Below are 57671 nucleotides of genomic sequence, written 5' to 3' on the forward strand. Positions count from 1 at the left end.
AAAAACCGATTTTCTTCGTTATTAATACTCGCCGTAACTAGGATATGCCTACGCTTTTGCCTTGAACTTCAATTTTTTATTTCTAAATATTCTATGCCTTTTTATATCGACTTAGCTATACAAAAATAGAACGCCTAATACTGATCTAACGCTAACTTGTTCTTCATTTTTCTATTAATTTAAATAGTAAAGCATTATTGGATAATCCGATAAAAGCAAACCACCTATTCCAGATTAAAGTGAGCATAGTACTAATTATTACAATTCCTTTTATAGCTTAGGTTAAATGCTTTTTAGACAGCCTTTTTTTGTTTATATTAAGATTCCAATCTTATAAAATACTATTATTTTATCTTTTAAAAATCTTTTTTACTAATAAACCATTCTCTGTTTTTATTTTTAAAAGATAGATTCCTGTGTTAACTCCTGAAAAATCAACTGTATCATCTTGTAGTTTAACATTTGTTATTGGTTTTCCTAAAATACCATATAATGTTACTTCTTCAATTTTAATATTATTAGCCTTTATATGAAGCACATTAATAACTGGATTAGGGTATAAGTTTACGGATTCAATTAATGACATATCTTCTAAACCTAAAGAAGTTGTAATATCTGCCAATAAGGTCGGTTGGGTTAAACTATAGTTTCCTGCATCGGTTCCAGAAATAATATACCCTGAAGTGGTTATAGCAATCCCTGTGCCTATATTTTCACTTGCAAAAGTAAAAACTGGGCTACCTCCTAAAGCAACATTATCGGTTCCTATAATTCCTGATAAAATTGCTGTTCCACTAGCGGTAGCAGCCGTTGTTCCGTCATATATTTTGTCATTGCCCGTTAAACCTGTAATAGTTAACTGTTTTGCTGTAATATCGGCAGATAATATCGGTTGAGTTAAGCTATAGTTTCCTGAATCTGTTCCACTAATTGTAAATCCAGATGAGTTCATTGTAATTCCTGTTCCCACATTCGCACTGGTAAATGTGTACACTGCAGTACCTCCAAGGCTAACATCATCACCAATTTCTACGCCTGATAAACTTGCCGTTCCTGAGGCTGAAGCTATAGTAGTATCATCGTATACTTTGTCGCTTCCTGTTAATCCTGTAACCGTTAACGCTTTGGCTGTAATATCGGCAGATAATATCGGTTGAGTTAAGCTATAGTTTCCTGAATCTGTTCCACTAATCGTAAATCCAGATGAATTCATTGTAATTCCTATTCCCACATTCGCACTAGTAAATGTGTACACTGCCGTACCTCCAAGGCTAACATCATCACCAATTTCTACGCCTGATAAACTTGCCGTTCCGGAGGCTGAAGCTGTAGTAGTATCATCGTATACTTTGTCGCTTCCTGTTAATCCTGTAACCGTTAACGCTTTGGCTGTAATATCGGCAGATAATATCGGTTGAGTTAAGCTATAGTTTCCTGAATCTGTTCCACTAATTGTAAATCCAGATGAGTTCATTGTAATTCCTGTTCCCACATTCGCACTGGTAAATGTGTACACTGCAGTACCTCCAAGGCTAACATCATCACCAATTTCTACGCCTGATAAACTTGCCGCTCCTGAGGCTGAAGCTGTAGTAGTATCATCGTATACTTTGTCGCTTCCTGTTAATCCTGTAACCGTTAACGCTTTGGCTGTAATATCGGCAGATAATATCGGTTGAGTAAGCGTATATTTCCCAGCATCAGCCCCACTTAATGTATACCCTGCGGTGGTGATTGTAATTCCTGTTCCTACATTCGCAGATGCAAAGGTAAAAACTGGTGAGCCACTTAAGGTAACTGTATCCCCTCCTAAAATCCCAGATAAACTTGCCGTTCCTGAAGCTGAACCAGCGGTCGTGTCATCGTATTCTTTGTCACTTCCTGTAAGACCCGTAATGGTTAAAGCAATTGGTGCTGCCGTTGTCACATCTATTTTGGTAGGACTTGCCTGTAAATTTGGTGTTCCCTCATCATCTTGAGCAACAACATATACATCATAGGAGGTACTTGCTGTTAATCCTGTCACACTAAAATCATTGGTAAAACCACCTGTGCTTACAGCAGCATTTCCACTAGTTATTTCACCAGACCCTCCATTTCCTGTTCCTGCTTTTACGTTTGCTGCGGTTGGTGCAGTTGCGCCATCGGCTACTACTACATAATAAATCGTTCCTGTTTCATCTATATCTGTTCCTAAAGTAAATCCTGTTTGTGCTACAGAAGAAGATGAAGGTGTACTGTTTTCAAATACGGGTGGAGTTGTGTCTCCAACTACAGTTAAAGCTACAGGTACAGCTCCAGCGGTTACACCTAGCTTTGTTTTAATTGTTTCAACTACGCCTTCATTAAGCTGTAACGCGTTTGATGCTATAAAGTTAGATGTAACAGATGAGTCAAATATATCTACCAGTGTACTCTGAGTAGCGGTTCCATTTAGAGTTCCATTATTGACAATTCCCTGTGTAATCAAGGTATTTGAGTCGATCGTTAAAGTACCATCATTTGTTATATCATTATTCGTAGCATTTCGCACGGCTTCTCCTCCTACAATACTATTTGTTATTGTTACAGTAGAAGGTGAAGACCCCCCAGTAATTGTAATTTCATCTCCCTCGGACAAAGTGTCATCACGACCAATATTACCAGCAATTGTAGAATTTATAATTGTAACGGTAGAACCACTAACAATATCAAAACCTCCTCTTCCTGCAATATCATCTGCGTCACCATCACCAGTTCCAGTAGGGTTTTTCGCTGTATTAAACCCCACTGTAGTATTGGTTATTGTCGCAATTGACGAATTTATTTTTAATCCCGCACCGTCATCAGCATTAGTATCCCCCGAAAGAGCATTCTCACTGATTAAACTATTTTTAATTTCTATAATGGCATTTTGCGCGTCAATTCCGCCTCCATCTTCTTGAGATATATTACCTGTTATACGACATTTATTAACTGTAACTGTGGGTCTATCAAAAATTGATATACCAGATATGGAAATACCTCCTCCAGAATTTTGACCACTAAAAGGTGTAGGTATCACATCACTTGCTGAATTATTATTGGTAATCCCTGTTGAATTAATAATATTTAGTGAGTTCAAAGTAACATTAGTAGCACTACCTCCGAAAATATCAAAAACTCTATCTACTGTACCTCCAGTAATTGTAATATCAGGAGCACCATCTCCGTTAGTATCTCCATCAATTATAAGGGTTTTCCCTGTAATATCTAAGTCACGTCCTGCGGGAACTGTAAGTGTAAGCGTGCCACCTGCTAAACTATTTGAAAACTCTATGGTATCTCCAGAACTTGTAAGACTGATGGCTTCTCTTAAGGATAGTCCATTACCACCAGGAGAGGCAATTGTAGCTCCAGCATCATTTTCATCAACCAATGTTGTTACTGTTGCAGTAATTGCAGGAGGAAGAGTAGTTACATCTATTTGGGTAGCACTCGTTTGTAAATTAGGAGTTCCTTCATCATCTTGAGCTACTACATAGACATTGTAAACTGTTCCTGCTGTTAAACCTGTTACACTAAAATTATTGATAAACCCTCCAGAATTTACAGTTGTATTTCCGCTAGTTACCGCACTTGCGCCTCCACTTCCTGTTCCTGCTTTTACTTCGGTAGCTGTTGGAGCTGTAGCCCCATCTGGCACAACTACATAATAAATCGTTCCTACTTCATCTATGTCTGTTTCTAAAGTAAAACTTGTTTGGAGAATACTTGATGAACTTGGTGAACTATTTTGAAAAGTTGGCGGAGTTGTATCGGAAGGCAAGGGGCCAAAAGCTGTTCCTGTAAATTCTGTAGGAATGTCTACAGGAAAGACAGGAATAAAAGAACCCAACGTCCAATTGGAGCTATTGTTCAATGCAGCAGAGACATCAGTAATAGATCCATTAAATACGGTAATTTTACTGTAGTAACCAACAGCATTAGCAATTAGTAGCGCATTAACTCCTGCTGTTAATCCCGTTCCACTTAACGTTGCTGTTTCATCACTATTTACAGAATTTTCATCACCATAGAACGCTAAAAAAGTACCAGGAGCAGTTCTCGTTCCTGTAAAAGCAATTATTTGATCCCCACTAGTCATTGTAAAACCGGTATCGCTTTCTATAATAGTTCCTAAATTAGTTGTTATTCCATCTCCATCTGCATTATCAATAATTACTACTTTACCTGCATTAATAGTACTTCCAGTATTATTAGACCATAACAAATCACCTTCGTTAGTGGTACTATCAAAAGCACTTCCTGTCCATTCTTCATCGGTAAACCGGATATTAGTACCATTAGGAGCATCATCTAATAACACAAATGCAAGACCGTCATCATCGGCATCGTCATAAGCTATTATTGCTATATCTCCAGCGGCATCTATAGCCCCATTGTTATTTTGAGAAAAAGAATTGTTAAAAAATAAGACATATAAAAATAAAGTGGATAGAAAAGTAATTTTCTTCATAATTAATATACTTTGGTTAATTAATGTTAGATTTATTATATTAGATATATTGTACGAATATAAATCATTTTAAATGAAATCACGCATTTAATCCTGTTTTTTTACCATTCAACGATAATTTAATACTCCACGAGTAAAAAAGGTTTTGTACTATAATGTACCGCGTTATGTAAACTGAGCTTTGGTAAAAGCGAAAGGTTTATACATCATTTTCTTTATTTTTTTCTTCTATAATTTTCCTCAACGATGTTAATGGAACACTCTTTTTACGAAACGGCGATAGAAGAGTAGTGGAATGCCATGAGAGTCGCGTAAAAAAAATATTATTAAATCTTATATGATGTCAATTGATACTAAATTGTTTTTGTAAGTCTAAAATAACAAAATGTTGTACCTCGATAAAAAAAGCCTTTACAAGAAATCCTGTAAAGGCTTAGTACTGAAGGCGGGACTTGAACCCGCACGGACTAATGTCCATTGGATTTTAAGTCCAACGTGTCTACCAATTCCACCACTTCAGCATGTGTCGATTGTGCTCCGCACATCGTTGGTATATTTTAAGAAAGTATCAGAGCGAAAGACGGGATTTGAACCCCTGTCTGCCGACAGGCAGGCGCGACGGTCGCTCTCACGTTTTCAATTCAAAATATTTCTTATTTCTAAGAACATCTCTTCCTGGAGCGAAAGACGGGATTTGAACCCGCGACCCCCACCTTGGCAAGGTGATGCTCTACCCCTGAGCTACTTTCGCAGTCTTTATTATGAACATACAATATCGCTATTGCGGATGCAAATTTAAAATATTTCTACTAAAAGCAAAGCTTTTTAGGAAAATAAATTTTATTTATTTCACGCTCTTTTTTTCTTGACCAACATCCGCTTAATTTCATTAAGTTTCATGAGCGCTTCAACAGGCGTAAGCGTATCGATTTCAATATGTAATATTTCATCTTTGATATTTTCCAATAACGGATCATCTAAATTAAAAAAACTTAGCTGCATCTCATCTTCTATGGATTTTACCTGATCTGTTAACTCTTCACTTGAATGGGACTTCTCCAATTTCTTTAAAATCTTGTTAGCTCGGTGCAATACTTGTTGCGGCATGCCTGCCATTTTAGCAACATGAATACCAAAACTATGTTCACTACCTCCTTCAACCAGCTTTCTTAAAAAAAGGACATGGTCCTTTAATTCTTTCACCGATACATTAAAGTTTTTAATCCGATCGAATGTTTCGGTCATTTCATTTAACTCATGATAATGCGTTGCAAACAGCGTTTTAGGTTTTGCAGGATGCTCATGTAAATACTCGCTAATCGCCCAAGCTATTGAAATACCATCGTAAGTACTTGTACCTCGACCTATTTCGTCGAGCAGTACCAAACTCCTATCCGAAATATTATTTAGAATAGAAGCCGTTTCATTCATTTCTACCATAAAGGTCGATTCTCCCATTGAGATATTATCGCTAGCGCCTACCCTTGTAAAAATCTTATCCACCAGACCAATACGCGCTTCTTTTGCCGGTACAAAACTTCCTATTTGAGCCAGTAATACGATTAACGCCGTTTGACGTAAAATAGCCGATTTACCAGACATATTAGGTCCCGTAATCATAATGATCTGTTGCGCAGTCCTATCCAAAAATACATCGTTTGCAATATACGCCTCACCAATGGGTAATTGCTTTTCTATAACGGGGTGTCGACCATCTTTTATATCTAAATCAAAAGAGTCATCAATAAAAGGATAGACATATTTATGGTCTATTGCCAGTTGGGCAAACCCACATAAACAATCTAATTGTCCAACTAAATAGGCATTTTGCTGTACTGCTTTTATATATTGGTTCATCCATGCAACCAGCTCTGCAAACAACTGCTGTTCAATAGCTTGAATTCTATCTTCGGCACCTAAAATTTTAGCCTCATATTCTTTAAGCTCTTCCGTAATATATCTTTCGGCACTTACCAAAGTTTGCTTTCTTATCCATGCTTCGGGCACCTTGTCTTTATGGGTATTACGCACCTCAATATAATACCCAAAAACATTGTTTGAGGCTATTTTTAGAGACGTAATGCCTGTGCGTTCACTTTCACGCTGCAGCATATTGTCCAAATAATCTTTTCCCGATTTTGACAAATCCCTTAACTCATCCAATTCTGAAGAAAAACCAGAAGCAATACTATTGCCTTTTAGCACATTTACAGGTGCCTCTTCATTGAGCGTTTCCTTAATTTTTTCACGAAGGGCCTCACAACCCTGAAGGGAGTCTCCAATTATTTTAAGCGATTCGTTATCACAGTTTGATGCTAACGATTTTATGGGCACAATAGCCTCTAGGGAATTTTTAAGCTGAACCACTTCTCGTGGATTGACCTTACCTGTTGCTGTTTTAGAAATGAGTCGCTCTAAGTCACCAATATGCTTAATATGGGTCTGAACTTTTTGAAGTACGGTATGTTCCTGAGTTAAAAAACTGACCACTTCATGGCGTTGCTTGATCTTATCAACGTTTTTTAAAGGCAATGCCAACCAGCGCTTCAATAACCTCCCGCCCATAGGCGAAATGGTTTTATCAATAACATTTAAAAGTGTAACGGCATTATTATTAGTAGAATTATAAAGTTCTAAATTCCTAATCGTAAACTTATCCATCCATACATATTCATCTTCAGCGATCCTGGAAATGGATGTAATGTGCTGTAGTTTGTTATGTTGCGTTTCTGATAAATAATGAAGTATGGATCCAGATGCAATAATGCCTTCATACAAATCCTCAATACCAAAACCTTTTAGTGTTTTAGTGTCGAAATGTTTTATCAACGTCTCATAGGCATAATCGGTTTGGTAGATCCAATCTTCCATATAAAACGTATGGAAATCGTTCCCAAACGTTTCGTTGAACATGGTACGTTTTTGTTTGGAAACCAATACCTCGCTAGGTCTGAAATTCTGTAATAACTTATCAATATACTCGGCAGGGCCCTGTGAGGTCAAAAACTCACCTGTGGAGATATCCAAAAACGAAATCCCTATTCTTTGTTTGGTTACTGAGCTTGTCGAAGTATCAAAATAAACCGAACACACAAAGTTATTGGATTTTGATACTAAAACCTCATCGTTTAGTGCCACCCCTGGTGTTACTAGCTCTGTTACACCACGCTTAACAATCGTTTTCGTTTGTTTAGGGTCTTCCAACTGATCGCAAATAGCAACACGCTCACCCGCCTTGACCAGTTTAGGTAAATAGGTGTTTAATGAATGGTGAGGGAAACCGGCCAATTCGGTTTCACTTTCACTGCCTGCTCCGCGTTTGGTTAATATAATACCTAAAATACCTGCCGTTTTAACCGCATCTTCTCCAAATGTTTCATAAAAATCGCCAACACGAAACAGCAATAAGGCATCTGGGTATTTCGCCTTAATAGCATTGTACTGTTTCATTAAAGGGGTCTCTTTTTTTGTTTTTTTTGCCAACGGAATTTTGTTTTTAAATATTACTTTTGTAAAAATTGTAGCATGCAATGTACCATTAATTTCATGTTTTTTGAAGTTGATCTTTTAGAAGTTATTTACAATTAGAACGAGATTTCAACAATATTACTTTTGTCATGTTGATCGAAGCCGAAGCATTTATTAAAAAGATTGCCACACCCTACGTTCTAGCAATGATATAAAACAATGAGATTCCCACCTTCGTGGGAATGGAAAATAAAAATTTTGATGCGTAAACTAAAAAATAGCGAATTAGACCGATTGAGTGTCGATGCTTTTAAATCGGTAAAAAAAACACCAATCATTATTGTTTTAGATAACATTAGAAGCCTTAATAATATAGGTTCTGTATTTAGAACGAGTGATGCTTTTTTAATTAAAAAAATTTATCTCTGCGGCATCACAGCGAAACCTCCTCATAAAGATATTCATAAAACAGCGTTAGGAAGCACCGATACGGTAGACTGGGAGTATGTTGAAAATACGATACAATTAGTTGAAACGTTACAAGCCGAAAACGTAAAAGTATGTGCTATCGAACAAGCAGAACATGCTACCATGTTGAATGATTTTAAACCTGAGGCCAACACAACTTACGCCCTGGTTTTTGGGAACGAAGTAAAAGGAGTCGCTCAAGATGTGGTGAGCGCTAGCGATATGGTGATCGAAATACCTCAATTTGGCACCAAGCATTCGTTAAATATTTCGGTAAGTTGCGGCGTTGTGGTTTGGGATGTGTTTTCGAAGTTGGGAGTTAGGAGTTAGGAGTTAGGAAATATTTAATGCTGTGATCGAAAAACCTCATAATATATGGCGAAAAAAAACAAAATACCTTGGCCCACTAAAGATGTGATGACACAGATTTATGAGATGAAACTATGGGGAGGCAAGGCATTCGATTTTTATTCTGGGGCAGGTTCGCACGATTCAAAAATTATAACACCTTATTTAGAAGCGATCATAGCATTTTTAAATGCCCACAATAAATCTTTGGTCGTTTGCGATTTAGGCTGCGGAGATTTTAATATTGGAAAACACTTAACTAAATATGCCCGAAAATATATTGCTGTTGATATTGTTGAAAAACTTATTGAAAGAAATAAAAACTTATATAGAGAAGATCATTTAGAATTTTGTTCTTTGGATCTTACAGCAGATGAGCTTCCTTCTGGAGATTGTGCTATATTACGACAAGTGCTACAGCATTTGTCTAATGCAGAAATACAAAAAGTAATAAAAAAAATAGCTGCTTATAAATATCTCATTTTAACCGAGCATGTGCCATTGGGTAACTTTGTTCCTAACAAAGACCTTATTTCCGGGCAAGGCATTAGACTAAAACAAAACAGTGGCGTTAATATATTGGAAGCTCCTTTTCATTTAAAAATTAAAGAAGAAAAAAACTTGGGGGAACATATTCTGGAAAACAATAAAGGGCGTATAGTTACGACCTTATATAAGATGTTTTAAAAGGCCTTTGGCAAGGATATGCTTCGGAGCAAAATTAAACGAATGAAACGAACATTAATAAATTTTAAGCATTTTTTCACAAAAGGGAATGTTTAAAATTCCTGCCTGCAGGCAGGTTTTAATGTGAGAGCGTAGCGGTTGCACACGTTCTCAATTTTATAATTAATTTATTATCAAATAATTACTAAAATTTAAACGTGTGAAAAAAACAGAAGTAAAGACAGACCCTAAAGTTAAATCGGTTTTCAAAAATTACCCTGATTCGGTAAGAAAGAAAATGACAGATCTTCGGGAATTGATTATAGAAACCGCTGGTGAAACAGAAGGCATAACTGGCCTGGAAGAAACATTAAAATGGGGAGAACCTAGTTATCTAACCAAAAAAGGCAGCACTATTAGAATAGATTGGAAATCTAAAAGCCCAAATCAATATGCGATGTATTTTCAATGTACCAGCAGATTGGTATCTACATTTAGAACAGTTTATAAAAACACCCTTGATTTTGAAGGAAAAAGAGCGATTATTTTTCAAATAAATGAAGCACTTCCTAAAGAAGCCTTAAAAAACTGTATTGCTGCTGCATTGACCTATCATAAAGTAAAACATCTCCCTTTATTAGGTATGTAAATGATCAATAGCCTTTGCATAAATACAAAACAGGTTTCATTTTGTGACTTTTTATTATCAAGTTATACCATTTTTACTTGAGAGTTACTCAAAAAACACAGTTATTTTTTGTTTAGGCAAAAAAGAAAAGCAAGTGCTCAGCTTCCTGCCTGCCGGCGAGGCAGGGACTGGGGTAGCAAGCATAGCTACATTTAAGTTTTATTTTGAAGCATAAACGGAAAAGAACAAATTTTTGTGGATAATTTTTTAAAGGTTAAAACACTACAATTTATTGCTGTTACTTTAGTTTGTATAAACTTTATTTTTTTAACTGGAATTTTGAAGCACGAAGTTGTTTTCAAAAAAGGGCGTGTTTTTCTTCCGTCTTCTGACTTCTAGCCAATGTTCATTCTCACAATCAAACTTCATTCGAGATTAAACCTATGTTATTTCCAATGCATAGTGATTTAGTTATAATTGAGCTTGATTCTAAACCCATAAAACTCTAACTTCGTTCACTGGCACTCAATTTATTTTAGTAGTCACCGATATAGTTCGTTTAAATTACTTCTATGTCTTAGCATTGTATGTAATGGAAAAATCAAAAGTTTCGATCTTCTGGTTCAAAAGAGATTTGAGAATTGAAGATAATCATGGCTTATTTAAGGCGCTCACTGGAGCCTATCCAATTCTCCCTATTTTTATCTTTGACATAAACATTTTAGATGAACTGGAAACAAATGATCCTCGTGTTTTATTTATCTATGAGCGTCTATCGTTCTTGAATAAGATACTCAAAAATCATTCAAGCAGCCTTTATTGCAAAAAGGGGAAGCCAGAAGACATCTGGAAAGACATTCTTAAAAAATTTGATGTTCAAGATGTTTATTATAATGAGGACTATGAACCTTATGCAAAAAAACGGGACAGAAAGATTGAAGACATTTTAACAGCATCTGGCGTTAACTTCCACACATTCAAAGACCAGGTCATATTTGCAAAAGGCGACATACTTAAGGCCGACCAGACTCCATATACCATATACACGCCCTACAAGAACAAATGGCTTAAAAAATTCAATAACACAGATATTCAACATTTCGAATCTGAAATCAATGGTAACTATCTAAAAAGAGCCTTTTCATTCCCCGCTTTATCGGAAATCGGATTTACCAAATCGAAAATTAAAGTGGTCGATTATACCTTTGATTATCTGAAAGAATATGAAGCGGTTAGAAACATACCTGCCATTGATAAAACAAGCCACCTTTCTCCACATCTCCGTTTCGGAACAATTAGCATAAGAAAGGTTGCACGAAAAGGATTGCTAAATCAATCGTTCTTAAATGAAATCATTTGGCGTGAGTTTTTTATGCAAATTCTATATCATTTCCCAGAGGTGGTGCACTCCAATTTCAAACGCAAATATGACCATATTGAATGGCGGAATAATGAAGATGACTTCGAAAAATGGAAAAATGGGAAAACTGGATATCCCATGGTCGATGCAGGTATGAGGGAGTTAAATACCACTGGTTATATGCACAATAGAGTAAGAATGGTAACAGCAGGTTTTTTGTGTAAACATTTACTAATAGATTGGAAGTGGGGAGAAGCTTATTTTGCTAAAAAGTTATTGGATTATGAATTAGCATCAAACAACGGAAATTGGCAATGGGCCGCTGGAACTGGATGTGATGCAGCACCCTATTTTAGAGTATTTAACCCTACAGAACAGATTAAAAGATTTGACCGTGACCTAACTTATGTAAAGAGGTGGGTTCCTGAATTAGATACGATGAGCTACCCCACACCCATGGTTGATCATAAAATAGCAAGGGAACGCGCTATTAGAGTATATAAACAAGGAATACAACTAAATACAACAAAAACCAAACGGTAATAAAACACGGTTAAGGCAGAACGATAAGCGTCATTCTAAAGTTACTCCCCACAAATCTCCCCCAAGAGCCATAAATAATCTGCTCGGTTTTCGATAAAATCTTTTTCAGAAATGTCAATAATTTTCACATTAAAATCGGATTGTGATTTTAAGAACCCTAAATACCCCGCATTGATTTTTTCTAAGTAGTCTTTTTCAATATCCTGTTCGTAATCACGACCTCTTTTTTTTATATTCTCTAGCAATCGCTCGGTATTTTGATATAAATAGACATACAAATCGGGTTTTGCAATCTCCTTATACATTAAATAAAACAACTTTCTGTACAGCTTAAACTCATCTTCATGCAAGGTGATTTTCGAAAAAATAAGAGACTTAAACACATCGTAATCGCTCACAATAAAATCTTTAAACAGATCTAGTTGTGATAAATCGTCCGATATTTGTTGGTAGCGCTCCGCTAAAAAGGACATTTCTAGAGGAAAGGCATAGCGAGCAGCATCCTCGTAAAATTTAGGTAAAAAGGGATTATCTGCAAACCTTTCTAAAATAAGTTTCGCATTGTAGTCTTGTGCTATCTTGTTTGCTAAACTGGTTTTTCCTGCACCTATATTGCCTTCAACCGCCATGTAGTTATACTTTGAAAAATCAAAAGCCTTCCTTGGGTTTTTAAGCCAAATATTAACGGGTTCCAAAACACTTTCGTCTTCACATTCCGCTAACAAGACCGACACCTCTTTATGGAGTTTGGGATGCTTAACTTTAGGCGCGATATCGTTAAGCGGTAGTAGTACAAACTTGCGTTTTTCCATTTCCGGATGCGGTATTCTAAGGGTTTTAGTCTCAATAACAGCTTCTTCAACAAAAACAATATCCAAATCTATAACACGGGCTTCGTAATCTTTTGATCTTCTAACACGTCCTAAATCTGTTTCGATATTCAATAAAACATCCAGTAATTTTTGAGATTCCAAACAACTTTCCAAAACCAAACAAGTATTAAAAAAATCATCGCTTTCAAATCCAAAGGCAGGCGATTTATATACTTTAGAAATCTGTCTTATATTACCAGCCTTAGCATGTATTAAATCGACAGCATCTTGGAGGTTTTTAAATTTATCTCCCTTATTACTTCCTAAAGCGATATAAAAGGTTTGTGGTTTTATCATAAGTATTGGCAAAATAACTAAAACAATTTTTATTCGTTTATATTTACAAGACGTATTTATTCACAATTATTTAGATGATATTAAAAGACAAACTTGCCGCCCAGCGTATTTATATACTTCTTGGGGCTTTATTTATAACATCGTTAGTGGTATCCAATCTCATTTTTCAGAAGTTTTTTTATTGGTACCCATTTAATGTTGAAATTTTTGGAAGCAAGCTTTTTGAGATCTCTGTTGGGATATTACCCTACCCCATTACTTTTTTAATTACCGATTTAATTAGTGAAATTTATGGTAAAAAGCGAGCCAACGATGTGGTCGTCACTGGTATTTTCGCTTCGCTTTTTTCACTTTTAATAATCCTGGTTGCAGACCGCGTCCCAGCAACTTCCTGGTCTTATGTTAAAGACGATATGTTTAAAACGGTCTTTGGTAATTCTATGATTGCTGTGTTTGCCAGTATGCTTACCTATTTATTTGCCCAGTTTGTAGATATTCAGATTTATCATTTTTGGAAACGGCTCACTAAAGGAAAGCACCTTTGGCTACGGAATAACTTTTCTACATGGTTCTCACAATTTGTTGACACGTTTACAATTGTAACTTTATTATGCGCATTCGGCATTATTGATTGGTCAAATTTTAAAGGTTTGTTAATTAGCGGTTTTTTATTTAAAGTTTTTGTTGCTGTTTGTGATACGCCATTTTTATATTTGGGCGTATATTTGTTCAGAAAACGTTTTAACCTAAAAGTAAACGAAGAAATTGATTTGCTCTAAGATTTTATAAAAGTGAACCAAGAACTCATTTAAAGTTTTTCAATGGGTTAAAACCTGCCTCGTCGGCAGGCAGGAATCACCCTTTTCCATTTATATTTCTCATTTAAAATAACGGTTAAAATATAAACTATGATAATAATGTGTTTTTTTATACATAATTACGCAACCTATTTACCAATTTGCATCCTATAAAAAAGGCTTATGGAATTGTATTTAAAAAAGACATTGGTTTTAACCATATTTTATGGTTCCAACGAAAAACCAACATTGAACAAAAAAGGCTATCATCTTTTTAACGTCATTTTTACGTATATTCAGAGCACTGTTTTATATCATAATATAACGACCCTTTATACCTATTTTAATTAACAATTAGAAACAAAACAAAACCTACAAAATGAAAAAAGCTTTAAAAATATTAGGCATTACTTTGCTTATCATACTAGTTCTTTTAATAGCCATCCCTTTTGCTTTTAAAGGACAAATTAAAGATATGGTCAAGCAACTTATTAATGAAAACCTGAATGCTCAAGTAGAATTTAGTGATGTAAGTTTAAGTTTTATAAAAAGCTTCCCTCAAGCCCATGTCTCTGTAAGCGACTTGGTTATAACCAATTTCGAACCTTTTAAAGGTGAAACATTAGCAACCTCTAAGAACATTGCGCTTACCATGTCGATTAAAGAATTATTTAAAACAACGGGCGAAGATCCTATTGTTGTAAATTCTATTACTATAGATGAAACCTTATTGACCCTTAAAACAGATAAGTTTGGTAACACCAATTTCGATATCGCCAAAAAAGACAAAGAGCCTGTTTCAACGGAAACGGAAACCAGTAGTTTTTCTTTTGATATTGAAAATTACAGTATCAACAATAGTGCTTTAGCATATATAGATGATGCCTCCAAAACCACCATTTACATATCGGAACTTAATCATGAAGGCAAGGGCATCTTTTCTGCCGAAACTTCTGAACTGGATACGAAAACCGAAGCTAATATTAGTTTTACAATAGATAGTAGTGCCTATTTGAGCAACAACCCTATTAAACTGGATGCCATAATAGGATTAGATCTGGTTAATAGTAAATATACTTTTAAAGAAAATAAAGGTTATGTAAATAAGTTGCCACTAGAGTTTCATGGTTATGTACAGCTATTAGAAGACAGTCAAGAGATCGACATTACTTTTAAAAATCCGGAAACGTCTTTTAAGAATTTCCTAGCATTAATACCTGAAACATATTCAAAAAACATTGAGGGAGTTGAAACTACTGGCGATTTTGAAGTTAAAGGCATTATTAAGGGTATAAGCTCAGAAAAAACCATTCCTAACTTAGATATTAGCATAACATCAAACGATGCTTCTTTTAAATACCCCGATTTGCCAAAACGTGTCGAAAACATTACTATAAATACGATTATAAAAAACACTACTGGAAATGTAGATGACACGTATATTGATATAAAAACACTTGATTTTAGAATTGATAGTGATATTTTTAGATCATCTGCCTCTTTAAAAAACATGACGAAAAACATGTTGGTAAACGCCCATATTGATGGTATTTTAAATTTAGAAAACATTACCAAGGTATATCCTATTGAATTAGAAAACACTTTAAAAGGCACTCTAACAGGCACCTTAAATACTGTTTTCGATATGAAGGCCATTGAAACAAATGCTTATGAGCGCATAAAGAACAATGGCTCTGTAAGCATTACTGATTTTGTATTCTCTTCGGATGATATTGTTGATCCTATTCACATTTCTGAAACAAATATGACTTTTAACCCTGGCACTGTATCACTCAACAGTTTTAAGGCCAGAACAGGCAGTAGTGATTTAAATGCTACAGGAACCATTAAAAATTTACTAGGTTTTTTATTAAGCGATAACACACTTCAAGGTTATTTTGATGTAAATTCCACTTTTTTTAAAGTAAGCGATTTTATGTCTGAAGAAGATAACGCAACAGTCGATAGCGATATCACTCAAGATACTGAATCATTGAAAATTCCTAAATTTTTAGATTGTACCGTGAATGCCAATGCTAAAACGGTACTTTACGATGATTTAAATTTAAAAGATGTAAAAGGCACGCTTATAATTAAAGACCAACAAGCCACACTTAAAGATTTGACCTCTCATTTATTTGATGGTATTTTAGCTGTCTCTGGTGATGTTTCTACAAAAGGGGACACACCAACTTTTAATTTAAATTTAGGTGTAGATAGCTTTGATATTGCCCAATCCTTTAAAAATTTAGAACTGTTAAGAAACTTAGCTCCTATTGCAAAGCTAATACAGGGGAAACTAAATACCAATATAAGTTTAGCGGGCGATTTGGATAACGAATTCTCTCCTAAACTAAATAGTATTTCCGGAAATGCCCTTGCCGAGTTAATAAATACAAAAATTGACTCAAACAAAGGCGATTTATTAAATACATTAGAAAGCTCTTTAAGTTTTATAAATTTCGATAAATTAAACCTGAAAGATCTTAAAACAAAATTAGAATTTGCTAACGGAAAAGTGAGTGTAAAACCGTTTCAATTAAAATACGAAGATATTACTATTGATATATCCGGTTCCCACAGTTTTGATAAAAACCTGGATTACAGTGCCGTTTTTAATGTCCCAGCTAAGTATTTAGGAAGCGATGTCAATCAATTAATTGGCAGAATTAATGATGAAGAAACAAAAAAGATAAGCATCCCTATTACTGCAAATATTGGTGGCTCTTATACCCTACCATCTGTAAAAACAGATTTAACAAGTGGTGTTAAAGACCTAACGAAACAGCTTATCGAAATTGAAAAACAAAAATTGCTCAATCAAGGTAAAGGCAAAGTAAAAGACTTAATTAGTGGTGTTATTGGGGGTAATAAAACCAAAACCGATTCTATAAAAAAAGAACAAAAAAAATCGGTTAAAGATGTTTTAGGTGATATTGTTGGCACCAATAAAAATCAGCAGACGGATTCTACTAAAACAACGACGACTAAAGATGCTGTAAAAAATGTGCTTGGTGGCTTATTGGGTGGTAAGAAGAAAAAGACCGACACTATTAAATAAAACAATTTTCCACCTTATTTTATCAAAAAAAACCTTTTTTATTAGGATACCAATTTAAAAAAGTTATTATTGTTAGCAAGCCATTCACTAATTCTATAAATTTGCCAAAAAAGAAGTCAAGTGATGCTTAAGAAATAGTGTATTTAGGATAATCCTAAAGCGAACGAATTTAAAAACTATATATGTTAAAAATTATTATTAAAGATGGTGAAAACATTGAGAGAGCTTTAAAACGCTACAAAAGAAAACACAGGAACATTAAAGTTATGCAGAATTTGAGAGATGGTCAATTTTTCACCAAACCATCTGTTAAGAGACGTCGTGAAGTTCAAAAAGCCGCATATATTCAAAACTTAAGAGACCAAGAAGATATTTAGTATAAAATATACTAATTAGTAAAAAAGCTGCATTTATCACAAAAGATAAATGCAGCTTTTTTTATTTTAAAATTTCAAGATACTATTTTTATTGGTCTAGACTAATACCAATTTGAATATCCGTAATCATACATAATGATATTTTTGTCATTCTGAACGAAGTGAACCTGCCTGCCAGCAGCTACGGTGTACCCACATCTTTTTTCAATATAAAGAACAAAAGCTTATTTCCTTTTTTACTTACTTTTAGCTCACTGATCTAATTTGATAAATCGGAGTTCGTGAATCTTCGATTTTGCTCACTGATCTTATTTGATAAATAGGTGTTCGTGAATCTTCGATTTCTTTGCTCGTCCAAAGAAAAGTAACAAAAGAAAAGACGCCCTTTCGAGAGGGATTTCTTCTCATGCTGCCGCCAGAGAAGAACTGGGCCCAAAACTTCGCGTCGCCCCACCGCCATGGCCAACGCCAATGCTCTTGTTCCTCGAAGCTTTTTAGTCCTTCGCGCAGTCTGGTTCCTACGCTAAAATAGTCCACTGGACTATTTTTAAACGCTCGGTCCCCTTCCGAAAGGTCGGGGACAGCTCTATGGTATTTTTCCAACTGCTAGCAGAGAGACCTGAGTTCTCTATAAAAAGCGGTCTGCGAGGCTGGTAGGCAAACCTATACAGAAAGCAAGGGACATAGGGCGAGTTCTTTTTATCTGTGGCTGCGACAGAAGATCATGATTTGTGGGTGCACCGTAGCTGTCGGCAGACAGGGAATCTATTGATAATCAATGAGATTCCTCGAGATCCCTCGTTGCCTCGGGATAACAAAATCAATATATTTTTAGGTCTATGGCATATTACGGTCAATCAATTTTAAAATGATAAAATCAGAATTCATTTATTTCTGTTATTTTATTTTTTAATTGGTATTAGTACATTTATTAATTAGCATATTAGCAAAACTCTCGAAACCCTTCTCTTAGGAGCTTCTGAACTTACTCTAAAGATTTTTAGTGTAGACTTTTTTTTACATGACTAAAATCATATTTCAATAGAATTTTTCAGTATAACTTGCACAATATTAATAATAATCTCTATACACTATGTTAACTATTAAAATAAAAAATAATTTAAACTTTTTTGGCTTTATTGTATTATTTCTCCTAATGCCAAATGTATTTCAAGCACAACAATTCAACCTTAATAATAAGGAATCTTCATTAACGGTTTTTGGGACTTCCAGTTTGCATGATTGGCATATTATAGCCGAAAATATGAGCGGGAAGATTCTTTTTAAAAACCTTGAAGCTGGAGAGGTGGATAAATGCGATTTCACAGTTAATGCAGAAAGTCTTAAAAGTGGAAAACGTTCAATGGATAAAAACACTTTTAAAGCTTTAAATACAAGCGACTATAAAACAATCACATTTCAGCTCGAAGAAGTCAAGGACATTGTAAAAAAGGGGGCAGGTAAGTTTTTATTAAAATCTATTGGAAATCTAACGATCACGAATGTTAAAAAACTAATTCCTATAGAATTCCACATTGAAATTATAGAAGGAAAAATTACATTGTCGGGAGAAAAAAATATTAAAATGACCGATTTCAATATAGAGCCTCCAAAAGCCTTATTTGGTACCATAACTACTGGTAACGATATAACAATTAAATTTTCAACCATATTCAAATAACTTAATATTTAAAACTAAAAAATCATGAAATCAATCTTACAAAAATCAATAATATTAGGACTATTACTCGCAGGGTTCAGTATTCATAGTCAAAACAGAAACTTAGATAATTTTAGACCGCAAGATCAAGACGGAACTGGTGTTTTCGAATCACAAAAAGATTCAGTATCAACTTTTAATGGCGTAAAAGTAAGAGTAGGTGGAGCTTCAACGCTTCAATTTCAAGCTTTAGATAACGAAAACTCTGGAGCTACTCCTATAAAAGAAATAGGAAGCAACTTTAACTTAGCGACTGCCAATTTAGATTTAGATGTGGCACTTTATGATGGTATTAGAATGCATTTAAGAACTTACTTATCTTCTAGACATCACCATGAAACTTATGTGAAAGGTGGATATTTTCAAATAGATAAATTAGACTTTATTAGTGAAGGATTTTTAGAGGACTTCATGAAATATGCTACCATTAAAATTGGCCATATGGAAAACAACTATGGTGATGCCCATTTTAGAAGAAGTGATAATGCTCAAACAATTTTCAATCCGTTTGTAGGAAACTTAATTATGGATTCATTTACAACTGAGGTTGGAGCTGAATTATTCTACCAATGTGATAGCGGATTTTTAGGAATGGTAGGATTCTCTAATGGTAAATTAAATCAAAACGTTAAGGATTCTAATGGTACAACTGGAGGTGCCGCTTTCTTAGCAAAACTTGGTTATGATAAACAGATTACCGATGATTTTAGGTTCAGATTAACAGGGTCTTTATATAATACAGGATATGCTCAAAGCGTTTATTTATATACAGCAGATAGATCTGGTTCTAGATATTATGATATTTTGCAAGATGAAACTGCTACTAGCGATAATTTTAGATCAGGACGATTTGACCCAGATTTCAAAAACAAAATTACTGCGATTATGATTAATCCTTTCTTAAAATATGATGGTTTAGAACTTTTCGGAACTGTAGAGCTAACCTCTGGAAGAGCCTTAGCTGAAAGTGACAGAAGAAAGGCTACGCAGTATGCAGGTGAGGTTATATATAGATTTGGTAACACAGAAAATTTCTACTTGGGCGCTCGATATAATACCGTAAGTGCTGAATTGGCAAGTGGTGATGATATAAATATTGATAGATTTCAATTAGGAGCCGGTTGGTTTATGACAAAAAATATCTTAATGAAAGCTGAATATGTAAGCCAAAAATATAAAGATTATCCTGCAGGAAATCTTCTAGAAGATGGTAAATTTAATGGTCTTACATTAGAAGCTGCAATTAGTTTCTAAGTGATTAATTAAAATTAGAAGCAAATCTCTATGTAAAATGTGAAATGATTTAGAAAATTTTATCTTAGCATATAGTTAGAGATTTGTTTCTTTTTTACTTAAAAGAAACATACAACTTTTAACTAAACTTAAAAGTAATGAAAAGAACTCTATTTCTTATTTCTGTTTTTATGGTGTTGGCATTTACAAATGGAGATGCTACTTTAAAAAGCACATCGGTTATTATATCCTCAGAAAGTTCATTATTAGTAAGAGGTACAACTAATGTTAATATTTTTACCTGTGAATTTAATATTAATAAATTCAAAAACCCTATCCAAGTTATTTACCATGTTGAAGGTAATAAAATAATATTTGATGAAACAGCTTTAATTTTGGATAACGATAGTTTTGATTGTGGAGGAAAAGCTATAAATAACGATTTTCAAAAAATATTAAAATCAAATAAGTACCCACATATTTCGCTACTATTAAATGAAATTACTCATTTTGACAACGAATTGGATGTTCGTGCTTCTATAGATATAGAAATTGCGGGAACTACAAAAAATCATAAAATTCCTGTAAAAATTAAAAAAAATAATGGCATGCTCATAACTGGAGACTTAGTTGTTAGCTTAACCGATTATAATTTAGAAGCTCCAAAAAAGTTTTTTGGACTAATTTCCGTAAATGATGAAATTAAAATTTATTTTCAGTTAGCAGTTCGGGAAAATTAAGTTTGCAAAATATCTACTGGCAAAGAGGTACCAAAACATAATCTTAATAATTAATAGCAATACTAACAACCAACCCTTCATTAGCACGAATATTAAACACCGTTTCGTCTTCAAAAATGAGGTACTGTCCTTTTACTCCAACTAATTTACCTGAGTACTGTTGTTCTTTAACTATATTTAAACTTTTGGGTTTTTTAGGATATTTATATACTGGAAATTCTAAATTAGTCTCTGTATTGGTTTCAATAAAATAGTCTTTAACCTCATTAGGAATATACTGTTTTAAGCGCTCTCGCCACGCTACTAAGTCTTCATCTTCAATATCATTTTTAAGCATTTTTCGCCAATTCGTTTTATCTGCTACATGCTCTTTTAAAGCGACTTCTGTAATGCCCGCTAAATAACGGTTAGGAACTTCAACAATTTCAATCGCTTCATGAGCCCCTTGATCTATCCAACGTGTTGGGACTTGATTTTTTCTTGTAACCCCCACTTTTACATTACTAGAGTTAGCTAAATATACAATATGTGGCTGCAATTGAGCCCGTTTTTCAAATTCCAAATCTCGGTCTTCCTTGCCTAAATGCGCTGTGCTTAGCTCAGGGCGCATAATCCAATCGGCTGCTTGTGGCACTTCAAAAAAGCACTGTTTATCAAACCCCTGCCTGTAAATAGGTTTATTTAATCCGCAGTTTAAACATTGATATTTAACAAATTGAAGCGTTACACTTTTATTCAACAATTGATTCATGTTCAAAAAATCGTTTTCAAACACCAAATAATATTGAATAGGGCTGGCAAACTCTGTTTCCATTTTTGTTAAAACACCTTGGTAAGTCATAAAAAAAAGTCTTATTTTTAAAATCTTAAAGATAAAATAAATATGCCAATACCGATAGTAAATTCCATTGCTTCTTGGTTCCTTAAAAAGCGATTCCATCAAATAGAATTATTTTTAAAATATCCTAACGAAGTACAAAATGAGTTACTATTAAACCTTATAGACATTGCTAAAGACACTGAAATCGGCAAAGAGTATGACTTTGCTTCCATTAAGAACTACAGAACATTTTCAGAACGTGTTCCCATTAAAAATTACGAAGGTTGGCAGGACGTTATTGAGCGTTCCCGAAAAGGGGAAACCAATATTTTTTGGCCCGGCCCTATAAAATGGTTTGCAAAGTCTAGTGGCACGACCAGAGCTAAAAGCAAATTTATTCCAGTAAGTACAGAATCGCTTGAAGATTGTCATTATGCTGCTAGCAAAGATCTATTATGTATGTATCTTAATAACAATGAAGATTCTCAATTGTTTACAGGAAAGAGCTTACGCTTGGGTGGAAGTAAAGAGTTGTACAAAGAAAACGGTACGGTATTTGGCGACTTATCAGCCATCCTAATTGATAATATGCCTTTTTGGGCAGAATTTAGTAGCACACCGAGCAACAGAGTATCACTCATGAGCGATTGGGAACACAAAATGCAAGCTATTGTAGATGAGACTATAAATGAAAATGTAACGAGTCTTGCCGGTGTCCCCTCATGGATGCTCGTGCTACTTAATAATGTTTTAGATACAACTGGAAAACAAAACATTCATGACATATGGCCTAATTTAGAAGTCTATTTTCATGGAGGGGTTAGCTTTACTCCATACAAAGATCAATACAAAAAAATTCTTCTAAAAAACGATTTTAAGTATTATGAGATCTATAATGCTTCGGAAGGTTTTTTTGCCATTCAAGATCAAAACGACTCTGATGAATTATTATTGATGCTTGATTATGGGATTTTCTATGAGTTTATTCCTATGAATATTTATGCGACTAATGAAGAAAAGGCCATGCCCTTAAGCGAGGTCAAGCTAAATCAAAATTACGCTGTAATTATTACGACAAATGCCGGATTATGGCGTTATAAAATTGGTGATACCATTAGGTTTACATCATTAAGCCCTTACAGAATAAAAGTATCTGGCAGAACCAAGCATCATATTAATGTTTTTGGTGAAGAACTCATTATTGAAAATGCCGAAAACGCTTTAAAAAAAGTATGCAAACGTACTAAATCCGAAATTGTAGATTTTACAGCAGCTCCAATATTTATGGAAGGCAAAGAAAAAGGAGCTCATGAATGGCTTATTGAATTTAAAACACCACCAAAAAACCTCCATTATTTTAATGAGTTATTTGATAATGCTTTAAAAGCCTTAAACTCCGACTACGAAGCCAAACGCTACAATAACATAACACTTAATAAGCCTAAAATTAATATCGCCAGAGAGCATTTGTTCTATGATTGGCTAAAACAAAATAACAAATTGGGCGGACAGCATAAAGTACCCAGGCTTTCTAATACACGTGATTATATGGACGACCTGCTCCGTTTAAATTATTAAACCTGTCTATAATCTCCTATCAAAATATCCTGCGAAATCATTAAATAAAAAAATTCTTGAAACAGACTATCCCTACCTAGTCGGCAGACAGGCCCGAGGCAGAGCCTTCGGGGAATTATTTAGAATTAACGAATTAAATGACGATTGATCCAAGAAATTCTCTCAAAACTTGGGTTATGGGTTACATTTGGTTCCTAATTAATCCTAACCTCTCAAACCCCTCTAAAAGATGAAAGCTAAGTTATGCCTTTTTATTTTCCTTATTTCCAATATGGCCATTAGCCAAGGAACTTCAAATTTAATAACATCAAATAATTTTTCATTGGACAATTTGCCTACATCAAAAGCCATTGATGCGAATGGATTCGATTTTGAACTTTTAGATGCTGGTGTTAATACTAAATATTCCGAAATAGGTTCGGGTTTTTTTAGAAATAAACTTATTATGGTTTCCTCGAAAAAACTTGGTGGTTTAGCAAAAATAGACCCTAACACCAATGAGGCGTATAAAGATTTATTTTGCTTGGACATTCGTAAAAATGGTTCGCTAAGCTTACCATTATTATTTTCTAGAATACTTAATACCAGAGATAGCGAAGACCAATTAACATTCACCCCAGATCAAAAAACGGTATATTACACCAGAAGTAGTAAAGAAAACTCCATGGAGTATAAATTGTATAAAGCTGTTTTAGAAGAAGGCTCGCATGGTAATTGGATCAATGAACAACTATTAAATATTAATAGAAAGAACGTTTCAATAGAAAATCCTTTTATGAGCCCTAAAGGCGATAAGCTATATTTTTCATCGAATATGCCAGAATCTATTGGGGGTTACGACATCTATGTTTCAAATATAAATACAGATGGGACTTTAAGTACCCCAGAAAATTTAGGAAGCACTATTAACACTCTTTTAGACGAAAAATATCCGTCTCTTTCTATGGATTCTAAATATTTATATTTCTCGTCTAAAGGCCATGATAATATGGGAGGCTTTGATCTTTTTATAAGTAAAATTTTAAGCAGCGGCTACAGAACGCCAAGAAATATGGGAAGTACCATTAATACCCCATATGATGAAATTGCTTATTTCTTAGCGGCAAAAAACAAAGGATATGTATCTTCAAACAGACCAAGTGGGAAAGGTGGTTTCGATATTTATACGGCAACTAATGATGAGATTATTCAAACCATTAAAGGTAAAGTATTGGATTTAGAAACTAAAATAAAACTCCCTAACACCTTAGTCATTCTAAAAGACGATGAAGGTCATGAAATTTCCAGGCAATTAACCAAAGCGAATGCTACCTATAAGTTTGATGTTATACCTTTTGAATCGTACAGTATTGTAACACAAAAGGACGGATTTAAAGATGGTGATTTTAATTTTATAACTACGAGAAGTTATAATACAGCTTATACCAAAGATTTAGAATTACTGACTACCGAACCTGTAATTACGAAAGTTGAAGATGAGTTAAGAATTGTTTTAGAAAACATTTATTTCGATTTTAATAAATGGAGCGTCAAAGAAGCGTCTTTTATTTCTTTAAACAAAGTTGTTAAAGTATTAAAAGCGCATCCTGAAATAAAATTAGTTATTAATGCCCATACCGATAACAAGGGTAGAGATTCATATAATTTAAACTTGTCCAAGAAACGTGCTGCATCGGCTGTAACGTATTTAACAGATAATGGTATTAACAAAAACAGATTACAATCTAAAGGCTACGGTGAGACTAAACCAAAAATTGATTGTAAAAATGATTGTACCAAAGAAAATTTACAAACAAATAGGCGCGTAGAATTTGTTATTTTAGAATAACATAGCTAAATCAATTAACAATTGGTATAACGACGTTTTCTGAACACGCCTTTAATTCCGATTAAATACAACAGCAACAGTTTTTAAACGAGTATTTCGTCTAATCATCTAAAAGCCAAAAAAAAGTTTTGTGTACCATTCAATTAAGCATACTTTTAATGAAGTTTTTAAAAACACTGTGAAAAATTCGTCCATAATGTCTTTTATTAATTAACATCCATAAAATAAAAAACCACGCTAAATAGCGTGGTTTTTTTATACTAGACAATTTAATTTTTATGAAACTGCTTTTAGTTTCTTTAAAGTTGTTTTCGTTAATTTATCCTCGGCGTACACTTTAGTTACATTTAACTTCTTCTCATTACTACTAGGCAACTCGAACATAGCATCTGTTAATATTTCTTCGCAAAGCGAACGCAACCCTCTGGCTCCTAATTTATACTCAATCGCTTTGTTTACAATAAAGTTTAAAGCGCCATCTGTTATAGTAAAATCAATATCATCCATTTCAAACAACTTCTTGTATTGTTTGATGATGGCATTTTTAGGCTCGGTTAAAATCGCTCTTAAAGTATCTGCATCTAAAGGATCCATATAGGTAAGCACTGGTAAACGACCTATAATTTCAGGAATTAATCCGAAGTCTTTTAAATCTTTCGGAATAATGTATTGGAGCAGGTGATCTTGATCTACAACATCATCAGACATTGAAGCGCTGTAACCTACTGCCTGCATATTTAAACGTTTCGAGATAATACGATCAATCCCATCAAAGGCCCCTCCTGCTATAAACAAAATATTTTCTGTGTTAACTTCGATGAATTTTTGGTCTGGATGTTTACGTCCTCCTTTAGGCGGTACATTAACAACAGTGCCTTCTAAAAGCTTTAATAGCGCCTGTTGTACCCCTTCTCCAGAAACATCACGAGTAATAGATGGATTATCACTTTTACGGGCAATTTTATCGATCTCATCAATAAAAACAATCCCTTTTTCTGCTTTTTCTAAATTATAATCTGCCGCTTGCAATAAACGTGTTAAAATACTTTCCACATCTTCTCCAACATAACCTGCTTCGGTTAAAACAGTAGCATCAACTATGGCCAATGGTACATTTAACATTCTAGCAATCGTTTTTGCCATTAAAGTCTTTCCTGTACCTGTTTGCCCTACCATAATGATATTACTTTTTTGAATATCTATATCATCTTTAGAAAGAGGCTGTAATAAACGCTTATAATGATTATAAACGGCCACAGACATTATTTTTTTAGTCATATTCTGACCAATAATATATTCATCAAGAAATGCTTTAATTTGCTGTGGCTTACGAAGTTTTAACTCCGCAGATAAGTCACTACTGTCACTTTGTTTAGATTCTTCGATTACAATACCATGTGCCTGCTCTATACATCTATCGCATATATGAGCATCTAAACCTGCTATTAATAAATTAGTTTCGGGTTTCTTTCTACCACAAAACGAACATTCTAATTCTTCTTTTGCCATTAATCTATATCTATTTTCTGGGTGTAAATTGCTACAGATCCCTCAATAACAATAAACTAAATTACGATTTTTTTACTTAATTACGCGATAAAATCTCATCAATCATACCGTATTCCTTAGCTTTATCTGCTTTCATCCAATAATCTCGATCACTGTCCTCATAGACTTTGTCGTAATCTTGTCCCGAATGCTTACTAATAATTTTATAAAGTTCTTCTTTTAAGATCAGGATTTCCCTAGCTGTAATTTCAATATCACTCGCCTGCCCTTGTGCTCCCCCTAATGGCTGATGTATCATAACCCTTGAGTGCGTTAAGCCACTACGCTTTCCTTTCTCTCCAGCACATAGCAAAACAGCTCCCATAGAGGCTGCCATTCCAGTACAAATAGTTGCTACGTCTGGTTTTATAAACTGCATCGTATCATAAATCCCCAATCCGGCATAAACACTCCCTCCTGGAGAATTAATATAAATCTGAATATCTTTTGAAGCGTCAACACTTTCTAAAAACAACAATTGTGCCTGTATAATATTAGCGACCTGATCGTTAATAGCTGTTCCCATAAAAATAATACGATCCATCATTAAACGAGAAAATACATCAAAAATAGCGATGTTCATTTGACGTTCTTCAATAATGTTTGGTGTTAAGCTAGTTGGATACATACTACTTATAATTTTATTGTAATATGTGCTGTTAATACCTTGATCTTTTATCGCGAATTTTTCAAATTCCTTTGCGTAATCCATAGTCTTTTTAATATTTAATTCGATAATTGCCTGATTAACATATAAATGGCAAAAAACCTATTTTAAAAATTCTTTATTTTTGAATAAAAAACGCTTAAACCCGTAGATTTAAGCGCTTAAATATAAGGAATTATTCTTTACTTATTTATCACCATAAACTTCTTTTACAAACTTTTCATAGCTTAATTCTTTAACCTTGATATTTGCTTTTTCTTTGTAAACTGCTAATAATTTTTGGCTAATTAATTGCTCTGAAATTCTGCGTGCTTCATCTTGGTTTGACAATACGCGTGCAGCAATGTCGTCTAATTCTTTATCAGAAGGATTCATTTGGCCAAATTGAGCCATTTGCCCTTTAATCATTTCCCTAGCATGATTTTTAATATCATCCATGGTTACTTGAACATTATTATCGGTTATTAGTTTCCCTTCAATTAATTGATAGCGTAAACTTTTTTCCGATTTTTCGTACTCTTCTCTTGCCTGCACCTCATCCATTTCCTTTTCGCCAGCAGTTTGCATCCATTTTGTTAAAAATTCGGCAGGCAAATCAAACTTAGTGCTTTCAATTAAATACTCTGTCACATCATTTAAAAGCTTCTGGTCTGCTTGTTGCACAAATTGCTTTTCGGCATCTTCTTTTATCTTGGCTCTTAATTCTGTAACTGTAGTGACCGTATCTTTTCCAAAAAGCTTATCGAACAGCTCTTGGTCTAAATCTGCCAACTCACGTTCATTAATCTCTGTAATCGTAAAGTTTACTTCAATATCCAAACCATGTACTTCATCATGATCCAATTTTAAAGCATGCATTAATTCGTGCTCATCATCATAAAGTCCTTTGGTTTTTAAAGTAATAACGTCACCAACTTTGGCCCCTATAAATTGTTTCTCGGTAGCTTTTCCTTTAAATTTATCTAAAGTTAAAGTGACTGTATTATCAATTTCTTTTTCCTCATTTTTATAAACACCGGTAATTTCGCTGTCTTTTACAACAACATCTTGAGGCACTAACTTCCCATATTGTTTCTGAATACGCTCAACCTGCTCATCGATCATTTTATCGTCAGCAATAATATTATATTGCGTAATCGCTTTTTTACCTTTTAAGTTTACTTCAAATTCTGGTGCTAGGCCTAATTCGAATTCAAAAGAAAATTCATCAGCATCCCAATTAATGCCATCTTGCTGTTTTGGTAAAGGTTGTCCCAATACATCCAGCTTTTCTTCTGTAAGGTACTTGTTTAAAGCCTCTTGTAACAACTTATTGACCTCATCTACCAAAACAGCCTTTCCGTATTGTTTTTTAACCATTCCCATTGGCACATGCCCTTTTCTAAAACCAGGGATATTCGCTGTTTTACGATAGTCAACTAAGATTTTTTCAACTTTATCACTATAGTCTTCTTTAGCGATATCTACTTTTACAACAGCATTTAATGCATCAACGTTTTCTCTTGTAATATTCATTTCAAATTATATAAAGCCTTGTATCAGGCATTTAACAATAAAGCTTTCTTTTAGAAAACTAAAATTTATGTAACCAAAATTGGGATGCAAAAATATAATATTTTTACATCCCAACAAAGTTTTTAACCGCTTGATTCAAAGCTATTTTTTATCGTCTTTTAAAAGTGAATGAAGTATCGATTGCAAAAAAGAAAGCAGTATGCTAAACAACACCGCTATCCAAATACTACTTACCGAAAAACCATCAATTAAATTATCGGCCAATAAAATAATCAAAGCATTAATTATCAATAGAAACAAGCCTAAGGTAATTATGGTTATTGGCAGCGTTAAAATAACTAAAATAGGTTTCACAAGCAGATTCAATACCGATAGCACAATAGCTACAATAAGAGCTGTTACGTAGCCATCTACATGCACCCCTTTTAAAAAATATGCTATTACAAATACAGCTACGGCGTTTAATAAGAGTTTGATTATGAGATTCATTTGCTTATATTAAATGGGTCTTACCTATTAGACATTATGTGCATAATAAATGTTTCATATAGTCGTTGGTTTTTTATTATACATCATTTAAATATACATAAAATTATACCACGAACTGCATAACAGCCTCAAAAAAGTCTTTTGGGTTTTCGGCATGCAACCAGTGTCCCGAATTGGAAATAGTAGTAATTTCAACTTTGGTAAAATGATTAGAAATCACGCTTTCATCCTCTGGGCCTATATATTCCGATCTATCTCCACGTAAAAACAAGGTGTCCTTCTCAAACTTAGCATAACTTGGCAAGGCTTCTCCTACCTCTCCTACTTCTTCTTTTAAAACTTCTAAATTTATACGTAGCGCTAATGTGCCTTTTTCAATCCAGTATAGGTTTTTTAATAAAAATTGACGGGTTCCAAAATCTGACACATAATTACTTAATAAATCATCTGCATCCCCCCTGCTCTTAATCACATCAAAATCCAACGCACTTAAACCTTCCAAAATGGCATCATGGTGAATGGGATAAAAGCGTGGAGAAATATCTGCAACAATTAATTTCGAAACTATTTCTGGATATTGCGTTGCAAATAACATGGCCGTTTTGCCTCCCATTGAATGTCCCAATAATATAATATTATTAAGATTATGAGTATCGCAATAGTGTTTTAGGTCTTCTGCAAGCACTTCGTAATTAAAATGGTCATCCCAAAAGCTACGCCCATGATTACGCTGGTCTACCAAATGAACCTGAAAATGATGCTCGCTAAATTGACGCCCAAGTGTTTTCCAGTTATCGCTCATTCCTAAAAAGCCATGAAGAATTACGAATGGCCGACCTTCCCCTGTTATATTTGAATGTAATACCATAATCCTCCCTTAATCCCTCCAAAGGAGGGAAACTATTACGTAATTATTCACTTTTTTTAATCTTTTTTTCAAATCTATCTGCTTGATTCCGTCATGTTTTCGGCAGAGTTTCTTTCCCTTTGGGAAAGATTAAGATTGGGACTTCAATTTGTGTAAATACATTTGAATCACATTCTCGACCCCCAAATACAAGCTTTCAGCTATTAAAGCATGTCCTATGGAAACTTCTAATAAATCAGGAATATTTTTGTTAAAAAATTCAATATTATCTAACGACAAATCGTGTCCCGCATTCACGCCCAAATCTAAACTATTTGCCAACACGGCACTATTTACATAAGGTTTTATAGCATCTTCATTCCCTAAACTGTATTGATGCGCAAAAGCTTCTGTATATAATTCAATTCTATCTGTTCCCGTAGCTTTAGCGCCTTCAATCTGTTCTAGAACAGGGTCTACAAAAATAGAAGTTCTTATCCCGTTTTGCCGAAACTCTTTAATGACATCCACTAAAAAATCTTTATGCTTAATAGTATCCCAACCGGCATTACTGGTAATAGCATCGACAGCATCCGGCACCAATGTCACCTGGGTTGGTTTTACATTTAAGACTAGTTCCACAAAAGAATCTACTGGATTCCCTTCAATATTATACTCTGTATAAACTTCTGTTTTTAAATCGCGTGCATCTTGATAACGTATATGGCGTTCATCCGGCCTAGGATGTATCGTGACGCCTTCGGCACCAAAACGTTGCACATCTTTGGCAAACTGAACCACATTTGGCACATCACCACCTCTGGAATTCCTTAAAGTAGCAATCTTATTAATATTTACACTTAATTTTGTCATGTATGAATTTTAAAAATAGAAATCATTTAAATTTTCTGATTGAACCTCTAATTTTCGCTTTAGAGCAGAAAGTTTAAATGTGATCTGCAAAAATACAAAGTAGAACAGGCTTATATACTATTTTTTTAATTAATTTGCATACTCATAAAGCTGAACAATGAAACTTTCAGAATACCTTATAAATGACGTAAAACCATTAAGTAGCACTAGTAAAATAAAGGAATTACAATTGCTATTCAATCAATCAACCTATTCTCACATTCCTATAAAAGATGAGAATGGCATTTTTTTAGGCTCTTTTTTCGAAACGGATGCGCATTGCTTTGAAAGCGATAAACTTATCAGTGACTATCTTTATTCCATCGAGGATTTTTTCGTAAAAGATAGTACGCTTTGGTTAGATGTGTTGGAAGCTTTTGCTCAAAATTCGACTAATATCATGCCTGTTTTAGATAAAAACAACAATTATTTAGGTTATTATGAACTTAATGATATTATTAGCCTTTTTAATGAATCGCCATTCTTTTTTGAAGCTGGAGGTGTTTTAGTTGTCGAAAAAGGAATTAACGATTACTCATTTAGTGAGATAAGCCAGATAGTAGAATCCAACAACGGTAAACTTTTAGGCGCTTTTGTTTCAAAAATAAAAAATGACGTTGTGCAGGTCACCATTAAAATAGGTAGCACTGGGCTTAATGAAATCATTCAAACTTTTCGTAGATATAGCTATAATATTGTATCAGGTCATGAAGAGGACAGCTATATTGAGAGTCTTAAAGACCGATCGGATTATTTGAATAAATACTTGAACATGTAAAGAATGAACTTTCCCTATGATCATTTCATAAATAAAATGGTTACAGGTTACGTGCGACCAACAAAAACGATAAAAACTAATACATGAAAGTTGCTATTTTTGGACGATTCTACAATAAAACCACAACTACTTCTGTAGAAAGGCTGTTTAATTATTTATTAAAAAAAGATATTGACGCTTATATTGAAACAGAGTTTTTTAACATTATACTTAATGAATCCCCTAATATAAAAGACTTTGCTTCATTTAAGACATTCGACACATTAGACAAAACCTTTGATTTCCTTGTTAGTGTTGGAGGTGATGGCACTATTTTAAGAGCTATTACTTTTGTAAAAGATATTGACATCCCTATAATAGGCATCAATACGGGCCGTTTAGGTTTTTTGGCAACTATACAAGTAGACGCTATTGAGCATGCTATACAGAACATTATTGACGGACATTATAAAATATCGGAACGCAGTTTGCTTTCAATAGAAACCGTTCCGGAAAACGAACATATAACAGCACTTAACTTTGCCCTAAACGAAATAGCTGTAAGTAGAAAAAACACCACTTCCATGATTACTGTTGAAACGCATTTAGATGGTGAATATCTTACCTCTTATTGGAGTGATGGCTTAATAATTTCTACACCGACTGGCTCAACGGGCTACTCATTAAGTTGTGGCGGCCCTGTAATTACACCTGGTACCAATAGTTTTGTTATAACACCTATAGCACCTCATAATTTAAGTGCCCGCCCGCTAATAATTCCCGATTCAACAGAAATACAACTAAAGGTTGATGGACGGGAAGAAAACCATTTGGTCTCTTTAGACTCTAGAATCGCAACATTAGATAATGGTACCATCATCAAAATCAAAAAAGCAGACTTTAAAATTAAAATGATCGACCTTTTAGATGAAAGCTTTTTAGATACGCTCAGAAAAAAACTTCTTTGGGGGGAAGATAAGCGCAATTAAACTTGCCTATGCATTGACACTTTGTGTTATGAAGCTTCCGGATCCAATAAAAACAGGGGCTTCTTAATTTTATACCAAATGAATTTTAAAATGACTGGTAATAAATTTGATTTATATTTTCTTTAGATGTGATAAAAAACATATGCATAGCCTAATTATGGTTATGTTTTTTATTGAAATTTAATGGTAATCGAAGATTCTTGAACTCCTTTTATAAAAATAAAGATAGTGAGCTAAACGGATTTAACCCGTTATTTTGAAGTTTATTTGGTATTTATACCAATTATGAATTAAAATGAGCTACTGAAAACGACATTGCTTATTTGTTTTAGCCAGCTGCGTGTTATTTGCATAGCCTAAGCTATGGAAATGAGGAGTAAAGTGATAAAACGAATTAATGAATGTGTTTGAATTGCGTATTTTAATTCTTAATTGGTATTAGTATAGCACGGCGTGGCCTGTTCCCGAGAAATCGGGAAATTAAAAAACGTAGCGCAGTGCCAGTTTTTGCAGCACCTAAAAGATCGAGGGTCGAGCCATCCAGTAGGCAGGGGATCTCCAATGCATAAGCGGGTTAGACAATAATTCATAAGAAATACTGTTTTACACTAATACAATTTAGCTCAATTTATTTTTTGCTTAGTTAATGAATATAATATAAGTTTTGTATTGATTATTTATATTTTTTGAAGTGATATAGGCAAAAAGAAACGAATTATATGTAGTGTTTTATAGTTTAATTGGTATTGAGCTAATCTTATTTATTATATTTGCAAACTTTTGAATATTTATGAGGCATTTAACCGTATTAATATTAAGTATTTTAAGCATTCATTTTAGTTTCTCTCAAATTAACGAAATAGGTATTTTTGCAGGAGGAAGTAATTTTATTGGAGATGTAGGTGCTACCGACTATATTTCACCAAATCAATTAGCCATTGGGGGCATTTATAAATGGAATAGAAGTAAGAGGCATTCTTATAGAGCATCTGTCATTTTTAGTGAACTAAAAGCTATGGACTCAAAATCTGACGACCCAAGGCGTATTCAAAGAGATTATGATTTTTCAAGTAACATTATGGAAATTTCATTGGGAATAGAATTTACGTTTCTAGATTTCGATTTACATTCTGGACAAAAAGTAGCTACACCCTACCTATATACAGGCATAAGTGCAGCTAAACATGACGATCATTATTTTTTAAATGGTGTACAAACTCCCGAAAATACCTCAAGTTGGGCATATGGTATTCCTATGGCACTAGGCTTTAAAGCTTCTTTTATGGACCATATTATTCTAGGTATAGAAGTTGGTGCCCGCTATACATTTTCTGATGCACTTGACGGAAGTCTTCCAAATAATCAATCTAACCAACAACATAGATTCGGGAATATAAATAATAACGACTGGTATATGTTTTCGGGGATAACCTTAACATATACATTTGGAGAAAACCCCTGTTACTGCCCAGGCAATTAAAATGAATTTAAAAGAAAGTATAGAAACCAAAAGACTACCAAAGCACATTGCCATTATAATGGACGGCAACGGACGTTGGGCAAAACAACAAGGTATGATGCGTGCTTTCGGTCATGAAAATGGCACAAAATCTGTGAGGAGAACTGTTGAGGCCTGTGCAGAACTTGGCATTGAAAACTTGACTCTTTACGCTTTTTCTACCGAAAATTGGAACCGACCAAAATTAGAAGTACAAACCCTCATGAAGCTTTTAGTGTCCTCTTTAAAAAAAGAAATAAAAACGCTTCAAGACAATGATATAAGGCTTATGGCCATAGGGAATTTGAATACACTTCCTAAAAAAGTTTACAAGGAGCTTCACGATGTTATTGACCATACAAAGGACAATAAAAGAATGACTTTAACCCTTGCTCTAAGCTATGGTTCTAGAGAAGAAATACAAAACACTGTTAAAGAAATTAGTATTAAAGTTAAAAATAATATAATTTCGCCCGAAAAAATTGATGAATCGATTATAAATGAGCATCTTTACACGCATAATTTGCCAGATGTGGATTTACTAATTAGAACAAGTGGGGAGCAGCGTATAAGCAATTTTTTGCTTTGGCAAATAGCATATGCAGAGTTATATTTTACAAATGTATTGTGGCCAGATTTTACAAAACAGCATTTGTATGAAGCTATTATTGAATATCAAAAAAGAGAACGACGATTTGGGAAAACAAGTGAACAACTTAGCTAATACTTCATTTTTAGCAGCACATACAAAGCACTTCATAGTACTATTACTTTTTGTAAGCAGCTTTAATATTCAAGGACAGGAATTACATTATCAAAATGGTAAAAAGTATACTTTAGGAGATATTACTGTTTCTGGAAACAGCTCATTTAGCGAACAAACAATAGTCACTTATTCTGGCTTAAGAAAAGGAAAGGAAATAACCATTCCCGGTGAAGATATTAGTACAGCTATTAAAAAACTTTGGAACTCAAAGCTATTTAGTGACATTGAAGTTTATGTTACTAAAATAGAAAAGGACACTGCTTTTTTAGAAATAAGACTATCCGATTTACCACAACTTAACGAGTTAAAAATAAACGGTGTAAAAAAGTCTAAAAAGGAAAAAATAATTGAAGAAAACAAATTAAAAAAAGGCACCAAAGTAACTGAAAACCTTATAACTACTACTAAAAACTTTTTGACTAACAAATATAAAAAAGAAGGTTATTTAAACTCCAAGGTATATATCAATACCGTAGATGTAAAAGACTCTATTCAAACGGCACGCGTTAATATGGTACTTAACATTGATAAAGGCGAAAAAGTTAAAATTAAAGACATTGTTTTTAATGGCAATACTGTTTTAAGTGATAAAAAGCTTAGAAAAAGTATGAAAAGCACTAAAAAAATAAATCGTTTAAGAATCTTTAAACGTTCTAAATTCATCGATTCTGCTTATCAGGCAGATTTATCGAGTGTCATAGAAAAGTATAAAGAAAATGGCTATAGAGATGCTCGAATCTTATCTGATAGTTTGATAATTAATGATGACAAAACCATATCTCTCCAAATAGATATAAATGAAGGGGAGTTATACACTTTTGGGGATATTACCTTTATTGGTAATACTGTTTATAGTAACGAATATTTATCCAGAATACTTCGCATTAAAAAAGGAGACACATATAATGGCGTACTACTACAAGAACGCATTGCGGACAATTCTAAACCTGATGCTTTCGATATCACGAATGAGTACCAAAACCATGGGTATTTGTTTTCTACCATAAACCCTGTTGAGGTGAGTGCCGATAATAATGTTATTGATATGGAAATAAGGATTATTGAAGGAAAGCCGGCTTATTTCAATAGTGTCACAGTTGTAGGAAACGACAAAACAAACGACCATGTTATTTATCGTGAAATTAGAACGCGTCCTGGCCAATTATATAGAAAAGCCAATGTAGTACGTACCGTTAGGGAATTAGGTCAATTAGGTTTTTTCGATGCTCAAGAAATCTCACCAAACTTTAATAATCCAAACCCTAACGAGGGTACCATAGACATGGAATATTCTGTTAAAGAAACAGGCTCTAGTCAAATTGAATTACAAGGTGGTTATGGAGGAGGTGGCTTTATAGGCACACTTGGATTATCTTTTAATAACTTTTCAATAAAAGATATCTTTAAAAAAGATGCTTATAAACCAATACCAATGGGCGATGGGCAAAAACTAGCTTTACGTTTACAAGCAAGTCGTTTTTATCAAACCTATAGTTTCTCATTTTCTGAGCCGTGGTTAGGTGGAAAAAGACCTGTTCAGTTTTCATCATCACTATCACATACTAAGCAGTTTTTGTATAATCCACAAACGAGAAACGCAGATAAAAGCAGAAGTTTTAACATCACTGGAATTACATTTGGTTTAGCCAAACGCTTAACTGTTCCAGATGATTTTTTCACCTTATCGCAAGCCATTAGTTACCAACGTTATGATTTGAACAATTACAATACAGGCTTATTTACTTTTGGTGATGGTTACTCAAACAATTTATCATATACAATTGGTCTAAGTAGAAATAATACGAGTGTAGACCCTATTTATCCAACAGCAGGATCAAATTTTGGTATAACCGCTAAATTATCGATTCCTTACTCCTTATTCAATGGCGTAGATTATGAAGCGCTTAAAGATGAGCGGGACGCTAACCTTTCTAAAAGGGACGACATTAATAACAGCACTGCAGAAAGAGAAAATGCTCAAACAAGAATTGCAGAAATAGACCAAGAACGTTACAAGTGGTTGGAGTTTTACAAAGTAAGCTTTAAAGGTGATTGGTATACTCAAATCGTAAAAGACTTAGTTTTAAAACCAAGCGTCGAATTTGGTCTTTTAGGAGCTTACAATAATGCTAGGGGCGTTATTCCTTTTGAACGTTTCTTTGTTGGTGGTGATGGATTAGGAAACTATAGTTTGGACGGCAGAGAATCTATCCAATTGCGTGGCTACCCAAATCAATCATTATCAGACCAAGATGGTGGGACCATCTATAATAAATTTTCTTTAGAGCTTCGCTACCCTATAACATTAAAAGCTTCTGCAAAAATTTATGCTTTAGGTTTTTTAGAAGGGGGCGCATCTTATAATAGTTTTAGGGATTACAATCCATTTAATATTAATCGGTCTGCGGGCTTAGGTATCCGTATTTTTATGCCAGCATTTGGATTATTAGGAATAGATTTTGGTCATGGGTTTGATGCTTTACCTGGAGAGACAGTGAAACATGGATGGGAAACTCACTTTATTATTGGACAGCAGTTTTAGCATGAAATTTATTTTGGCACGATATTTTCTAATAACACTATTATAATGTTTTGCATGAGAATTAAAATTTTTAAGATTAAAATTCGTTAATTTTGAAAATACGGTTCGAAAAAGGCAGAAACAAAAAACTCATTTGTCGTTTTAGAATTTATAAGTCAATAAATTAAAATATATTACAGATGAAAAATAAAGTTCTTTTTTTACTGACATTAGTTTTTATGATAAGCTTATCTATGCACGCACAACGAGGTGTAAGGATTGCTTATATAGATACTGAATATATTTTAGAGAATGTTCCGGAATACCAAGAGGCTACTGCTCAATTAAATCAAAAAGCAGATAAATGGAAAAATGAAATTAGTGCTAAACTGGGAAGTATTGAACAAAAACGAAAAGATCTAAGCAACGAAAAAGCACTTTTAACAAAAGAGCTTATTGATGAAAGGGAAGAGGATATCGCTTTTGAAGAAAAAGAAATTCTTGATTATCAGCAAAAACGTTTTGGGCCAAATGGCGATTTGTTTATTCAAAAAAAACAATTGATGCAGCCCATTCAAGATCAAATTTTTGCAGCAGTTCAAGATATGGCTGCAGGCAGAAAATATGATTTTATTTTTGATAAATCGTCCGATGCTGTTATGTTGTTCTCAGCAAAGCGATTCGATTTAAGTGACCAAATACTAAGAAGTATAACAAGGTCCTCAAAACGCAAGCAAGCACAATCTAAAGCAGAACGCAAAGCTGCCAAAGAAGAGGAATTAGTTCCGGAAATTAATTACGAATTAGAAGAACGCCAAAAAGCATTAGACGATAAAAAAGCAGAACGAGAAAGCGCTATCGAAAAAAGGAGACAAGAAATTTTAGCTGCTCGTGAAGCTAAGAAAAAAGAAGCAGAAGCAAGACGTCAAAAAATATTAGAAGAGCGGGAAAAAGCAAAACAAGCAAAGCTGGATGCCAGAAATAATAAAACAAAAACAGATGATGACCAAGAAAGCGAAGCTTCAAAACCTGATACTAAAACAGTAGAGGAAGAAACAAAAACCAAAGCGCAACTGGTTGAAGAGAATAGACAAAAAAAATTAAAAGAAAGAGCCGATAGAAAAAAGGCCTTAGAGGAAAAAAAGAAACAAATTTTAGAAGATCGTAAAAAAACAAAAGATAGCATTTAAACAAAAAACAATTTATAACACATTAATTAATACTATTACAAATGAAACAATTTAAAACTCTTTTATTAGCAACTGCATTATGCATTGGAACTATAAGCTTTACACAAGCCCAAAGCAAAGTTGCACATATAAATACTCAAGAATTAATATCAGCAATGCCCGAAGCTAAAACAGCCCAAGCCGAGCTTGAAACTTTAGGAAAAACATATCAAACCGATATGCAAGCCATGGCTACAGAGTACCAAAATACAGTAAAGCAATTTGATGCTGAGGCCAGTACAAAGACAGATGAAGAGAACCAAAAGAGATATGCCGAGCTTCAAGAAAAACAACAACGTATTCAGCAATTCCAAGCAGATGCCCGACAAGATCTAGCAAAAAAAGAAGCTGAATTATTTAAACCTATTCAGGAAAAAGCATTTGCAGCAATAAACAAAGTTTCTAAAGCTCTGGGATATGAGTATGTTTTAGAAAGAACGACGTTAATCGTTGCTGATGGGAAAGATATTTTAGACGATGTTAAAAAAGAATTGGGGATATAAAACCCACTATAAAATTTACTTAAAGCTGCCTTTTTCAAGGCAGCTTTTTTATTAGCCAAATTTTCGTGATATCATTTTCACTTTAAAGTGAAAATGCTACTAGAAAGTATCGGGTGAATTAATTCTACTAAAAAGAAAGGACTAATAAGTTATTCCAATTGAATTATTTATTTTTATGCGAATTATATAATTCTATGAGCATACAACCTATTGGCATTTTCGATTCTGGTGTTGGTGGCACCTCTATATGGAAGGCCATCCATACCCTTTTACCTTATGAGGACACCATATATCTAGCCGATAGCTTTAACGCTCCCTATGGGCAAAAGGAAAAGGAAGCCATTATTAATTTAAGTATTAAAAATACGGAGCACTTAATAAATAAAGGCTGTAAACTTATTGTGGTCGCTTGCAATACAGCAACTACAAATGCGATAGACTATCTTCGAAATACTTATAAACTGCCATTTATTGGTATTGAACCTGCCATAAAACCAGCAGCATTGCAGACCAAAAGTAACGCTATTGGTATTTTGGCAACAAAAGGCACTTTAAGTAGCGCCCTATTTTCTAAAACATCTGGCATGTTTGCCAATAATATAAATGTTATTGAACAAGTTGGCGAAGGTATCGTAGAACTTATAGAAAATGGCAAATTACAATCTGACGAAATGAAGGGGCTTTTAGAAATTTATCTAAAACCAATGATTGATGCCCACATAGATTATTTAGTTTTAGGCTGTACACACTACCCTTATTTAATATCCCTATTGACTGAACTACTCCCTAGCCATGTTAAAATCATAGATTCTGGTGAGGCCGTTGCTAGACAAACAAAAGCGATCCTGATAAAAAATAATTTATTAAATACAAAAGCTAGGCCTAGTAAAAACTGTTTTTATACGAATGGAAATCCAAGCATCATGCAATCTCTTTTAGATTCTGAGTTTGTTGTTGAGTATTTGAACTTTTAACTCAATTGACCACCCTATTCCTGCGAAGGCAGGGATCTCTTAAATGATTCGTTTAGATTTCTGCCTTCGCAGGAATGGTAACTACTCTTTAAACCAGCTTGAATATTTAATGTAGTTATTGGCAATTCTATTAATTTCACCAGAAATAAGGGCTTCACTAATATCCTTTACTTTTTTCGCAGGAACACCAGCATAAATACTACCGGCCTCTACACGGGTATTTTGGGTCACTACAGCTCCTGCTGCAATAATACTGTTGCTTTCTATCACACAACCGTCCATAATAATACTCCCCATACCCACCAAAACATCATCTTGAATGGTACACCCATGTACCAGAGCATTATGGCCAATAGATACGTTGTTGCCTATATTGGTTGGCGCCGTTTTATAAGTACCATGTATAACAACGCCGTCTTGCACATTTACTTTATTGCCCATTTTAATATAATTAACATCGCCTCTAACCACGGCACTAAACCAAATACTGCATTGACTCCCCATAGTGACATCCCCTACAATAGTTGCATTTTCGGCTACGAAACAATCATCTGGTATTTGCGGGGACTTTCCTTTTACTGGTAATATGACTGGCATAGATATATTTGTTTTTTCATTTCCGCGAAGGCGGAAATCTTTTTGGTTCCTCTCATGAGATTCCCGCTTTCCTGCCCATCCGGCAGGCCGGCGCGGGAATATTATCGTTTTCTTTTATGAGATTCCCGCTTTCGCGGGAATTTTACTTAAAATAAGACAATAAATCCGATTTTTTTGAGGCCGACACCATTACTTCCTTTCCATTGCTTAACACCACGCTTCCTCCCTTTCCTTTTACATATTTTACAACTTCATTTACATTGACCAAATACGATTTGTGTACGCGTACAAAACTAGCATTGTTTAAAGTATCTTCAAAATACTTGAGTGTTTTACTTACTAACTTTTTTTTATTCGTATTGAGATAGATCTCGGTGTAATTATCATCTGCTTTGCAATATAAAATATCGGACATATTTATAACCTCAAAACCATCCAACTGCGGAATGGTTATTTTGCCATCCACTCCATTTGTTTTTGGAATGAGTATCTGGTCTTGAAGGGCATCCTCCTTTGTTTTTATTTCAGTGACATAATCGACTGCTTTTATAAGGGCATCTATAGAAATAGGTTTCATGAGATAATATGAGGCATGTGCATTCAAAGCATCGATAGCATAATGATTATAGGCTGTTACAAAAACGGTTTCGAAATTAATGTCACCTACCCGATCTAACAGATCGAATGCATTACCGTAAGGCATTTCAACGTCCAGAAACACTAAATCCAGATCGTTATTACGAATAAGCACCAAAGCTTCTTCTACATTAGCAGCTTCTCCCAAAACTAACACATTAGGACAATACTTTTTGAGATAATTCTTTAAAATCTCCCTGCTTGTTTCTTCGTCTTCGACTATAATAGAATTTAGTTTCATAATATTTTATTGTTGGAAGCATGAAGTTGGAAGCTCGAAGTCAACCCTTCGAAACCCATCCTCCGTAATTCATACTTCGGTCTTCGCGCTTCATGCTTCGTACTTCATTCGGTCTTCGTGCTTTAATCTTTATTAACAGATACTTCGACCCTTCGATAAACTCAGGGCAGGCCAATATTAGCATGACAGAACATCTATAAATGATCTCTTTGTTTTTATTTATTCAAATTCATAAATCAAAAATCTACAATCGTTAATCGTCAATCATCAATCATCAATCATCAATCGTCAATCATCAATCATCAATCGTCAATCATCAATCATCAATCATCAATCATCAATCGTCAATCATCAATCATCAATCATCAATCATCAATCGTCAATCATCAATCATCAATCATCAATCATCAATCGTCAATCATCAATCATCAATCGTCAATCATCAATCATCAATCATCAATCATCAATCATCAATCATCAATCATCAATCATCAATCATCAATCATCAATCATCAATCATCAATCATCAATCGTCAATCCTTTTTAAGCGTTACCACGACTCTTGTACCTGTATCTTCCTCCTCCTTAAAATCATCGACAAATACATCTACTCTATCCTTGTACATCTCATTTAAAATAGAGACACGCTTTTTAATATTACCCATACCTTTCGATTTTTGCTTTTGTTGATGCTTCGTTTTTAAGGCCTTCGATTTTTGTCGTCCAATACCATCATCTGTAATGGTGATTTTTATTTCATCAGATTCCGTTTGGGTAATCCCAATTTCTAAATGTCCTTTTGATTTTTTATAACGTAACCCATGCCACACAGCATTTTCGATATATGGCTGTAATAGCATTGGTGGTATTACAAAATCCTGAACATTGATATTTTCATCAATATTGATATGATAATCAAACTTATCCTGAAATCTAAAATGCTCTAATTTGGTATATAATTCCAATAATTCAATTTCTTTTTCAAGAGGAATAAAATCTTCTTCACTATTCTCTAAAACAGCACGCATTAGCAATGAAAAATCGGTAAGATATTTATTGGCCGTACGCTCGTCGTTTGAAGCTATAAAACTATTTACAGAATTTAACGCATTGAATATAAAATGTGGATTCATTTGACTGCGTAAACTTTTTAGTGCCAGCAGATTATTTGCCAATCGTTGTTGCTTAATATATTTAAACATTAAGAGTGCCGTAACCAATAACAACAAAACCCCGCCTATAAGGGAATAAATTATTAATTTTTGGCGTTTGGCCTCTTCTGTAGTCAATTGAAATTGGCTCTCTGTTAAAGCCCTATCACTTTCCAGGCTCAAGATTCTATTTTGTTTATTGACAATATCTTTACTAAACCTTGCTGCCTGAGATATTTCCTGTTCTTTTTTAGAGTAGAGCTTATCCACCAAATCAACATAACTTTGATAGGCAATGAGTGCCTTATCAAATTGCCCTGCATCTCTATAAATTTCAGATAATCTTCTGGTAGCATCTTTTTGTACAGTAAGATCCTCCTTACTATCTGCCTCTGCAATACTCTTTTCCAGATAAGGGATGGCATTTTGATAGTCTTTTTGAAGGGCAAACGCATTACCAATTTTATAGTTTTGTTTTTGGGATGTTAAGGCACTTTCGTTATCTAAAACAGAATCGTTCTCAAAATCGTTTATATCTTCTAAGGCCTGTTTTCTTAATGCTATTTCACTTGAATAATTACTATGGTCACTTTGAAAATCTGCCACCTTAATTTTTTCTTCAATAGCTCGCTTTTTATTTTGGGTACTTGCGAGCTTCATAGACTTGTTAAAATAACCTTCTGCTTTTTGGGCCTCCCCTTTTGCGTTATAAGCTTGTGCTATTTTTGAATTTAAATCTGTTATTTTAGGCGTTATTAAATGCTTTTGGGCAACGACCAGGCCTTTTTGGTAATTGTCGATTGAAAGTTGGTAATTTTGGGTTAAAAGATAGACATCTCCAATACCCTCATGTAGTTGAACCAATTGCCAGTTAGATAAGGTCCTTTTATTAATTTCTTTATATGTTGCTATACTTTCCTGGTAGTTATTATTTTGTTTGTAAGCCGTAGCAAGTTTTAATTTAACCACATTGGTTTTCATGTTTTGATCACTCACCCTATAATTAGAGACTGCTAAATCATATTGTTTCCAGAACATATAAATATCCCCTAAGACCTCATATGCTTCGGCATTTTCTTTTACAGAATGACTTCTGGCAAGAGCCAATTCAATAAATTGAATGCTGCGCTTCGCATCTTTTTTTAAATGCGTTTCTGCAGAATCTATTAACGATTTAAATTGATTGGGGTTTGATCTCGAAAACTTTTTCTGTTTATACTCAATTTCTTTTTTATTAGGCTCTACCTCAACCGTAATACGTTCGTTACTAAGAATCGTATAATATACGGTTTCAAAATCTTTATGCCTTATAATAAGTTCATCTCCTTTTTTGACTTCAATTCTAAAATCACCTGCATAATTGGTGGTCGTATAAGCGCCTCCATTAACTTCAATATTCACATTTGAAATAGGGTTGCGCGTATCACTTTCTATCACAGACCCCCTTATGCTAAATCTAGGCTCTTGATTAATAGACTCATTATTTACTTGAGCAAACATATATGTTGTGCTAAGTATCATGCATAAAAACCATATGTATTTAACAAGGACTCGCATACGCTATTCTAATAATAGATAAACTTACGCACTTTCGTTGGTATAATAAAATGAGGATTTTACAAATCTGCATTTTTTCAACACAAAATAGACATCGTTACACATTTAAAAGGACACTTTACTCAATCAAACCCAGGCTTCACTCATTCTGCTTTTTTTAAGAAATAAGTTGATCATAGATTTACAGTGTTATTAAAAAAACAATAATCGCATGAAAATCACAAAAAGTCTCTTTTTTATTATCTCTTTTTCTACGATCGCTTTTGCTCAAAATGGCGAAAAGAATTTTATCGATCAACCATATATCGAGGTTACCGGACACATTGAAACCGAAATTATTCCCAATGAGATTTATCTCAATATCGCACTTAATGAAAATGATAAAAAAGGCAAAATAAGCATTGAAGAGCAAGAAAATCAAATGATTTCAACTTTAAGATCACTGTCCATTGATTTGGGGAAAAACTTTTCAATTCTTGACTTTAATGGCTACTACAAAAGAAAGTTTTTAGCAGATGACCAGGTCACTAAGACAAAACGCTATGAGTTGATTATTAATGATGGTAAAACACTCGGAAAAGTATATCAAGCTTTAGATAGAATAGATATTTCGAATATCTCGATTGTAAAAACAAGTCATACAGATATTGAAAAAATAAGAAGGGAGACAAAGTTAAAAGCATTAAAAGCCGCCAAAGAAAAAGCCAACGATTATGCTTCTGCAATGAGTCAGGCATTAGGAAAAGCTTTATTTATTAAAGAAATACAAAATACGATACATAGTAATTACAGCAATGTCCTTAACTCGGTAAATGGAGTTGTAGGTACTGGTTATACCAGAAGGCTAAAACAAGAAAAAATTCAAGCCCTAAACCTTAAAACGATCAGGGTTTCTGAAACTATATTAGCAAAATTCATCTTAAATTAAAAAATGTAAATATCATGAAAACACACTTTAAAACATTCTTATTCTCTATGGCATTCATGGCTTTTATTGTTTGTCATGCGAACAATAAAAAACAGGACCAAGGATATACTTCAACAGAAAAAACACAACCTGTTCCCAATAAACAATATATTAAAGTTGCTCTTTTATTAGACACCAGTAATAGTATGGACGGGCTTATAGACCAAGCTAAAGCACAACTTTGGGACATTGTAAACGAGTTATCTTATGCTAAATGCGGCACTAACAAACCCAATTTACAAATTGCCTTATACGAATATGGAAATGACAGATTAAACGGGAACGAAGGTTATATTAGGCAAGTACTGCCCTTTAGCGATGATTTGGATGATATCTCTAAAGAGCTATTCTCTCTAACTACCAATGGTGGTGAGGAATATTGTGGGCAGGTTATTCAAACGTCATTAAATCAATTAAACTGGGGCAAGAACCCAGACGACTTAAAACTTATTTTCATTGCTGGCAATGAACCTTTCAATCAAGGAAAAACAAATTATAAAGACGCATCAACAAACGCAAAGGAAAAAGATATTACCATAAATACGATCTTTTGTGGTGATTACAACCAGGGAATTTCTACTTTCTGGAAGGATGGTGCCCAATTGACCAATGGCGATTATATAGCTATCAATCAAAATAAAACAACAGTACATATTGCATCACCTTACGATGATACCATTTTAATTTTAAATCAGCAACTAAACAAAACCTATGTGGCTTATGGGCAAATAGGAAGACAAAAAAAAGCCCTTCAGATGGAACAAGATTCCAATGCAGGAAATTATAGTAAAGCCAATGCAGTAAGCAGAACGGTTAGTAAAAGTTCTCATTTATATAAAAACAAAACATGGGATTTAGTCGATGCCGTTGAAGGCGAAGAAGTTGCTATCGAAAATATTAAAGACGATGCTTTGCCTGAAGAACTAAAAGGAAAAACTAAAGCCGAAATTAAAACCTATGTTGCAGAAAAAAGCAAAGAACGAGACGCTATCCAAAAAAAGATCCAGGAGCTTAATGCGAAACGTAAATCTTACATTGCAAAACAAAAAAAGGACACCGATAATGGGTTGGAAAATGCCATGACCAAAGCCATAAAAGAGCAAGCAAAAAGGAAAAAATATAGTTGGAAATAAAAGAAACTGTTAAACTGTCCGTCCAAGCGCAGTCGAGAACTAAAAACACCTCATTATATTAGTAGGTTTCGACTGCGCTCGAACAGGCAAAAAATTAGATTTTTCGAACTACGTCCTTTTTTATTAATTAACCGCAGGACATTTACACTCGAAGCGCTTCCTTTTACAATTAAAGTTATATCCTAGTGTAAACTGATGAAAACCACCATTGGTAAATACCACCGAGTTTGTTTGATACGTATAGGTATATGCAAACATAAACTGGTTATAATTAACGCCTAAAATGGGTGTGAATTGCTGTAATTTTTGGCTACTAACGGCATTGGAACTTGTTAAGAATTCAGCACCATCCAAACTTGTTCTGTACGATAGTCCCCCCCAGATTGTACCAAAATCCATTTCCTTGTAGGCTTTCGCATTAATATCGATCGAAGACTCTTTTGTACCGTCTTTGTGCTGAAACATTAGTGAAGGTTCGAAACTCCATGTACTGCCATATTTATTATAAACATACCCCGCAGAAAGTAAATAACGCCTTAAATTACTGGTTATCTCAATATCATTATTAACACCAGCATTTTTCAATAGGTTCTTCACTGTACCATGTGCATAAAAATCCAGATAATGATAAGAAAATCCAAAATCCATATTAAAGTTCCCTTCACTCTGTACAATGCCATCAATTATAGGGTCTGGACCATCAAATAAAAAAGTCGTTTCATCTAATTTATATTGAATAATTCCAGCACTTAAGCCAAAGGACAACATGTTTAAATCAAGCTCACTTCTGGAAAACATTAAATGGTGTGCATACGTCACATAGGCGCCCGTTTGTGAATGATAGCCATTCTTATCTGTATACAATATACCTCCTACGGCAGACTGCGAATCACCTATTCTGCCATTTAGACTTAATGTTAAAAGTTTTGGGGCATCATCCTGTCCAAACCATTGTTGTCTTGCAGTTAATCTAACCTTGGCACAATTAGCGACGCCTGCCATAGACGGATGAATTAAATAATAATTATCTGTAAGGTAATCGGTATATATTGGCAAACCTTCCTGAGAAGTTGAAATATGAGTAATCAATACCCCTATGGTTACCATTAAAATATTTTTCAATCTCATAAGTTTATTCCAAGTAGGTTTGGTTAAATATTAGCGTATTGGCCTTTAAAAATTTAAAGATAAAAAAAGATAAAGCTAAAACTTCACCTTTTGTCTTAAACTATAAATCACACAATCAAATATATAGATAACTACGTTTTCTTTTAGTATTTTTGTAAAAAATTAGCTAAAATGAACACTTTCAAGGTTTCCGTGCAAGAAACGTCCAATAATGCCATCATTAAATTTGAATTAAATCAATTTATAACAAAGCACCAGAGCTTTGAATTTAATAATATAGATGAAGCAAAGCCATCTCCTTTAGCGCAACAATTGTTTTATTTACCATTTGTAAAAAAGGTTTATATTTCTGGGAATTTCGTTGCTGTAGAGCGTTATGATATCGTTGAATGGAACGATGTTCAAGATGAAGTTGCCGAACAAATAGAAGCTTATTTAAATGATGGCGGTATAGTTATTGAAGATTCAGCTGTTACAAAAAAGGTGCCTGTAACGGTCTATGCCGAAAGTACACCAAATCCAGCAGCCATGAAGTTTGTTACTAACAAAAAAATAGTAACAACCCTTTTTGAATTCACGTCTATTGACGAAGCTAAACCATCGCCATTGGCAACAGAGTTATTTCATTTTCCTTTCGTAAAAAGTGTCTTTATGGATGAAAACTATGTATCCATTACTAAATATGAGATGGCTGAATGGCAAGATATTACCATACAAATCCGTGAGTTTATAAAAAACTATATTGAAGATGGCAAAGAAGTTGTATTGCCTAATGCCGCTCAAACCTTAAAAAAATCGACCGCACAACTTGATGATCATTTCGAAACATTAGATGACATATCTAAAGAAATAATAAATATCCTTGAGGAGTATGTAAAACCAGCTGTAGCCAGTGATGGTGGCAATATTCAATTCATATCTTACGATGAAAATACCAAGAACGTAAGCGTGATGTTACAAGGCGCATGTAGTGGATGTCCATCATCTACTTATACTTTAAAAAGTGGTATAGAAAATATGTTAAAAGAAATGCTTCCGGGCAAGGTCGAAATGGTAGAAGCCATAAATGGATAACTTCTGCCAAGAGAAGCTGTAAAAAGGCTTCTAAAAGTGCAAAAACATTATATTTCAAAAAAAAACGAGACAAACTTTGGGTATTAAAGTTAAGCAGACCTGACAGGTTTTAAAACCTGTCAGGTCTAAAATTTATGTCATTTTATCTTGATTCAACTATAAATCTGAAGTAATTTAAGCCCACATCCATTTTTTAAAGCATTGGATGACACTTTTTAGCTACCCGCTTTTTATGCCTAAATTTCGCTAACTTTGATAAATGAAGCATTTACAACTATTCTTATTGATTCCTCTAATAGTAAGTTGCAAAGGTGAGAACTCAAAATCTATGGAACATACATATACCAACGACCTCATACATGAAACAAGTCCGTACCTATTACAACATGCCCACAACCCGGTAAACTGGAAGGCTTGGAATGAAAATACGCTGGCGAGGGCCAAAACTGAAAACAAATTGTTATTAATTAGTGTAGGCTATGCTGCTTGCCATTGGTGCCATGTTATGGAGCATGAAAGCTTTGAAGATAGTTTGGTCGCCCAAGTAATGAACAAAAACTTTATTAACGTAAAAGTAGACAGGGAAGAACGCCCCGATGTCGATCTGGTATATATGAATGCTGTTCAACTTATGACGGGAAGAGGCGGTTGGCCTTTAAATGCTATTGCATTACCAGATGGAAGGCCTATTTGGGGAGACACCTATGTTCCTAAAGAACAATGGGTAAGTGCCTTAGAACAAATTTCGAAATTATATGTTGAGAAACCAGGAAAGCTTTATGAATATGCCGATAAATTAGAGCAAGGACTAAAGACTTTAGATATTGTAACCTTAAACACGGACGAACCTGTTTTTGAGAGTGATTACATAAATAATGCTATTAAAACATGGTCTGTGCAGTTTGACCATACTCAAGGCGGTATGAATAGCGCTCCTAAATTCATGATGCCCAATAACTATCATTTTTTATTAAGGCATGCCTATCAAACAAATGATAAAAAACTACAGGACTATGTTAATTTAACGCTCAAAAAAATGGCCTACGGCGGTGTTTTTGATCAAATTGGCGGTGGCTTTTCAAGGTACTCGGTAGATGCTAAATGGCATGTCCCCCATTTTGAAAAAATGCTTTACGATAACGGACAATTGGTAAGTCTGTACTCTGATGCTTATCTCATTACCAAAAACGAACTGTATAAAGATATTGTTACAGAGACTTTAGAATATATAAAGCGAGAAATGACCACCGAAAATGGGGCTTTTTATTCGTCATTGGATGCCGACAGCAATACCCCAGAAGGTGACCTGGAAGAAGGCGCCTTTTACGTGTGGCAAAAGGATAGCTTAAAGACGGTTCTAAAAGATGATTATGAATTATTTTCTGATTATTATAACGTTAATAATTATGGTCTTTGGGAACATGGTAATTATGTTTTAATTAGAAAGGATGATGATGAGAAAATCATCAAAAAACACGATTTGACCAAAGATCTTTTAGCTGAAAAGAAAAAACATTGGAAAGAAACTTTAACAGCTATTCGTGATAAACGTTCAAAACCACGTTTAGATGATAAAACACTCACCTCTTGGAATGCTTTGATGCTCAAGGGCTATATTGATGCCTATCGTGTTTTTGGAAATGCCTCTTATTTAGCTTCCGCCGAAAAAAATGCCCATTTTATAATTAACAATCAATTGCGGGAAGATGGCGGTTTAGATCACAATTACAAAAACGGAAAAAGTAATATTAATGGCTATTTAGAAGATTATGCTACGACCATAGATGCTTTTTTAGCGCTTTATGAAAATACATTAAACGAAACATGGCTCACTACTGCCAGGGATTTAACCAATTATACTTTTGATCATTTTTTTGATGAGGGAAGTAAAATGTTTTATTTCACATCTGATGAAGACGACTCCTTAGTCTCAAAAAGCATTGAATATAGGGATAATGTGATTCCTGCAAGTAATTCCATTATGGCAAAGAACCTCTTTAAACTATCTCATTATTTTGACAATACACACTATGGTAAAACCGCTATAAGCATGTTAAATAATGTAAAACCGGAAATGCAGGAATACCCCTCGGGCTATTCAAACTGGTTTGACCTAATGCTAAACTATACGAATCCCTATTATGAAGTTGCCGTTGTTGGAAAAGATGCAAAAAATAAAATTGCCGAGTTAAACAAAACGTACATTCCCAATAAAATTATTGCAGGAAGTACATCTAATAATAATAATAATTTACCTTTATTGGAAAATAGATACACCCCAGACAACACCCTTATTTATGTTTGTGTAAACAAAGCTTGTAAACTGCCCGTATCTGAAGTCGATAAAGCCATAACACTATTAAAAGAATGACTTTTTTAACGATCTTATTAATCGCCATAGTAGCTTTTGAGCATGTCTATTTTCTTGTTTTGGAAATGTTTTTATGGACCAGACCAAAAGGCATAAAGACCTTCGGGTTAAAATCTAAGGCATTTGCCGAAGAAACCAGGGTACTGGCTGCAAATCAAGGATTGTATAACGGTTTTTTGGCAGCAGGGCTCATTTTTTCGATCATAGAAAAAGATACAGCACTTGCCATTTTTTTTCTTATTTGTGTGACTATTGCAGGAATCTATGGGTCTTACTCTACAAAGAAAATAAAACTATTTTATATTCAAACTACCCCAGCACTACTTGCCTTAATAAGCTTGTTTTTCCAATAAGGGAATATATAAGGATTTTATAGTTTTAATTTTATAATAACGATTAACTTTTTAAAAATTATGAATTTAGAAAACATTGATGTAGAAAAATGGCTTGATTTAGCTTTGCACTATGGCCTTAATATTTTAGGTGCCATTATTATATGGATCGTTGGCTCATGGGTCATCAAAAAACTTTTAAAAGGCACTAAAAAAGTCATGTCAAAACAAAGTTATGATGAAAGCCTTCAAAAGTTTTTATTAAACCTATTAGGATGGGTCTTAAAAATCATTTTAATTATTGTAGTACTTGGTACGGTAGGCGTGGAAACCACCTCGTTCGCTGCCATTATTGCTGCAGCTGGTTTAGCCATTGGCTTAGCTCTGCAAGGCTCTTTAGGGAATTTTGCCGGTGGGGTATTGATCATGATTTTCAAGCCTTTTAAAATTGGTGATTTAATTGAAGCCCAAGGAGCATTGGGTACCGTTAAGGAAATTGAGATTTTTACAACTAAGTTAACTGGTTTATCTAATAAAGAAATTATCATTCCTAACGGTTCTTTATCCAATGGAAACATTGTAAATTACACAACCGAGGGGACTAGACGTGTCGATTTAATTTTTGGTGTTGGTTACGATTCTGATATTAAAAAAACTAAAAATGTTCTCATGGAAGTTCTAAATGCCCATTCAAAAATATTAAAAGATCCAATGCCAACTGTAACTGTGATTGAATTAGCCGATAGCTCAATAAATTTTGCTGTAAGGCCCTGGTGCAAAACCGAACATTATTGGGACGTTTATTTTGATGTTACAGAACAGGTCAAAGAAGCGCTTGATGCTGCTGGTATAGAAATTCCTTATCCACATCAGGTTGAAATTAAGAAAAATGCTTAAATCGTTTTTGGTTTAGGCTTTAAAGCCACAAAATCCTTTAAATAATAAGGTTCAAAATAAGCGACATCTTCTAGGTCGCTTATTTTATATTTATTATAGGCCAAATGGCCCATTTCATTTGCCGAAGGTAATTTATCATCTACAAAAACAGCATTGGGGTGCTCGATTAATGTTTTTGCTTTTTCAACACCATTTCCAATAAAGTAAACGGTTCCCGCTTCTAAATAATCCTTAAAAGCGTTTTCATCCAAAATTTGTGCTTCGGTACTTCTTATTTGGTTATAATCGGCATCAAAAACTGCAGCATACACTTCCATTCTTCTGGCGTCTAACATAGAAACAATAACCCCATTATTACAAGTAACTTGATGCGCCAAAGCTTCTAAGGTAAACACAGAGATCAAAGGCTTGTCTAATGCAAAACAAAGCCCTTTAGCCGCCGAAACTCCAATTCGCAAACCCGTGTAAGATCCCGGGCCTTTACTTACTGCTATCGCATCTATAACCTCTGATGTTATTTTAGCCTCCTTTAAAACGGCATCAATATAAATATGAAGTCTTTCGGCGTGCGAATAGTTTTTATCGTAATCTTCTTTTAAAACGACTGTTACTCCATCTTTTGAAAGTGATACCGAGCAGTTTGTTGTTGCTGTTTCTATATTTAGAATATATATACTCATTTTGTTTTTTAGATTGAAAAATACTTGGGCTTTCTAAAAAATTCACTTGGATGTCATTGCGAAGCCTGCCTGTTGGCAGACAGGGAGGAACGACTGTGGCAATCTGTTTACTTATAAGCCTAAAACTTAATTACAATAAAGCATAAACAGATTCTCACGTCGCACTTGCGTGCTCCTCAGAATGACAGAAAAATCAATCTTTTTAGACCTCAACTATTTTTCAATTAATGAAGTGGTTTAAACCACTTCAATTAGTTAAAGATTTTCCCATGTAAAAGTCTAAAACTTTTGTCTTAAAAACAAAATCATACTTCGCATTTATTAAAGATGATTGAGAATTAATTAATTGTACCCGGGCTTGCTCTAAATCGAAAGAGGTCATACTTCCAATATCATAGCGTTCTTTAGAGTTCTCAAAGGCCAATTCTTGTGACTCTAAAGATCTTTTTGCAGCTATATAGGCTTTTAATGCAGCCTGTGCATCTGTATAAGCTCTTTGTATATTAGATTCTAAATCTAACTTGGCTTGGTCTAAACTAAGCTTGCTATTGGCTTCTCTAATTTTCGATTTAGCTACTGCCGTTTTATTCTGAAATCTGGAAAAAATAGGAATTCCAATACTTAGGTTAAAACTATGGCCCTTATTATCATTTAGTTGTTCTAAAAAGGCCTGCTCATTATCTATTAAATTAGAGTAAAAAGCATTGGTGCCCAAACCATAGCTAAACGATACATTTGGGAGGTAGCCACTTTTAGAAATCTCTGTACTTACTTGAGCATTTTCAATGTTCTTTTTAGCTATTTTAATTTCATTTCTATTTTCTAAAGCATAGTTTAAAATAGGCGTGACATTATTATATAACATCGCTTCCGATGGTGTGTCAACATCTATAATTTGAACATTAAATCCATTAAAAGGAACCTGTAATAACTGTGATAATGAAAGTAATGCCAAATTAAAATTGTTTTCGGCTATGGTTACTTGCTGTGAATCTCTGCTTAAAGTAGCTTCGGCATCAAATATATTAACCCTAGGCTGCACCCCGGCATCCACTAAATCCTTAACTTGTTGTAATTGTTTTTCAGAAAAATCATTTTGTGCTTGCGCGGTCTCTAAATTCTCTTTGTTAAATAAAACATTTAAATAAGCATTCACTACGTTTAAAGAAATATCATCTTTAATACGCGCAAGTTCCAATTGATTAACCTCTAAATTTAATTGTGATTGTTTATAGGTATTAATATTTCTAAAACCATTGAAAACACTTTGGGACACACTTAGCCCCAAACTTGTAGAATGGCTTGTTCTATTTGCAAAAATTCCTTGAGCGACCAAACTTGTACCTAGACTTAACCCTTGTGATGCACTGGCACTTACAGATGGTAAAAAATTACCTTTAGCAGCAATAATATCCTGTTCATTAATTAATAACGCGTTTTCTGATTGTTTTACCGTAATATTATGCTCCAAGGCATAGTTAACACATTCTTGAAGTGTCCATTTCTTGTCTTGTGCAAGAGATGACATTGCAAAAAATAGGGCACATACCATTAAACCATGTTTTATATACGCTTTCAAATTAATCATTATCTTCATCTTCATTATCTTTTGATGCTTTATTCCACACTTTAATTTGGTCATCTTCTTTTACGCCTTCTGTAATCTCAACATTAATCCCATCGGAGAGTCCTAGTTTAACATCTTCTTTTTTAAATTTATTATCTCCATTCAATATTTCGACAAAAGGCTTTTCTGTAATTCTGTTATATTGAAGCAATGCTTCTCTAATAGCTAAAACACTATCCTTGCTTTCAATATCTATTTCTGCATTGGCACTATAACCAGCTCTTACGTTTGTAGTTGAATCTATCGTAACATTTGCTTTGATCGTAAATTGAACCGCGCCATTTTCTTCTATGCCTTTTGGAGCTACAAAAGTTAACCTGGCCGGGAACTCCTTATCATTAATAGCGCCTAGTATCACTTTTATTTCTTTACCTTCTTCCAATTTCCCAACTTCTGCTTCATCCACTTTGCCTTCAAAAATCATAAGGCTCATATCCGCAATCGTTGCAATCGTTGTTCCATCATTAAAATTATTACTCTGTATGACTTGATCGCCTTCCCGAACAGGAATTTCCAAAATAGTTCCTGCTATTTGGGCTATAATATTGGTATTTGCCGAATTACCTCCAGAAATAGATCCCTTCTTAATAATTTGGTAATCGTTTTGCGCTTGCGCCAATGATTCTTTCGCCTGATTGTATGACAACTCACTGTTCTCAAAATCCTGAATAGAAATAACACCTTTATCAAATAAGGTCTTATTTCTATCATATAGCACTTTGGCATTATCAAAAGATAATCTTGCCGTTGCTATTCTGCTTTTTGCACTTACTAAACTTTGCTCGTTAGGTACCACTCTAATCTTAGCAATTAAGTCTCCTTTTTTAACAAGGTCTCCTTCTTCAACAAGGATTTTATCTACTATTCCAGAAATTTGTGGTTTTAACTCAATTTCTTCTTCAGGATTTAGTTTACCCGTTGCTACCGCTTTTGTATTTATGGAAGTATAAAAAGGCGTTTCTACTTTATAATCTACAACATCCTTTGAGTTTGCATCTTTAAAGTATTTTAATACCCATACTAATAGTATGATGGCTACTATTATTAAAATAATTTTTACTGTTTTATTCATTGTTTTTCGATTGTTTATTCTTCTCTTAATGCTTCTATTGGTTTTATACTTGTGGCTTTAAATGCCGGAATTAATCCTATTAAAGTTCCTAATATCACTAATATGACCAATGCTACAAATACAACGGCTATAGATACGGACGCGTTGACTATGGCTGCTTCATCCCCTTGACCAAAAGCAGCATCCAGACCTATTAAAATCCATCCACCTGTTATGATCCCAAATACCCCGGCAACTAATGTTAAGAAAACAGCTTCAACAACTATTTGCCTTTTAATTTCAAAGGGGGTCGCTCCTAAAGCACGGCGTACACCAATTTCTTTGGTTCGTTCCTTTACGGTAATAAGCAAAATATTACCTATAGCAAATACACCTGCTATTAAGGTCGCAATACCAACAAACCAAGTTAAAAATTGCATGCCTACTAAAAATCCCGTTACTTTAGAAAACTCTTTCCCTAAATTAAAACTACCTAAAGCACGATTATCTTTTGGATGAATTTTATTCAAATTCTTAAGCAATAATTTAGCGTCGGCCTCAATTTGTTTAATATCGTATTCTGGTTTTCCTGTTATCATCATCCAACCTATCTCATCGCCTCTATTATATATTTGTTGAAATGTCGTAAATGGGATATGCATATCTGTTGGTGGCCCCATATTTACATCGCCATTTTTAAATATGCCAATAACTTTAAAGCTCATACCATTAATTTGCACGTATTCCCCAATAGCATTTTCATCTTTTTTAAATAATTGCTTGTAGGTTTCTTCTGATAATAGTGTTACTTTTTTATTAAAATCAATATCATTTTGATTAATAAATCTTCCATGAATTAGCTTTTTCTTTTGCACTTGATCCAACAAAGGGTAATCACCTGCCATTTGGAAACTCCCCGAAAGAAAATCTCTAACAACTGTGGCTTGATTTTGACTTCGTGGAACAACAAACTCTATCCCTTCAACGTTTTTTTCTATTTTTTTTGCATCTGCTAATGACAGTCTCACCTGCCTGCCTTCTTGAAATCCTTTAAATGGCTTACTTGTACTTTCCCCCCAAACAAAAACACTATTGGTCGCAAAATCACCAAATAAGCGATTAAATGAGTTTTCTAATCCTCTAGCCGATCCTAATAATCCTATTAATAATAAAATGCCCCACCAAACACCAACCATCGTTAGAATAGACCTTAGTTTATTTTTACTAAAGCTATCATAAACTTCTTGCCAGGTATCTCTATCGAATAAAAACTTAAACATATTAATCGTTTCTTAATGCTACAATAGGTTTTATTTTTGATGCTTTTTTTGCTGGTAAATATCCAGCAATGGCTCCTGCAAGTATAAGTGTGACTGTGGCACCGATTACCAAGCTATTACTCACGCCCGGGTCTTTTATAAAATATGCTTTTAGATCAGGTCCAACCAACTCCAACACCCCTACTCCCAGTAACAGCCCAACATATCCTGCAATAGCTGTGATTAAGATAGATTCGATTAAAATTATGGACACAATCGATCTGGGAGACGCTCCCAGTGCTTTACGAATCCCTATTTCTTTGGTACGCTCTTTTACAATAAAAATCATAATATTACTAACCCCAACTATTCCGGCCATAAGTGTTCCGAAACCAATAACCAAAATAATAACGCTTAGCCCAAAAGTCATTTGCCCAACAGCTTTTGTTCCCTCGGCCATATTACGAACCCTTA

At 34.2% G+C, this 57671-nt stretch carries 45 protein-coding genes and 2 tRNA genes (1 of these 47 only partly in view); 26 read left to right on the forward strand and 21 right to left on the reverse strand.

Annotated elements, in window-relative coordinates; all coding sequences use genetic code 11:
• Nucleotides 1-349: 349 nt before the first annotated feature.
• The 4 genes from PQO00_RS00210 to mutS form a co-directional block, all read right to left on the reverse strand.
• Nucleotides 350-4477 (reverse strand): YDG domain-containing protein, encoded by a 4128-nt coding sequence (locus PQO00_RS00210; protein WP_274182803.1) that lies wholly within the window; start codon nucleotides 4475-4477, stop codon nucleotides 350-352.
• 437 nt (nucleotides 4478-4914) lie between these two features.
• Nucleotides 4915-4998: transfer RNA gene (locus tag PQO00_RS00215), tRNA-Leu, on the reverse strand.
• A gap of 155 nt (nucleotides 4999-5153) precedes the next feature.
• Nucleotides 5154-5228, reverse strand: a tRNA-Gly gene (locus tag PQO00_RS00220).
• 98 nt (nucleotides 5229-5326) lie between these two features.
• Nucleotides 5327-7960 carry a DNA mismatch repair protein MutS gene (gene mutS / locus PQO00_RS00225; protein ID WP_274182804.1) on the reverse strand — a complete coding sequence of 878 codons (2634 nt, stop codon included), beginning with the start codon at nucleotides 7958-7960 and terminating at the stop codon, nucleotides 5327-5329.
• A 246-nt stretch (nucleotides 7961-8206) separates the two neighbouring features.
• Here mutS and PQO00_RS00230 point away from each other — a divergent pair, with 246 nt between their 5' ends.
• From PQO00_RS00230 to PQO00_RS00245, 4 genes are all read left to right on the forward strand, one after another.
• The gene (locus PQO00_RS00230) at nucleotides 8207-8743 is read left to right on the forward strand and encodes an RNA methyltransferase (RefSeq protein WP_274182805.1); all 537 of its coding nucleotides are present in this window, start codon (nucleotides 8207-8209) and stop codon (nucleotides 8741-8743) included.
• 45 nt (nucleotides 8744-8788) lie between these two features.
• On the forward strand, nucleotides 8789-9448 hold the full coding sequence (locus PQO00_RS00235; RefSeq protein ID WP_274182806.1) for a class I SAM-dependent methyltransferase: 660 nt from the start codon (nucleotides 8789-8791) through the stop codon (nucleotides 9446-9448).
• Between the two features lie 199 nt (nucleotides 9449-9647).
• A complete protein-coding gene (locus tag PQO00_RS00240; RefSeq protein ID WP_274182807.1) occupies nucleotides 9648-10076 on the forward strand; it encodes a DUF1801 domain-containing protein in 429 nt (142 codons plus the stop codon).
• 571 nt (nucleotides 10077-10647) lie between these two features.
• Complete coding sequence (locus tag PQO00_RS00245) at nucleotides 10648-11958, forward strand: deoxyribodipyrimidine photo-lyase (RefSeq protein ID WP_274182808.1); 1311 nt, start codon at nucleotides 10648-10650, stop codon at nucleotides 11956-11958.
• 41 nt (nucleotides 11959-11999) lie between these two features.
• On the opposite strand, the gene folK is transcribed toward PQO00_RS00245, so the two are convergent.
• Nucleotides 12000-13127, reverse strand: a complete 1128-nt coding sequence (gene folK / locus PQO00_RS00250; RefSeq protein WP_274182809.1) for a 2-amino-4-hydroxy-6-hydroxymethyldihydropteridine diphosphokinase — start codon at nucleotides 13125-13127, stop codon at nucleotides 12000-12002.
• A gap of 74 nt (nucleotides 13128-13201) precedes the next feature.
• On the opposite strand from folK, the gene PQO00_RS00255 reads away from it, so the two are divergent.
• The 6 genes from PQO00_RS00255 (at nucleotide 13202) to PQO00_RS00280 (ending at nucleotide 21055) form a co-directional block, all read left to right on the forward strand.
• The gene (locus tag PQO00_RS00255) at nucleotides 13202-13906 is read left to right on the forward strand and encodes a queuosine precursor transporter (RefSeq protein WP_274182810.1); all 705 of its coding nucleotides are present in this window, start codon (nucleotides 13202-13204) and stop codon (nucleotides 13904-13906) included.
• Between the two features lie 397 nt (nucleotides 13907-14303).
• Nucleotides 14304-16985 carry an AsmA family protein gene (locus PQO00_RS00260; RefSeq protein WP_274182811.1) on the forward strand — a complete coding sequence of 894 codons (2682 nt, stop codon included), beginning with the start codon at nucleotides 14304-14306 and terminating at the stop codon, nucleotides 16983-16985.
• Nucleotides 16986-17167: 182 nt separating this feature from the next.
• Nucleotides 17168-17362: a 30S ribosomal protein S21 gene (gene rpsU, locus PQO00_RS00265; protein WP_274182812.1), complete on the forward strand. Its 195-nt coding sequence runs from the start codon at nucleotides 17168-17170 to the stop codon at nucleotides 17360-17362.
• A 1093-nt stretch (nucleotides 17363-18455) separates the two neighbouring features.
• On the forward strand, nucleotides 18456-19043 hold the full coding sequence (locus PQO00_RS00270; RefSeq protein ID WP_274182813.1) for a YceI family protein: 588 nt from the start codon (nucleotides 18456-18458) through the stop codon (nucleotides 19041-19043).
• A 24-nt stretch (nucleotides 19044-19067) separates the two neighbouring features.
• A complete protein-coding gene (locus tag PQO00_RS00275) occupies nucleotides 19068-20336 on the forward strand; it encodes a hypothetical protein (RefSeq protein ID WP_274182814.1) in 1269 nt (422 codons plus the stop codon).
• Between the two features lie 137 nt (nucleotides 20337-20473).
• Nucleotides 20474-21055 carry a YceI family protein gene (locus tag PQO00_RS00280; protein ID WP_274182815.1) on the forward strand — a complete coding sequence of 194 codons (582 nt, stop codon included), beginning with the start codon at nucleotides 20474-20476 and terminating at the stop codon, nucleotides 21053-21055.
• A gap of 43 nt (nucleotides 21056-21098) precedes the next feature.
• Here the strand turns inward: PQO00_RS00280 and PQO00_RS00285 are convergent, their stop codons facing one another.
• Entirely contained in the window at nucleotides 21099-21896 is a 798-nt protein-coding gene (locus PQO00_RS00285) for a DUF2797 domain-containing protein (RefSeq protein WP_274182816.1), read from the reverse strand.
• Between the two features lie 42 nt (nucleotides 21897-21938).
• Here PQO00_RS00285 and PQO00_RS00290 point away from each other — a divergent pair, with 42 nt between their 5' ends.
• Together PQO00_RS00290 and PQO00_RS00295 are read left to right on the forward strand one after the other, a co-directional pair.
• Nucleotides 21939-23453 carry a GH3 auxin-responsive promoter family protein gene (locus tag PQO00_RS00290; protein WP_274182817.1) on the forward strand — a complete coding sequence of 505 codons (1515 nt, stop codon included), beginning with the start codon at nucleotides 21939-21941 and terminating at the stop codon, nucleotides 23451-23453.
• 229 nt (nucleotides 23454-23682) lie between these two features.
• A complete protein-coding gene (locus tag PQO00_RS00295; protein ID WP_274182818.1) occupies nucleotides 23683-25281 on the forward strand; it encodes an OmpA family protein in 1599 nt (532 codons plus the stop codon).
• 276 nt (nucleotides 25282-25557) lie between these two features.
• Here PQO00_RS00295 and clpX read toward each other — a convergent pair whose 3' ends face one another.
• The 6 genes from clpX to PQO00_RS00325 form a co-directional block, all read right to left on the reverse strand.
• Entirely contained in the window at nucleotides 25558-26790 is a 1233-nt protein-coding gene (gene clpX, locus PQO00_RS00300; protein WP_274182819.1) for an ATP-dependent Clp protease ATP-binding subunit ClpX, read from the reverse strand.
• A gap of 76 nt (nucleotides 26791-26866) precedes the next feature.
• Nucleotides 26867-27541 carry an ATP-dependent Clp endopeptidase proteolytic subunit ClpP gene (clpP, locus tag PQO00_RS00305; protein WP_274182820.1) on the reverse strand — a complete coding sequence of 225 codons (675 nt, stop codon included), beginning with the start codon at nucleotides 27539-27541 and terminating at the stop codon, nucleotides 26867-26869.
• A gap of 141 nt (nucleotides 27542-27682) precedes the next feature.
• On the reverse strand, nucleotides 27683-29011 hold the full coding sequence (tig, locus tag PQO00_RS00310) for a trigger factor (protein WP_274182821.1): 1329 nt from the start codon (nucleotides 29009-29011) through the stop codon (nucleotides 27683-27685).
• A gap of 141 nt (nucleotides 29012-29152) precedes the next feature.
• Nucleotides 29153-29500 (reverse strand): phage holin family protein, encoded by a 348-nt coding sequence (locus PQO00_RS00315; protein WP_274182822.1) that lies wholly within the window; start codon nucleotides 29498-29500, stop codon nucleotides 29153-29155.
• A 103-nt stretch (nucleotides 29501-29603) separates the two neighbouring features.
• Complete coding sequence (locus tag PQO00_RS00320; RefSeq protein ID WP_274182823.1) at nucleotides 29604-30368, reverse strand: alpha/beta fold hydrolase; 765 nt, start codon at nucleotides 30366-30368, stop codon at nucleotides 29604-29606.
• 129 nt (nucleotides 30369-30497) lie between these two features.
• Nucleotides 30498-31220, reverse strand: a complete 723-nt coding sequence (locus PQO00_RS00325) for a pyridoxine 5'-phosphate synthase (RefSeq protein WP_274182824.1) — start codon at nucleotides 31218-31220, stop codon at nucleotides 30498-30500.
• 157 nt (nucleotides 31221-31377) lie between these two features.
• Here PQO00_RS00325 and PQO00_RS00330 point away from each other — a divergent pair, with 157 nt between their 5' ends.
• The 8 genes from PQO00_RS00330 (at nucleotide 31378) to murI (ending at nucleotide 40496) form a co-directional block, all read left to right on the forward strand.
• Nucleotides 31378-32037, forward strand: a complete 660-nt coding sequence (locus PQO00_RS00330; protein ID WP_274182825.1) for a CBS domain-containing protein — start codon at nucleotides 31378-31380, stop codon at nucleotides 32035-32037.
• 83 nt (nucleotides 32038-32120) lie between these two features.
• Entirely contained in the window at nucleotides 32121-33005 is an 885-nt protein-coding gene (locus PQO00_RS00335; protein WP_274182826.1) for an NAD kinase, read from the forward strand.
• A 790-nt stretch (nucleotides 33006-33795) separates the two neighbouring features.
• A complete protein-coding gene (locus PQO00_RS00340; protein ID WP_274182827.1) occupies nucleotides 33796-34485 on the forward strand; it encodes a DUF6089 family protein in 690 nt (229 codons plus the stop codon).
• A gap of 1 nt (nucleotide 34486) precedes the next feature.
• The gene (locus PQO00_RS00345; RefSeq protein WP_274182828.1) at nucleotides 34487-35227 is read left to right on the forward strand and encodes an isoprenyl transferase; all 741 of its coding nucleotides are present in this window, start codon (nucleotides 34487-34489) and stop codon (nucleotides 35225-35227) included.
• Nucleotides 35160-37811, forward strand: coding sequence for an outer membrane protein assembly factor BamA (bamA, locus tag PQO00_RS00350; RefSeq protein ID WP_274182829.1), 2652 nt, complete (start codon nucleotides 35160-35162; stop codon nucleotides 37809-37811). Before PQO00_RS00345 ends, bamA begins: the two co-directional genes overlap by 68 nt.
• Before the next feature lie 179 nt (nucleotides 37812-37990).
• On the forward strand, nucleotides 37991-38980 hold the full coding sequence (locus tag PQO00_RS00355) for an OmpH family outer membrane protein (RefSeq protein ID WP_274182830.1): 990 nt from the start codon (nucleotides 37991-37993) through the stop codon (nucleotides 38978-38980).
• 41 nt (nucleotides 38981-39021) lie between these two features.
• Nucleotides 39022-39522, forward strand: a complete 501-nt coding sequence (locus PQO00_RS00360) for an OmpH family outer membrane protein (RefSeq protein WP_274182831.1) — start codon at nucleotides 39022-39024, stop codon at nucleotides 39520-39522.
• A gap of 194 nt (nucleotides 39523-39716) precedes the next feature.
• On the forward strand, nucleotides 39717-40496 hold the full coding sequence (murI, locus tag PQO00_RS00365) for a glutamate racemase (RefSeq protein WP_274182832.1): 780 nt from the start codon (nucleotides 39717-39719) through the stop codon (nucleotides 40494-40496).
• Nucleotides 40497-40577: 81 nt separating this feature from the next.
• Here murI and PQO00_RS00370 read toward each other — a convergent pair whose 3' ends face one another.
• From PQO00_RS00370 to PQO00_RS00380, 3 genes are all read right to left on the reverse strand, one after another.
• A complete protein-coding gene (locus tag PQO00_RS00370) occupies nucleotides 40578-41093 on the reverse strand; it encodes a gamma carbonic anhydrase family protein (protein ID WP_274182833.1) in 516 nt (171 codons plus the stop codon).
• Between the two features lie 142 nt (nucleotides 41094-41235).
• A complete protein-coding gene (locus PQO00_RS00375; protein WP_274182834.1) occupies nucleotides 41236-41970 on the reverse strand; it encodes a LytTR family DNA-binding domain-containing protein in 735 nt (244 codons plus the stop codon).
• Nucleotides 41971-42503: 533 nt separating this feature from the next.
• Nucleotides 42504-44642 (reverse strand): histidine kinase, encoded by a 2139-nt coding sequence (locus tag PQO00_RS00380; protein ID WP_274182835.1) that lies wholly within the window; start codon nucleotides 44640-44642, stop codon nucleotides 42504-42506.
• Between the two features lie 247 nt (nucleotides 44643-44889).
• Between PQO00_RS00380 and PQO00_RS00385 the strand changes: the two genes are divergently transcribed.
• Complete coding sequence (locus PQO00_RS00385) at nucleotides 44890-45606, forward strand: SIMPL domain-containing protein (RefSeq protein ID WP_274182836.1); 717 nt, start codon at nucleotides 44890-44892, stop codon at nucleotides 45604-45606.
• Between the two features lie 14 nt (nucleotides 45607-45620).
• A complete protein-coding gene (locus PQO00_RS00390) occupies nucleotides 45621-46778 on the forward strand; it encodes a VWA domain-containing protein (RefSeq protein ID WP_274182837.1) in 1158 nt (385 codons plus the stop codon).
• 123 nt (nucleotides 46779-46901) lie between these two features.
• On the opposite strand, the gene PQO00_RS00395 is transcribed toward PQO00_RS00390, so the two are convergent.
• A complete protein-coding gene (locus tag PQO00_RS00395) occupies nucleotides 46902-47906 on the reverse strand; it encodes a type IX secretion system membrane protein PorP/SprF (RefSeq protein WP_274182838.1) in 1005 nt (334 codons plus the stop codon).
• Nucleotides 47907-48077: 171 nt separating this feature from the next.
• On the opposite strand from PQO00_RS00395, the gene PQO00_RS00400 reads away from it, so the two are divergent.
• The 4 genes from PQO00_RS00400 (at nucleotide 48078) to PQO00_RS00415 (ending at nucleotide 52580) form a co-directional block, all read left to right on the forward strand.
• Nucleotides 48078-48980 carry a NifU family protein gene (locus tag PQO00_RS00400; protein WP_274182839.1) on the forward strand — a complete coding sequence of 301 codons (903 nt, stop codon included), beginning with the start codon at nucleotides 48078-48080 and terminating at the stop codon, nucleotides 48978-48980.
• 259 nt (nucleotides 48981-49239) lie between these two features.
• Complete coding sequence (locus PQO00_RS00405; protein ID WP_274182840.1) at nucleotides 49240-51351, forward strand: thioredoxin domain-containing protein; 2112 nt, start codon at nucleotides 49240-49242, stop codon at nucleotides 51349-51351.
• Nucleotides 51348-51704, forward strand: a complete 357-nt coding sequence (locus PQO00_RS00410) for a DUF1304 domain-containing protein (protein WP_274182841.1) — start codon at nucleotides 51348-51350, stop codon at nucleotides 51702-51704. The genes PQO00_RS00405 and PQO00_RS00410 overlap by 4 nt, the downstream gene beginning before the upstream one ends.
• Before the next feature lie 60 nt (nucleotides 51705-51764).
• On the forward strand, nucleotides 51765-52580 hold the full coding sequence (locus PQO00_RS00415; RefSeq protein WP_274182842.1) for a mechanosensitive ion channel family protein: 816 nt from the start codon (nucleotides 51765-51767) through the stop codon (nucleotides 52578-52580).
• On the opposite strand, the gene tsaB is transcribed toward PQO00_RS00415, so the two are convergent.
• The 5 genes from tsaB to PQO00_RS00440 form a co-directional block, all read right to left on the reverse strand.
• The gene (gene tsaB, locus PQO00_RS00420) at nucleotides 52577-53260 is read right to left on the reverse strand and encodes a tRNA (adenosine(37)-N6)-threonylcarbamoyltransferase complex dimerization subunit type 1 TsaB (protein ID WP_274182843.1); all 684 of its coding nucleotides are present in this window, start codon (nucleotides 53258-53260) and stop codon (nucleotides 52577-52579) included. The genes PQO00_RS00415 and tsaB overlap by 4 nt on opposite strands.
• Nucleotides 53261-53507: 247 nt before the next feature.
• Nucleotides 53508-54857: a TolC family protein gene (locus tag PQO00_RS00425; protein ID WP_274182844.1), complete on the reverse strand. Its 1350-nt coding sequence runs from the start codon at nucleotides 54855-54857 to the stop codon at nucleotides 53508-53510.
• Nucleotides 54841-55959: an efflux RND transporter periplasmic adaptor subunit gene (locus PQO00_RS00430; RefSeq protein WP_274182845.1), complete on the reverse strand. Its 1119-nt coding sequence runs from the start codon at nucleotides 55957-55959 to the stop codon at nucleotides 54841-54843. Before PQO00_RS00430 ends, PQO00_RS00425 begins: the two co-directional genes overlap by 17 nt.
• A 14-nt stretch (nucleotides 55960-55973) precedes the next feature.
• A complete protein-coding gene (locus PQO00_RS00435) occupies nucleotides 55974-57218 on the reverse strand; it encodes an ABC transporter permease (RefSeq protein WP_274182846.1) in 1245 nt (414 codons plus the stop codon).
• Between the two features lies 1 nt (nucleotide 57219).
• A protein-coding gene (locus PQO00_RS00440) for an ABC transporter permease (RefSeq protein WP_274182847.1) crosses the window boundary here: on the reverse strand, nucleotides 57220-57671 show its 3' end. It continues 778 nt past the right edge of the window; the window shows 452 of its 1230 coding nt (coding positions 779-1230); its start codon lies beyond the right edge, outside the window — the gene reads right to left on this strand; its stop codon occupies nucleotides 57220-57222.

Source organism: Flavivirga sp. 57AJ16, assembly GCF_028736925.1.
Classification (GTDB): Bacteria; Bacteroidota; Bacteroidia; order Flavobacteriales; family Flavobacteriaceae; genus Flavivirga.

Bases quoted from the DNA above. Each gene is read 5' to 3' on its own strand.
- PQO00_RS00245 (WP_274182808.1), top strand. From the start codon at position 10,648: ATGGAAAAATCAAAAGTTTCGATCTTCTGGTTCAAAAGAGATTTGAGA.
- PQO00_RS00335 (WP_274182826.1), top strand. From the start codon at position 32,121: ATGAAAGTTGCTATTTTTGGACGATTCTACAATAAAACCACAACTACT.
- PQO00_RS00285 (WP_274182816.1), bottom strand. From the start codon at position 21,896: ATGACTTACCAAGGTGTTTTAACAAAAATGGAAACAGAGTTTGCCAGC.
- PQO00_RS00210 (WP_274182803.1), bottom strand. From the start codon at position 4,477: ATGAAGAAAATTACTTTTCTATCCACTTTATTTTTATATGTCTTATTT.
- PQO00_RS00370 (WP_274182833.1), bottom strand. From the start codon at position 41,093: ATGCCAGTCATATTACCAGTAAAAGGAAAGTCCCCGCAAATACCAGAT.
- PQO00_RS00345 (WP_274182828.1), top strand. From the start codon at position 34,487: ATGAATTTAAAAGAAAGTATAGAAACCAAAAGACTACCAAAGCACATT.
- PQO00_RS00290 (WP_274182817.1), top strand. From the start codon at position 21,939: ATGCCAATACCGATAGTAAATTCCATTGCTTCTTGGTTCCTTAAAAAG.
- PQO00_RS00400 (WP_274182839.1), top strand. From the start codon at position 48,078: ATGAACACTTTCAAGGTTTCCGTGCAAGAAACGTCCAATAATGCCATC.
- PQO00_RS00415 (WP_274182842.1), top strand. From the start codon at position 51,765: ATGAATTTAGAAAACATTGATGTAGAAAAATGGCTTGATTTAGCTTTG.
- PQO00_RS00255 (WP_274182810.1), top strand. From the start codon at position 13,202: ATGATATTAAAAGACAAACTTGCCGCCCAGCGTATTTATATACTTCTT.
- PQO00_RS00325 (WP_274182824.1), bottom strand. From the start codon at position 31,220: ATGACAAAATTAAGTGTAAATATTAATAAGATTGCTACTTTAAGGAAT.
- clpX (WP_274182819.1), bottom strand. From the start codon at position 26,790: ATGGCAAAAGAAGAATTAGAATGTTCGTTTTGTGGTAGAAAGAAACCC.
- folK (WP_274182809.1), bottom strand. From the start codon at position 13,127: ATGATAAAACCACAAACCTTTTATATCGCTTTAGGAAGTAATAAGGGA.
- bamA (WP_274182829.1), top strand. From the start codon at position 35,160: ATGAAGCTATTATTGAATATCAAAAAAGAGAACGACGATTTGGGAAAA.
- tsaB (WP_274182843.1), bottom strand. From the start codon at position 53,260: ATGAGTATATATATTCTAAATATAGAAACAGCAACAACAAACTGCTCG.
- rpsU (WP_274182812.1), top strand. From the start codon at position 17,168: ATGTTAAAAATTATTATTAAAGATGGTGAAAACATTGAGAGAGCTTTA.
- PQO00_RS00275 (WP_274182814.1), top strand. From the start codon at position 19,068: ATGAAATCAATCTTACAAAAATCAATAATATTAGGACTATTACTCGCA.
- PQO00_RS00385 (WP_274182836.1), top strand. From the start codon at position 44,890: ATGAAAATCACAAAAAGTCTCTTTTTTATTATCTCTTTTTCTACGATC.
- PQO00_RS00405 (WP_274182840.1), top strand. From the start codon at position 49,240: ATGAAGCATTTACAACTATTCTTATTGATTCCTCTAATAGTAAGTTGC.
- PQO00_RS00425 (WP_274182844.1), bottom strand. From the start codon at position 54,857: ATGAAGATAATGATTAATTTGAAAGCGTATATAAAACATGGTTTAATG.
- murI (WP_274182832.1), top strand. From the start codon at position 39,717: ATGAGCATACAACCTATTGGCATTTTCGATTCTGGTGTTGGTGGCACC.
- PQO00_RS00355 (WP_274182830.1), top strand. From the start codon at position 37,991: ATGAAAAATAAAGTTCTTTTTTTACTGACATTAGTTTTTATGATAAGC.
- tig (WP_274182821.1), bottom strand. From the start codon at position 29,011: ATGAATATTACAAGAGAAAACGTTGATGCATTAAATGCTGTTGTAAAA.
- PQO00_RS00295 (WP_274182818.1), top strand. From the start codon at position 23,683: ATGAAAGCTAAGTTATGCCTTTTTATTTTCCTTATTTCCAATATGGCC.
- PQO00_RS00260 (WP_274182811.1), top strand. From the start codon at position 14,304: ATGAAAAAAGCTTTAAAAATATTAGGCATTACTTTGCTTATCATACTA.
- PQO00_RS00315 (WP_274182822.1), bottom strand. From the start codon at position 29,500: ATGAATCTCATAATCAAACTCTTATTAAACGCCGTAGCTGTATTTGTA.
- PQO00_RS00435 (WP_274182846.1), bottom strand. From the start codon at position 57,218: ATGTTTAAGTTTTTATTCGATAGAGATACCTGGCAAGAAGTTTATGAT.
- PQO00_RS00280 (WP_274182815.1), top strand. From the start codon at position 20,474: ATGAAAAGAACTCTATTTCTTATTTCTGTTTTTATGGTGTTGGCATTT.
- PQO00_RS00235 (WP_274182806.1), top strand. From the start codon at position 8,789: ATGGCGAAAAAAAACAAAATACCTTGGCCCACTAAAGATGTGATGACA.
- clpP (WP_274182820.1), bottom strand. From the start codon at position 27,541: ATGGATTACGCAAAGGAATTTGAAAAATTCGCGATAAAAGATCAAGGT.
- PQO00_RS00390 (WP_274182837.1), top strand. From the start codon at position 45,621: ATGAAAACACACTTTAAAACATTCTTATTCTCTATGGCATTCATGGCT.
- PQO00_RS00360 (WP_274182831.1), top strand. From the start codon at position 39,022: ATGAAACAATTTAAAACTCTTTTATTAGCAACTGCATTATGCATTGGA.
- PQO00_RS00430 (WP_274182845.1), bottom strand. From the start codon at position 55,959: ATGAATAAAACAGTAAAAATTATTTTAATAATAGTAGCCATCATACTA.
- PQO00_RS00270 (WP_274182813.1), top strand. From the start codon at position 18,456: ATGTTAACTATTAAAATAAAAAATAATTTAAACTTTTTTGGCTTTATT.
- PQO00_RS00375 (WP_274182834.1), bottom strand. From the start codon at position 41,970: ATGAAACTAAATTCTATTATAGTCGAAGACGAAGAAACAAGCAGGGAG.
- PQO00_RS00340 (WP_274182827.1), top strand. From the start codon at position 33,796: ATGAGGCATTTAACCGTATTAATATTAAGTATTTTAAGCATTCATTTT.
- PQO00_RS00230 (WP_274182805.1), top strand. From the start codon at position 8,207: ATGCGTAAACTAAAAAATAGCGAATTAGACCGATTGAGTGTCGATGCT.
- PQO00_RS00380 (WP_274182835.1), bottom strand. From the start codon at position 44,642: ATGATACTTAGCACAACATATATGTTTGCTCAAGTAAATAATGAGTCT.
- PQO00_RS00395 (WP_274182838.1), bottom strand. From the start codon at position 47,906: ATGAGATTGAAAAATATTTTAATGGTAACCATAGGGGTATTGATTACT.
- PQO00_RS00330 (WP_274182825.1), top strand. From the start codon at position 31,378: ATGAAACTTTCAGAATACCTTATAAATGACGTAAAACCATTAAGTAGC.
- PQO00_RS00410 (WP_274182841.1), top strand. From the start codon at position 51,348: ATGACTTTTTTAACGATCTTATTAATCGCCATAGTAGCTTTTGAGCAT.
- PQO00_RS00320 (WP_274182823.1), bottom strand. From the start codon at position 30,368: ATGGTATTACATTCAAATATAACAGGGGAAGGTCGGCCATTCGTAATT.